The sequence below is a fragment of the Pseudomonas sp. UMAB-40 genome, assembly GCF_900095275.1.
GTDB classification, from domain to species: Bacteria; Pseudomonadota; Gammaproteobacteria; order Pseudomonadales; family Pseudomonadaceae; genus Aquipseudomonas; species Aquipseudomonas mandelii_B.
In genome coordinates this window covers 204842-259463 of sequence record NZ_LT607557.1, presented here as the reverse complement: position 1 = coordinate 259463, position 54622 = coordinate 204842, and the positions used below count along the sequence as shown (strand labels likewise).

Annotated in this window: 59 protein-coding genes and 1 tRNA gene (1 of these 60 only partly in view); 31 read left to right on the top strand and 29 right to left on the bottom strand. The window is 59.1% G+C overall.

Annotated features, from left to right (window positions below; genetic code table 11):
- Positions 1 to 481 carry the 5' portion of an efflux RND transporter periplasmic adaptor subunit EmhA gene (emhA, locus tag K0F88_RS12500; RefSeq protein ID WP_219095250.1) on the bottom strand. The gene continues 677 nt to the left of window position 1, outside the view, so only the first 481 of its 1158 coding nucleotides appear in the window; it begins with the start codon at positions 479 to 481; the stop codon falls past the left edge of the window.
- A 265-nt stretch (positions 482 to 746) separates the two neighbouring features.
- Here emhA and emhR point away from each other — a divergent pair, with 265 nt between their 5' ends.
- The gene (gene emhR / locus K0F88_RS12495; protein ID WP_083374862.1) at positions 747 to 1379 is read left to right on the top strand and encodes an efflux system transcriptional repressor EmhR; all 633 of its coding nucleotides are present in this window, start codon (positions 747 to 749) and stop codon (positions 1377 to 1379) included.
- Between the two features lie 249 nt (positions 1380 to 1628).
- Here emhR and K0F88_RS12490 read toward each other — a convergent pair whose 3' ends face one another.
- Genes K0F88_RS12490 through K0F88_RS12480 form a run of 3 tightly spaced genes read right to left on the bottom strand, consistent with a single transcriptional unit; the run spans position 1629 to position 4205 of the window.
- On the bottom strand, positions 1629 to 2678 hold the full coding sequence (locus K0F88_RS12490) for an alkene reductase (RefSeq protein ID WP_219095249.1): 1050 nt from the start codon (positions 2676 to 2678) through the stop codon (positions 1629 to 1631).
- Between the two features lie 23 nt (positions 2679 to 2701).
- The gene (locus tag K0F88_RS12485; protein ID WP_219095248.1) at positions 2702 to 3868 is read right to left on the bottom strand and encodes an MFS transporter; all 1167 of its coding nucleotides are present in this window, start codon (positions 3866 to 3868) and stop codon (positions 2702 to 2704) included.
- Between the two features lie 34 nt (positions 3869 to 3902).
- On the bottom strand, positions 3903 to 4205 hold the full coding sequence (locus K0F88_RS12480; protein WP_008019443.1) for a helix-turn-helix transcriptional regulator: 303 nt from the start codon (positions 4203 to 4205) through the stop codon (positions 3903 to 3905).
- A 170-nt stretch (positions 4206 to 4375) separates the two neighbouring features.
- Between K0F88_RS12480 and K0F88_RS12475 the strand changes: the two genes are divergently transcribed.
- Complete coding sequence (locus K0F88_RS12475; protein WP_094468741.1) at positions 4376 to 4954, top strand: ACP phosphodiesterase; 579 nt, start codon at positions 4376 to 4378, stop codon at positions 4952 to 4954.
- 121 nt (positions 4955 to 5075) lie between these two features.
- Here the strand turns inward: K0F88_RS12475 and K0F88_RS12470 are convergent, their stop codons facing one another.
- Together K0F88_RS12470 and olsB are read right to left on the bottom strand one after the other, a co-directional pair.
- Positions 5076 to 5867, bottom strand: a complete 792-nt coding sequence (locus K0F88_RS12470; RefSeq protein ID WP_219095247.1) for a 1-acyl-sn-glycerol-3-phosphate acyltransferase — start codon at positions 5865 to 5867, stop codon at positions 5076 to 5078.
- Positions 5867 to 6622, bottom strand: a complete 756-nt coding sequence (gene olsB, locus K0F88_RS12465) for an L-ornithine N(alpha)-acyltransferase (protein ID WP_010462503.1) — start codon at positions 6620 to 6622, stop codon at positions 5867 to 5869. The genes K0F88_RS12470 and olsB overlap by 1 nt, the downstream gene beginning before the upstream one ends.
- Positions 6623 to 6777: 155 nt before the next feature.
- Between olsB and K0F88_RS12460 the strand changes: the two genes are divergently transcribed.
- The 5 genes from K0F88_RS12460 (at position 6778) to K0F88_RS12440 (ending at position 11263) form a co-directional block, all read left to right on the top strand.
- Entirely contained in the window at positions 6778 to 7665 is an 888-nt protein-coding gene (locus tag K0F88_RS12460) for an acyl-CoA dehydrogenase family protein (RefSeq protein WP_094468738.1), read from the top strand.
- Between the two features lie 181 nt (positions 7666 to 7846).
- Positions 7847 to 8941 (top strand): serine hydrolase, encoded by a 1095-nt coding sequence (locus K0F88_RS12455; RefSeq protein ID WP_219095246.1) that lies wholly within the window; start codon positions 7847 to 7849, stop codon positions 8939 to 8941.
- Positions 8938 to 9261, top strand: coding sequence for an amidase (locus K0F88_RS12450; RefSeq protein WP_219095245.1), 324 nt, complete (start codon positions 8938 to 8940; stop codon positions 9259 to 9261). The genes K0F88_RS12455 and K0F88_RS12450 overlap by 4 nt, the downstream gene beginning before the upstream one ends.
- Positions 9262 to 9513: 252 nt before the next feature.
- The gene (locus K0F88_RS12445; RefSeq protein WP_219095244.1) at positions 9514 to 10104 is read left to right on the top strand and encodes a YceI family protein; all 591 of its coding nucleotides are present in this window, start codon (positions 9514 to 9516) and stop codon (positions 10102 to 10104) included.
- A gap of 1 nt (position 10105) precedes the next feature.
- Positions 10106 to 11263, top strand: coding sequence for a phosphatidylserine/phosphatidylglycerophosphate/cardiolipin synthase family protein (locus K0F88_RS12440; protein WP_219095243.1), 1158 nt, complete (start codon positions 10106 to 10108; stop codon positions 11261 to 11263).
- A gap of 170 nt (positions 11264 to 11433) precedes the next feature.
- Here K0F88_RS12440 and bglX read toward each other — a convergent pair whose 3' ends face one another.
- Complete coding sequence (bglX, locus tag K0F88_RS12435; RefSeq protein ID WP_219095242.1) at positions 11434 to 13725, bottom strand: beta-glucosidase BglX; 2292 nt, start codon at positions 13723 to 13725, stop codon at positions 11434 to 11436.
- Between the two features lie 236 nt (positions 13726 to 13961).
- Between bglX and K0F88_RS12430 the strand changes: the two genes are divergently transcribed.
- From K0F88_RS12430 to K0F88_RS12415, 4 genes are all read left to right on the top strand, one after another.
- Positions 13962 to 14570 (top strand): LemA family protein, encoded by a 609-nt coding sequence (locus tag K0F88_RS12430; RefSeq protein WP_219095241.1) that lies wholly within the window; start codon positions 13962 to 13964, stop codon positions 14568 to 14570.
- Between the two features lie 34 nt (positions 14571 to 14604).
- Positions 14605 to 15360, top strand: a complete 756-nt coding sequence (locus K0F88_RS32805; protein WP_219095240.1) for a YgcG family protein — start codon at positions 14605 to 14607, stop codon at positions 15358 to 15360.
- Between the two features lie 28 nt (positions 15361 to 15388).
- Positions 15389 to 16006 (top strand): TPM domain-containing protein, encoded by a 618-nt coding sequence (locus K0F88_RS12420; protein WP_219095239.1) that lies wholly within the window; start codon positions 15389 to 15391, stop codon positions 16004 to 16006.
- 154 nt (positions 16007 to 16160) lie between these two features.
- Complete coding sequence (locus K0F88_RS12415; protein ID WP_219095238.1) at positions 16161 to 17375, top strand: SAM-dependent methyltransferase; 1215 nt, start codon at positions 16161 to 16163, stop codon at positions 17373 to 17375.
- Positions 17376 to 17436: 61 nt separating this feature from the next.
- Here the strand turns inward: K0F88_RS12415 and K0F88_RS12410 are convergent, their stop codons facing one another.
- Positions 17437 to 18327, bottom strand: a complete 891-nt coding sequence (locus K0F88_RS12410; protein WP_219095237.1) for a DMT family transporter — start codon at positions 18325 to 18327, stop codon at positions 17437 to 17439.
- A 295-nt stretch (positions 18328 to 18622) separates the two neighbouring features.
- On the opposite strand from K0F88_RS12410, the gene K0F88_RS12405 reads away from it, so the two are divergent.
- From K0F88_RS12405 to K0F88_RS12395, 3 genes are all read left to right on the top strand, one after another.
- Entirely contained in the window at positions 18623 to 19204 is a 582-nt protein-coding gene (locus K0F88_RS12405; protein ID WP_094468727.1) for a DJ-1/PfpI family protein, read from the top strand.
- Between the two features lie 14 nt (positions 19205 to 19218).
- Positions 19219 to 19524: a ribbon-helix-helix domain-containing protein gene (locus K0F88_RS12400; protein WP_094468726.1), complete on the top strand. Its 306-nt coding sequence runs from the start codon at positions 19219 to 19221 to the stop codon at positions 19522 to 19524.
- A gap of 155 nt (positions 19525 to 19679) precedes the next feature.
- Entirely contained in the window at positions 19680 to 20024 is a 345-nt protein-coding gene (locus tag K0F88_RS12395) for a YegP family protein (RefSeq protein WP_094468725.1), read from the top strand.
- Positions 20025 to 20168: 144 nt separating this feature from the next.
- Here K0F88_RS12395 and K0F88_RS12390 read toward each other — a convergent pair whose 3' ends face one another.
- Together K0F88_RS12390 and K0F88_RS12385 are read right to left on the bottom strand one after the other, a co-directional pair.
- Positions 20169 to 21056 carry a dihydrodipicolinate synthase family protein gene (locus K0F88_RS12390; RefSeq protein ID WP_219095236.1) on the bottom strand — a complete coding sequence of 296 codons (888 nt, stop codon included), beginning with the start codon at positions 21054 to 21056 and terminating at the stop codon, positions 20169 to 20171.
- A gap of 29 nt (positions 21057 to 21085) precedes the next feature.
- The gene (locus K0F88_RS12385; RefSeq protein ID WP_109628350.1) at positions 21086 to 21868 is read right to left on the bottom strand and encodes an aldolase; all 783 of its coding nucleotides are present in this window, start codon (positions 21866 to 21868) and stop codon (positions 21086 to 21088) included.
- Positions 21869 to 21975: 107 nt separating this feature from the next.
- Here K0F88_RS12385 and K0F88_RS12380 point away from each other — a divergent pair, with 107 nt between their 5' ends.
- Complete coding sequence (locus K0F88_RS12380; protein ID WP_219095235.1) at positions 21976 to 22518, top strand: helix-turn-helix domain-containing protein; 543 nt, start codon at positions 21976 to 21978, stop codon at positions 22516 to 22518.
- 128 nt (positions 22519 to 22646) lie between these two features.
- Here K0F88_RS12380 and K0F88_RS12375 read toward each other — a convergent pair whose 3' ends face one another.
- Positions 22647 to 23666: a DUF4917 family protein gene (locus K0F88_RS12375; protein ID WP_219095234.1), complete on the bottom strand. Its 1020-nt coding sequence runs from the start codon at positions 23664 to 23666 to the stop codon at positions 22647 to 22649.
- 156 nt (positions 23667 to 23822) lie between these two features.
- Here K0F88_RS12375 and yiaY point away from each other — a divergent pair, with 156 nt between their 5' ends.
- The gene (gene yiaY, locus K0F88_RS12370; protein WP_219095233.1) at positions 23823 to 24971 is read left to right on the top strand and encodes an L-threonine dehydrogenase; all 1149 of its coding nucleotides are present in this window, start codon (positions 23823 to 23825) and stop codon (positions 24969 to 24971) included.
- Here the strand turns inward: yiaY and K0F88_RS12365 are convergent.
- Positions 24968 to 26134 (bottom strand): multidrug effflux MFS transporter, encoded by a 1167-nt coding sequence (locus K0F88_RS12365; RefSeq protein ID WP_094468719.1) that lies wholly within the window; start codon positions 26132 to 26134, stop codon positions 24968 to 24970. The genes yiaY and K0F88_RS12365 overlap by 4 nt on opposite strands.
- A gap of 159 nt (positions 26135 to 26293) precedes the next feature.
- On the opposite strand from K0F88_RS12365, the gene K0F88_RS12360 reads away from it, so the two are divergent.
- The 4 genes from K0F88_RS12360 to K0F88_RS12345 all read left to right on the top strand — a co-directional run bounded on the left by K0F88_RS12360 (position 26294) and on the right by K0F88_RS12345 (position 31064).
- Positions 26294 to 27202, top strand: a complete 909-nt coding sequence (locus K0F88_RS12360) for a LysR family transcriptional regulator (RefSeq protein ID WP_219095232.1) — start codon at positions 26294 to 26296, stop codon at positions 27200 to 27202.
- Positions 27203 to 27437: 235 nt separating this feature from the next.
- Entirely contained in the window at positions 27438 to 28631 is a 1194-nt protein-coding gene (locus K0F88_RS12355; RefSeq protein ID WP_219095231.1) for a CaiB/BaiF CoA-transferase family protein, read from the top strand.
- Positions 28628 to 29554 carry a hydroxymethylglutaryl-CoA lyase gene (locus K0F88_RS12350; protein ID WP_219095230.1) on the top strand — a complete coding sequence of 309 codons (927 nt, stop codon included), beginning with the start codon at positions 28628 to 28630 and terminating at the stop codon, positions 29552 to 29554. The genes K0F88_RS12355 and K0F88_RS12350 overlap by 4 nt, the downstream gene beginning before the upstream one ends.
- A 178-nt stretch (positions 29555 to 29732) precedes the next feature.
- Entirely contained in the window at positions 29733 to 31064 is a 1332-nt protein-coding gene (locus K0F88_RS12345) for an MFS transporter (protein WP_219095229.1), read from the top strand.
- A 119-nt stretch (positions 31065 to 31183) separates the two neighbouring features.
- Here K0F88_RS12345 and K0F88_RS12340 read toward each other — a convergent pair whose 3' ends face one another.
- Positions 31184 to 31672 carry a DMT family transporter gene (locus K0F88_RS12340; RefSeq protein WP_094468714.1) on the bottom strand — a complete coding sequence of 163 codons (489 nt, stop codon included), beginning with the start codon at positions 31670 to 31672 and terminating at the stop codon, positions 31184 to 31186.
- A 77-nt stretch (positions 31673 to 31749) separates the two neighbouring features.
- On the opposite strand from K0F88_RS12340, the gene K0F88_RS12335 reads away from it, so the two are divergent.
- The 8 genes from K0F88_RS12335 (at position 31750) to K0F88_RS12300 (ending at position 37602) form a co-directional block, all read left to right on the top strand.
- Positions 31750 to 32661 (top strand): LysR substrate-binding domain-containing protein, encoded by a 912-nt coding sequence (locus K0F88_RS12335; protein ID WP_094468713.1) that lies wholly within the window; start codon positions 31750 to 31752, stop codon positions 32659 to 32661.
- A gap of 37 nt (positions 32662 to 32698) precedes the next feature.
- Positions 32699 to 33433: a hypothetical protein gene (locus K0F88_RS12330; protein ID WP_219095228.1), complete on the top strand. Its 735-nt coding sequence runs from the start codon at positions 32699 to 32701 to the stop codon at positions 33431 to 33433.
- A gap of 26 nt (positions 33434 to 33459) precedes the next feature.
- On the top strand, positions 33460 to 34188 hold the full coding sequence (locus tag K0F88_RS12325; RefSeq protein WP_219095227.1) for a hypothetical protein: 729 nt from the start codon (positions 33460 to 33462) through the stop codon (positions 34186 to 34188).
- A gap of 6 nt (positions 34189 to 34194) precedes the next feature.
- On the top strand, positions 34195 to 34632 hold the full coding sequence (fos, locus tag K0F88_RS12320) for a fosfomycin resistance glutathione transferase (protein WP_094468711.1): 438 nt from the start codon (positions 34195 to 34197) through the stop codon (positions 34630 to 34632).
- Between the two features lie 43 nt (positions 34633 to 34675).
- Entirely contained in the window at positions 34676 to 35314 is a 639-nt protein-coding gene (locus K0F88_RS12315; RefSeq protein WP_219095226.1) for a LysE family translocator, read from the top strand.
- Positions 35315 to 35398: 84 nt separating this feature from the next.
- Positions 35399 to 36748 carry a bifunctional diguanylate cyclase/phosphodiesterase gene (locus K0F88_RS12310; protein ID WP_094468709.1) on the top strand — a complete coding sequence of 450 codons (1350 nt, stop codon included), beginning with the start codon at positions 35399 to 35401 and terminating at the stop codon, positions 36746 to 36748.
- A gap of 118 nt (positions 36749 to 36866) precedes the next feature.
- On the top strand, positions 36867 to 37025 hold the full coding sequence (locus tag K0F88_RS12305) for a KGG domain-containing protein (RefSeq protein WP_010462447.1): 159 nt from the start codon (positions 36867 to 36869) through the stop codon (positions 37023 to 37025).
- A gap of 73 nt (positions 37026 to 37098) precedes the next feature.
- Positions 37099 to 37602, top strand: coding sequence for a DUF4142 domain-containing protein (locus K0F88_RS12300; RefSeq protein ID WP_094468708.1), 504 nt, complete (start codon positions 37099 to 37101; stop codon positions 37600 to 37602).
- Positions 37603 to 37669: 67 nt separating this feature from the next.
- Here the strand turns inward: K0F88_RS12300 and K0F88_RS12295 are convergent, their stop codons facing one another.
- On the bottom strand, positions 37670 to 38080 hold the full coding sequence (locus tag K0F88_RS12295; RefSeq protein WP_094468707.1) for a low affinity iron permease family protein: 411 nt from the start codon (positions 38078 to 38080) through the stop codon (positions 37670 to 37672).
- A gap of 359 nt (positions 38081 to 38439) precedes the next feature.
- Between K0F88_RS12295 and K0F88_RS12290 the strand changes: the two genes are divergently transcribed.
- The gene (locus K0F88_RS12290) at positions 38440 to 39525 is read left to right on the top strand and encodes a type I restriction endonuclease (RefSeq protein WP_219095225.1); all 1086 of its coding nucleotides are present in this window, start codon (positions 38440 to 38442) and stop codon (positions 39523 to 39525) included.
- 56 nt (positions 39526 to 39581) lie between these two features.
- Here the strand turns inward: K0F88_RS12290 and K0F88_RS12285 are convergent, their stop codons facing one another.
- Positions 39582 to 40118, bottom strand: coding sequence for an AidA/PixA family protein (locus K0F88_RS12285; RefSeq protein WP_219095224.1), 537 nt, complete (start codon positions 40116 to 40118; stop codon positions 39582 to 39584).
- A gap of 124 nt (positions 40119 to 40242) precedes the next feature.
- A complete protein-coding gene (locus K0F88_RS12280) occupies positions 40243 to 40746 on the bottom strand; it encodes an inclusion body family protein (protein ID WP_090181110.1) in 504 nt (167 codons plus the stop codon).
- 394 nt (positions 40747 to 41140) lie between these two features.
- Between K0F88_RS12280 and tam the strand changes: the two genes are divergently transcribed.
- A complete protein-coding gene (gene tam / locus K0F88_RS12275; RefSeq protein ID WP_094468706.1) occupies positions 41141 to 41911 on the top strand; it encodes a trans-aconitate 2-methyltransferase in 771 nt (256 codons plus the stop codon).
- Positions 41912 to 42172: 261 nt separating this feature from the next.
- Here tam and K0F88_RS12270 read toward each other — a convergent pair whose 3' ends face one another.
- The 4 genes from K0F88_RS12270 to K0F88_RS12255 form a co-directional block, all read right to left on the bottom strand.
- Complete coding sequence (locus K0F88_RS12270) at positions 42173 to 42901, bottom strand: class I SAM-dependent methyltransferase (RefSeq protein WP_094468705.1); 729 nt, start codon at positions 42899 to 42901, stop codon at positions 42173 to 42175.
- Between the two features lie 43 nt (positions 42902 to 42944).
- Positions 42945 to 43352, bottom strand: coding sequence for a type II toxin-antitoxin system HicB family antitoxin (locus K0F88_RS12265; protein WP_219095223.1), 408 nt, complete (start codon positions 43350 to 43352; stop codon positions 42945 to 42947).
- 37 nt (positions 43353 to 43389) lie between these two features.
- Positions 43390 to 43569, bottom strand: a complete 180-nt coding sequence (locus K0F88_RS12260; protein ID WP_219095222.1) for a type II toxin-antitoxin system HicA family toxin — start codon at positions 43567 to 43569, stop codon at positions 43390 to 43392.
- A gap of 320 nt (positions 43570 to 43889) precedes the next feature.
- Entirely contained in the window at positions 43890 to 44153 is a 264-nt protein-coding gene (locus K0F88_RS12255) for a short-chain dehydrogenase (RefSeq protein ID WP_094468704.1), read from the bottom strand.
- Between the two features lie 407 nt (positions 44154 to 44560).
- On the opposite strand from K0F88_RS12255, the gene K0F88_RS12250 reads away from it, so the two are divergent.
- Complete coding sequence (locus K0F88_RS12250) at positions 44561 to 44782, top strand: DUF6500 family protein (RefSeq protein ID WP_255141810.1); 222 nt, start codon at positions 44561 to 44563, stop codon at positions 44780 to 44782.
- A gap of 174 nt (positions 44783 to 44956) precedes the next feature.
- On the opposite strand, the gene K0F88_RS12245 is transcribed toward K0F88_RS12250, so the two are convergent.
- The 9 genes from K0F88_RS12245 to K0F88_RS32355 all read right to left on the bottom strand — a co-directional run.
- Complete coding sequence (locus K0F88_RS12245; protein ID WP_219095221.1) at positions 44957 to 45760, bottom strand: hypothetical protein; 804 nt, start codon at positions 45758 to 45760, stop codon at positions 44957 to 44959.
- Positions 45761 to 46117: 357 nt separating this feature from the next.
- On the bottom strand, positions 46118 to 46339 hold the full coding sequence (locus K0F88_RS12240) for a hypothetical protein (RefSeq protein WP_219095265.1): 222 nt from the start codon (positions 46337 to 46339) through the stop codon (positions 46118 to 46120).
- 285 nt (positions 46340 to 46624) lie between these two features.
- Positions 46625 to 46698 (bottom strand) — tRNA-Gly (locus K0F88_RS12235).
- A 181-nt stretch (positions 46699 to 46879) separates the two neighbouring features.
- A complete protein-coding gene (locus tag K0F88_RS12230; RefSeq protein WP_219095220.1) occupies positions 46880 to 47764 on the bottom strand; it encodes an alpha/beta fold hydrolase in 885 nt (294 codons plus the stop codon).
- Positions 47765 to 48077: 313 nt separating this feature from the next.
- Positions 48078 to 48770 carry a pseudouridine synthase gene (locus K0F88_RS12225; RefSeq protein WP_219095219.1) on the bottom strand — a complete coding sequence of 231 codons (693 nt, stop codon included), beginning with the start codon at positions 48768 to 48770 and terminating at the stop codon, positions 48078 to 48080.
- A gap of 57 nt (positions 48771 to 48827) precedes the next feature.
- Positions 48828 to 49022, bottom strand: coding sequence for a cysteine-rich CWC family protein (locus K0F88_RS12220; RefSeq protein WP_094468699.1), 195 nt, complete (start codon positions 49020 to 49022; stop codon positions 48828 to 48830).
- Between the two features lie 6 nt (positions 49023 to 49028).
- Positions 49029 to 50516: a sensor domain-containing diguanylate cyclase gene (locus tag K0F88_RS12215; protein WP_094468698.1), complete on the bottom strand. Its 1488-nt coding sequence runs from the start codon at positions 50514 to 50516 to the stop codon at positions 49029 to 49031.
- Between the two features lie 220 nt (positions 50517 to 50736).
- On the bottom strand, positions 50737 to 52509 hold the full coding sequence (atzF, locus tag K0F88_RS12210) for an allophanate hydrolase (protein ID WP_219095218.1): 1773 nt from the start codon (positions 52507 to 52509) through the stop codon (positions 50737 to 50739).
- Positions 52510 to 52534: 25 nt separating this feature from the next.
- Positions 52535 to 54622 (bottom strand): carboxyltransferase domain-containing protein (locus K0F88_RS32355; RefSeq protein WP_257605246.1); only part of this gene is annotated, 2088 nt, incomplete at its 5' end.

The window sequence follows — 54622 nt, the reverse complement described above, 5'->3', positions numbered from 1 at the left end:
CGTAGACCTTGGTGTAGCGCACATTGATCTGAGCGGTTTGCAGCGCGGCTTCCGATTGCATGCGGTTGGCCACGGCCGTGTCGTATTCCTGACGGCTGACGGCCTGTTCGTTGACCAACTGCTTGTAGCGATCCGAGATCGACTTCGTCTGTTGCAGGTTGGCTTCGGCGCTTTTCAGCGTAGCGTCATAGACCGACGGATCGATCTGATACAGCTGCTGGCCGGCCTTGACGTCGCCGCCTTCCTTGAACAGACGTTTGAGAATGATGCCATTGACCTGTGGGCGAACTTCGGCGATGCGGAACGCACTGGTGCGCCCCGGCAGCTCGGACGTCAGGGTAAAGGCTTGAGGTTGCAGGGTGACCACGCCGACCTGAGGAGGCGGTGCGGCAGGTGCCGCTTCTTCCTTTTTGCATCCGCTGAGCAGTGATGCCAGGGCGACGGCGGCGACCAGAGCGGTAACAGCTGGCTTGAATTGCATGAAAATCCTCGGGTCAGGCGCGCAAGAAACGCACAAGAAATGTGAAAGGGTGAAAAATGAGTGCCGGGTGGATAAGTAGCTTGCTAAGGAATATACTTACGTTCATGGTTGTTTGTAAACACCTTGGCTGCGTATCCACCCTGTTACCAACGCCCGTCAAAGGTTCGAATTGTAAGCCGGGGACGAGTCCCAAGAGCGCTCGCCCCACTTTTGTTCAGCGGCTGTTCAGGCATCGCTGAAGCATCCTGATTGAGGTTTTACTGCCATGGTCCGTCGTACCAAAGAGGAAGCTCAAGAAACCCGCAGCCAGATACTGGAAGCGGCAGAGAAAGCCTTTTATGAAAGAGGCGTGGCGCGCACTACGCTGGCGGACATCGCGACCCTGGCCGGCGTGACTCGCGGCGCCATCTACTGGCATTTCAGCAACAAGGCGGACCTGGTGCAGGCCATGCTCGATAGCTTGAAAGAGCCGCTGGATGAAATGGCCAGGGCCAGTGAAAGCGAAGATGAACTCGATCCGCTGGGCTGCATGCGCAAACTGCTGATTCATTTGTTTCATCAAGTTGCCCTGGACCCGAAAACCCGACGCATCAATGAGATTTTGTTTCATAAGTGCGAATTCACCGATGAAATGTGCGATCTGCGTCAGCAGCGTCGTGAAGTCAGCCTCGATTGCAATGTGCGAATCGCCCTGGCCCTGAGTAATGCGGTGAATCGGGGGCAAATGCCCGAGGACCTCGACACGGCCCGCGCGGCCATCAGCCTGCACGCCTACATCGATGGCATGCTGTACCAGTGGCTATTGGCCCCGGACAGTTTTCAACTGCACACCGAAGCCGAGCGTTGGGTCAATACAGGATTGGACATGCTGCGCCTGAGCCCCAGCCTGCGCAAATAAAACAAAATGCGTAATTGGATCCGGTTATGTCAACCATTAAGGCGAGCGTTGATCCCTTCAATGTTCGCCTTAATGCACCGTGATGCTTTTATATACGCACGCTCGTCAGGTTGAAAGGTAGCGAGCTACGTATTTTGTAGGGATTTTGTGTCGCGCGTGTGAATCGGTGTGAAGTCCTGTGAATAACCGTGGCGCAACAAAAAGCCCCGGCTCTTTCGAGTCGGGGCTTTTGCATTTCAAGGGGGATGCTTACATCACGGGATAGTCGATGTAACCCACTGGGCCCTTGGCGTAGAACAGCTCGGGACGCGCTTCGTTAAGCGGCGCATCCGCCTTCAAGCGTGCCGGCAGGTCCGGGTTGGCAATAAACGGCACGCCGAAGGCGACTGCATCCGCCTTGCCGCTGGCCAGCCAAGCGTTGGCGCTGTCCTTGGTGAAGCGTTCGTTGACGATGTACGGGCCGCCGAACGCTTCTTTCAATTGTGGACCCAGGCTGTCGCCATCTTCTTTCTCACGGGAGCAGATGAAGGCGATGCCACGCTTGCCCAGTTCGCGAGCGACGTAGGTAAACGTTTCGGCCAGGTTGTCGTCGCCCATGTCATGGGAGTCGGCACGCGGGGACAAGTGCACACCGACGCGGCCAGCGCCCCAGACTTCGATCGCGGCGTCGGTCACTTCCAGCAACAGGCGCGCACGGTTTTCCAGGGAGCCACCGTAGTTATCGGTGCGCTGGTTGGTGCTGCTTTGCAGGAACTGATCGAGCAGGTAACCGTTGGCGCCGTGGATTTCCACGCCGTCAAAACCGGCGGCCTTGGCGTTCTCGGCACCGGTGCGGTAGGCGTCGACGATGTCGGCGATTTCAGCGGTTTCAAGTGCGCGCGGGGTTGGGTAGTCGGCCAATGGGCGAACCAGGCTGACGTGACCCTTCGGCTGGATGGCGCTCGGTGCGACTGGCGCTTCACCGTTCAGGTACGACTCGTGGGAAACCCGGCCGACGTGCCACAGTTGCAGGAAAATCTTGCCGCCAGCACCGTGGATCGCTTTGGTCACGTTAGCCCAACCACGCACCTGATCGTTGGACCAGATACCCGGGGTGTCCGGGTAGCCGACGCCCATTGGCGTGACCGACGTGGCCTCGCTGAGGATAAGGCCGGCCGAGGCGCGCTGAACGTAGTATTCGGCCATCAGCGCATTCGGCACGCGGCCTTCGTCGGCGCGGCAGCGAGTCAGCGGCGCCATGATGATGCGGTTGGCCAGCTCGATGTCGCCCAGTTTGATCGGATCGAAAATAGTCGTCATTTAAGTACAACCCTCGTGAGGTATCAGTTGGTAGCAGGGGCCAGTTCGGGATTACCGCGCTGACGGAAAGTAATCAGGGTCACCAGCAGGGCGAGTACCGCCAGTGCTGCTGCCGCGAGTGGCACGCTGGTCAGGCCGAAACCGTGGGCGATGACGCTGCCGCCGACCCAGGCGCCCAAGGCGTTGCCGATGTTGAAAGCGCCGATGTTCAGGGTCGACACCAGGTTCGGCGCAGCCTTGCCGTAGGTCACCACGTTCACTTGCAGGGCGGGGACGGCGGCGAAGCACGCGGTGGCCCAGAGGAACAAGGTGATTTCGGCAGGGATCAGCGCGACGCTGGTCCAGGTCAGTACGGTCGAGATCACGGCCATCGAGATGAAGACGCCGATCAGCGTCGCGGCCAGGCCTTTGTCAGCCAGCTTGCCGCCGATGATGTTGCCGACCGTCAGGCCCAGGCCGATGAGCATCAGGGTCCAGGTCACGCCTTTGGGCGAGACGCCGGTGACATCACCGAGCAGCGGGGCGACATAGGTGAACAGGGTGAATACCGAAGCTGCGAACAACGCGGTCATGCTCAACGACAGCCAGATCCCGGCGCCTTTGAGGGCACGCAGTTCGGCGCGCATGTCGAGTTTCTCTTCATCGCGCTTGGCCGGCAGGAAGCGGATCAGGCCGATCAACGCGATCACACCAATCACGGTCACTGCCCAGAAGGTCGAACGCCAGCCGGCTTCCTGACCGAGCGCGGTGCCCAACGGAACGCCGAGCACGTTGGCCAGGGTCAGGCCGGTGAACATCAAGGCCACGGCGGAGGCGCGTTTGTTCGCCGGAACGAGACCTGCCGCCACCACCGAACCGATACCGAAGAACGCGCCGTGGCAGAGGGCCGTGACCACACGGGCAAACATCAGCACGTTGTAATCGGTCGCCATGGCACAGAGCAGGTTGCCGATGATGAAAATGCCCATCAACGCTACCAGTGCAGCCTTGCGCGGTAATCTGGAGGTGGCCAGTGCCATGAACGGCGCACCGATGGCCACGCCCAGGGCGTAACCGGTCACCAGCCAGCCAGCGCCCGGGATCGACACGCCTAGGTCCGCCGCCACATCGGGCAGCAAGCCCATGATGACGAACTCGGTGGTGCCGATGGCGAAGGCGCTCAAGGCCAGAATGAGTAGCGAGAGGGGCATTGTTGATTCCTTATCGGCGTACTGACGTAAAGGGTCAGAGCTCTTTGCTGAAGGTCTTGAGGAATTCCTGAATGGTTTCCTCATTGCGTTTGAAAAAGTGCCACTGCCCGACTTTTCGGCTGCTGATCAGGCCGGCGCGTTGCAGGGTTGCCAGGTGTGCAGACACCGTGGACTGCGACAAACCGCAACGCTGATCGATCTGCCCGGCGCAGACGCCGTGCTCGTTGCTGTGGGACTGGTCGGGGAATTCGACGGTCGGGTCTTTGAGCCAGTGCAGGATGTCTCGCCGTACTGGGTGTGCCAGGGCTTTTATTATTTCGTCGAGATTAATAGTCATGGTATGGGCTCGTGATGAGTAAAACGCTATATCGCGATGTGGCGAACTTTAAATCGGTAGATCGCGATATACAAATATGATTTTGATCTGACGACCGCATAAATCGCTATATCGGGTTATAACGATGCGTGGAGTGTCAACATTCGAAGGCGCAATGCTAAGCTGCGCCCATGAACTATCTCGCCCATCTTCACCTCGGTGGCCAGCGCCCCGGTCAATTGCTCGGCAGTCTGTATGGCGATTTCGTCAAGGGACGGCTGCAAGGGCAGTTCAACCCGGAGATCGAAGCGGCCATCCAGCTGCATCGCAGCATCGACGTGTTTACCGACCGCCATCCGCTGGTGGATGCCTCGCTGTCACGGTTTTCCATCACACGCCGGCGTTACGCCGGGATCGTGCTCGACGTGTTTTTCGACCACTGCCTGGCGCGGGACTGGACCCTCTACTCGGACCAGCCGCTGGAGCGGTTCACCTCGGATGTGTATCGGGTGCTGTCGACGGAGCCACAATTGCCTGAACGGTTGGCGAGGATTGCGCCGCACATGGTGGCGAATGACTGGCTGGGGTCTTATCAGGAGTTTGATGTGCTGGACCAAGTGCTGCGGGGGATTTCGCGGCGGTTGACCCGACCTGAGGAACTGGCGGGGGCGATGCAGGAATTACGGGTTTTGTATGAGCCGTTGAGTGATGACTTTCGGCTGTTCTATCCGCAGCTTCAGGATTTTGCCCAGAACTATCCAACACCATAACCCTCTGTGGGAGCGGGCGTGCCCGCGATTGCGGTAGCTCATTCAACATCATCGCTGAATGTTAAACCGCTATCGCGGGCAAGCCCGCTCCCACAGGATTTCTGTTTAATCAGGGATTGTGTCAAGCCGCGATGGCGGGGCGCAGCGGTTCCGGTTGCGCCTGAGGGATCGCCCCAAACAACGCCTTCTGCACCGCCTGCTGTGCCTCGAACGCCAGCGCCGCACGCTCCCGGCCTTCGCAAGCGATCGGCTTGAGCACTTTGATTTCCACTTCCCCGCGATCATTGGCGAACAACCGCATCAAGTGCGACAGCAAGTCATCATCGCCAATGAACGGCGCCAGTGAATCGAGTTCACCGTCACGCAGATAACGAATCGCCACCGGTTGCAGCTTCACTTCAGAGTCAATCGCCGCTGACAGCAAGCGGCCATGAAAGGTGCGCAACGAACGTCCATTGGTGGTGGTGCCTTCCGGGAACATCAGCAGTGGATGTGCCTGCGCCAGGTGGCGCGTCATCTGTTTGCGAATCAGTTGGCTGTCACCCGAGCCGCGACGGATAAACAGGCTGCCGGCCTTGGCCGCCAACCAACCGGCCACCGGCCAGGTGCGCACTTCGGCCTTGGACAGAAACGACATCGGAGTGAGCATGCCCAGCAACGGAATGTCGGTCCACGACACGTGATTGCTGACCCACAGCATCGGCTCTTTCGGCAGTTCACCGTGAACCGTCACGCGAAAGGGCAGGGCGTTGCTCAACCGCGCCATGAAAAATCGCGACCAGCGTTGGCGGCGGACCATCGAATGGGCAATGCCCAGGCGCTCGAAAAGCCCGAACACACTGGCCATGCTCAACCCCAGCGCGACCACTACCAGCACTCGCGCAATCCGCGCGTACACCCGTAACCGGCTCATCAGACCGCCGCCTTGAAGTGCTTGGCATAACGCGGGCAGAGCTCGTCGCGCTTGAGCAGGATGAACACGTCGGCAACCTGGAAGTCTTCGTCCCAGCACGGCTCGCCGCAGATCTTCGCACCCAGACGCATGTAGGCCTTGAGCAGTGGTGGCATTTCGGCGATCACGTTGGACGGGAGGTCCAAAACCGGCAGCGGTTTTTTCGGCTCGGCCCGCAGGTGTTCAGTGCACAGATAACGTTCCCGCAGACGCTGCATGATCGCGTGGGCCTGAATCCCGCCGTCCTGCATCGGAATGCTCGCGCACCCCATCAAATAGCTGTAGCCGCCCTGATTCAGCACTTCGGCCAGTTCACCCCAGAGCACCGCGATGGTGCCGCCGTTGCGATAAGCCGGATCGACGCAGGTACGACCGATTTCCAGGATCGGGCCCTTCAAATGGACCAGGCCATGCAGGCTGAATTCTTCTTCGCTGTAGAACTTGCCCAGACTGCTCGCGGCCGTGTGATCGAGCAAACGGGTGGTCGCCACCAGGCGCCCGGTGTTCAAGTCACGCACGCCAATGTGGGCGCAGTGAACATCATAGTCATCCATGTCCAGACCCAGCTCCGCGCCTTTGAGCTTGGCGTTGAACTCGCCGCTGAAGACGTTGAAACGCAAGGCTTGGGCTTCCTGCAATGCCTCAGCGCCCACCAGGCGTTCGGCTTGCAGGCGGCGTTCATTGCCGGTGTCGCTGATGCGGGCGATCTGAGTCATTGGGAATCTCCGTGCGGGCTGGTCAACCCGTCTTGGGTTAGAGCCGATCGACTTTCTTTATGCAGCCGTGTTGTGCAAAGTCAGGCTATGTAGCCCCGGTGTCATCGCCATGAAGCTTTGGTGATGCTTATATGACAGCCCTCAAGGAGCCTCTTATGCCCTGGCAAAATCTGTTGAAACGCCGCGATCGCCTGCCCGCCAACCCGGACCTGGCGGAGGGTTTCGCGACCTTGTTGCAGACGTTGGGCACGGTCACGCCATTCGAGCTGGCGGTGGTCGGCGGGCGTTTGATGACGACGCCGGGTCTGGCGTTTCTGGTGGGCTATCAGGCGGCGTTGCGCATGCTCTGGCCGAGCGCGCCGCTGAGCCTCGGTGCGTTGTGTGCCACCGAACAGCGCAGCCTGCGGGTGGCGGACATGCAGACTCGTCTGAGCGATTTACGCGTGAGTGGGCGCAAGGATTTCGTCACCGCTGGCGATGCGGCCGACTGGCTGCTGATCGCCGCGCGCAGTGAGGAGACAGGCGAAGCTCCGCGCTTGAGTCTGGCAGTGGTCTATCCCGATGAACCGGGCGTGCGCCTGGAAAAACTCCCGGCCATCGCGCTGATGCCGGACATCAGCCACGGTCGGTTGTTTCTGGACAACGCCCAGTGCGAATTGCTCGCGGGGGATGGCTGGGATGCCTACGTCAAACCGTTCCGCACGCTGGAAGACATTTATGTGCTGAGCGCGATGACCGCGTGGCTGTATGGGGTGGGTCAGGACAGTGACTGGCCGCAAGCCCTGCAATTGCGGTTGCTGGCGCTGCTGGCCGGGTGCGCGGAAGTCAGCCGGCAAGCGCCGAATAATCTGGTCGGGCATGTGCTGCTGGGGGGATTGTTTGCGCAGTTCGAGGGGCTCAAGGCAGAGGTTAACCAGGCTCTGGCTGATGGCCCGCAGCATTGGGCGGCAATGTGGCAGCGTGATCAGAGTGTGATGGATCTGGCGGCGGGCGCGCGGGGGAAGCGGTTGGCTAAAGCACTCGCGGGATCTTCATTGAGTTGACTGGCCTCATCGCGGGCAAGCCCGCTCCCACAGGAGGCTTTGGTGTGACACAGATGGTGAGCAACACACAATCCCTGTGGGAGCGAGCCTGCTCGCGATGGCGGCATCACTGGCAACACAAATCCAAAACTGTCATCAACCTCGACTAGGCTCAGCAAGCCCACCCCGCCGAGCCCCCGCCATGTTCAAAGGCTTGCCCCTGATTTTCACGCTGCTGCTCAGCCTCACGGCCCACGCCGAAACCTGGCCCGCCGAGCAATGGTCCATCGGCCCGAAAGTCTCCGGTCCGGTACTTCAAGCCCTGGAAACCTACGCCTTCCCACCTCGCGATGATTCAACTCGAAAAGGCATCCGCACCGACGCCTTGCTGGTGATCCGCGACGGTCAACTGATCTACGAACGCTACGCCGGCCCGACCACGGCCGACACTCCACACCTGACCTGGTCCATCAGCAAAAGCCTGATGGCCACGGTCCTCGGTGTGGCCTATGGCGAGGGCCTTTTCAAACGTGAGGACCCAGCGGTACGGTTTTACCCGCCACTGGCAAAACATCCGGCAATCACCCTGGCCGACCTGCTGCACTGGGCTTCAGGCCTGGACTGGCAGGAAGATTACGAATACGCCCCGTTGAAGTCCTCGGTGGTGGCCATGCTCTACACCCGGGGTCATCAGGACATGGCGGCGTTCACCGCCGACCACGCTGAGTACGCCAAACCAGGCCAAGCCTTTCGGTACTCCAGTGGCGACAGCAATCTGCTGGCCGCCGCGCTGAAAACCATCGTCGGCCCGGCCCGATATCCAGACTACCCATGGACAGCATTGTTCGAGCCGTTAGGGATTCGCCACGCCGTCTGGGAAACCGATGCCACCGGCACTTTCGTAGCGTCCTCTTATGCCTACCTCACCGCACGTGACCTGGCGCGAGTCGGTCTGCTGATGGCGCGTGACGGTCGTTGGGGTGATCGACAGCTGCTGCCCAAAGACTGGGTCGCCTTCAACCGCGAACCCTTCGCCCGCTATCAGGCCAATCAGGACGATGCGGTTCCTGGCGGTCATTGGTGGCTCAATCGCGCGGTGGAGGGCGCTGCTCGACCCTGGCCGGATGCTCCGGCCGATACCTTTGCCGCTTTGGGCCATTGGGGCCAGGCGATGTACGTGATTCCCAGCGAAAACCTGGTGATCGTGCGCTACGGCGATGACCGCGACGACCTCTACCAGCACAACGAATTGCTCAAGCTCGCGCTCAAGGCCTTTGCCGGGACGGTGCAGCCATGAACAACTTTATTCGTCGCCGACCGTTCAGCACGTTGTGGCTGGTATTGCTGGTCGCCTTGCTCGGCTGGATCTGGCAAGAGCGGGTGGCGCTGTGGGCGTTCCCCGACATCATCAGCGCCTACACCGCCAAGGAATATTGCTCGTGCCGGTACGTGATGAATAACCAAGCCGGGTACTGCCACACCTATGTCAAACAGTGGCTGCCCACCAGCGGTTTCACCGATGACCCCGCCAGCAAACGCGTGACCGTCAGCGGCATGGGCCGCAGCAACAGCGCGCAATGGATCGTCGAACGCCAGGGCTGCCGCCTGCAACCTTGAACACGCTGAAACCCTGTGTGGTTATAGCTTTTTTTGTGGCGAGGGAGCTTGCTCCCGCTGGAGTGCGAAGCGCTCCCAAAATCGGGCGATGGATTTATTCAGGTAGATCACCTACGCAGAATTTACGACTGCTGCGCAGCCGAGCGGGAGCAAGCTCCCTCGCCACAATGGGTTGGTGTCGGTGATGGACAGTTTGCATCTGGCTCTAGGGCGGTTAAGGTTCGTGCAGGTTTATTTTCCTCACGAGTCTCTATGTTCAAGCGGTCCCTTTCCAAAACCCTCGCCTTCCTGCTGATGGCCGGCACCAGCCTGTCGGCCCAGGCCAATTGGTACCTCGACGGCGAGTCCTCGCGGCTGTCGTTCATCAGTACCAAAAACGCCAACATCTCTGAAGTGCAACGCTTTCTGGTGCTGCACGGAAAGGTCAGTCCCAAAGGCCTGGCCGAGGTGGAGGTCGAGATGGAGTCGGTGAACAGCGGCATCCCGTTGCGTGACGAACGCATGCGCAAGGAACTGTTCGAGATCCAGACCTTCCCCGAAGCGCTGATCACCGCGCAGATCGATCTGCGCCCGATCAACGACCTCGCGCCCGGTGCCCAACTGGAGCTGCGCTTGCCGCTGACCGTCAACCTTCACGGTAAAACCCACGAATACAACGCCGAACTGCTGGCGACCCGTCTCGATGACCGGCGCTTCCAGGTGGTAACCCTCGAGCCACTGATCATCAATGCCGAAGACTTCGATCTGGCACCGGGTCTGGATAGTTTGCGCAAAGTGGCCGGATTGTCGGCCATCAGCCTGTCGGTGCCGGTGGGTGCGGTACTGATTTTCACGGCGCGCTGACATGGCCGGTGCAATCTTTCCCTGGCGTGCAGGCAACCACTTCGAACTGCTGATTGACGGTCCGCAGTTTTTCCCGCGCATGTTGGTCGCGATTGCCCGCGCTGAAGAACAGGTCGAGCTGGAGTTGTACCTGGTGGAGGCCGGGGCCTGTGCCGAGGCCATGGTGCAAGCGTTGGTTCAGGCCGCCGAACGCGGCGTGCGTGTGCGCTGCCTGTTCGATGACTACGGCAGCCTCGCGTTCACCCTGACCCTGCGTCAGCGCCTGATGGCGGCGGGGGTGGAGCTGCGCTTCTACAATCGCCTGAGCTGGCGGCGCTGGGTCGGTAACTTTTACCGCGATCACCGCAAGCTGTTGCTGGTCGATCAGAGCATGGCGGTGGTCGGCGGTACGGGCGTCACGGACGAGTTCTGGACGCCGGGCGAAGACGCCAGCGAATGGCATGAAGTGATGGTGGTAATCACCGGCCCCTTGGTGATCGACTGGCAGTTGCTGTTCGACCGGCAATGGATCGCTAACCGTCACCGCCGCGCCTGGAAACCCGCATCGCACTTCGGCCTGCCGCGTTTGCCCCGGGTACCGCCCATGGGCGAGGGCATGGGTCGGGTGGCCTATGCCGACGCCCGCCAGCACCGCGACATCCTGCAATCGCTGATTCGTGCGCTGAACAGCGGCCAGCGGCGGATCTGGCTGGCCACGCCGTATTTTTTGCCCACCTGGAAAGTCCGCCGCTCATTGCGCAGGGCCGCCAGCCGAGGCGTCGATGTGCGCCTGCTGCTGACCGGGCCGCGCACCGATCACCCGTCGGTGCGCTACGCCGGGCACCGCTATTACCCGCGACTGCTCAAGGCCGGGGTGAAAATCTTCGAATACCAGCCGTGTTTCCTACACCTGAAAATGGTGCTGATCGATGACTGGGTGAGCATCGGCTCGTGCAATTTCGATCACTGGAACCTGCGCTTTAATCTGGAAGCCAACCTTGAAGCGCTGGACCCGGGACTGACAGGTGCAGTGGTCGCGAGTTTCGAGAAGGACTTTGCGCAGAGCCAGGAGGTCAGCCTGGAGGAATGGCAACGCCGACCGCTGTGGCGGCGGGTCAAGCAAAGGGTGTGGGGATGGGTGGATCGGTTGGTGGTGAACCTGCTGGATCGCCGGGGCTGAAGACGATCTTCTGAACACCAAAAAACACTGTGGGAGCGGCGGTGCGGCGATCCGACTTGCCCGCGATGAGGCCATAACATCCAACATCTCTGTTGACTGTTACACCGTCATCGCGGGCAAGTCGGATCGTCGCACCGCCGCTCCCACAGGTACTCATTCGGCTTTAAGGGTTACAGCAATTCAAAGCTCTGCTGCGTCACGTCCTGGGAATCCAGACCGATCTGCACGTTGAATTTGCCTGGCTCCGCAGCGTACTTGAGCTGGGCATTGAAGAACTTCAAGTCGTCTTCGGAGATGGTGAAGTGCACGACTTTCTGTTCGCCGGCCTTCAGCGTGATTTTCTGGAAGTTCTTCAGTTCCTTGACGGGGCGGATCATCGAGCCGGTCACGTCCTGGATGTACAGCTGCACCACGGTTTCGCCGTCGCGCTTGCCGGTGTTTTTTACCATGACGCTGGCATCGAGCTTGCCGGTCTTGTTCAGCGTGGTCGACGACAAGGCCATGTCGCTCAGGCTGAAATCGGTGTAGCTCAGGCCGAACCCGAACGGGAACAGCGGGCCGGTGGTGTCATCGAAATACTGCGAGGTGTAGTTGCCCGGTTTGCCCGGCGTGAACGGCCGGCCAATGCTCAGGTGGTTGTAGTAGGTCGGAATCTGACCCACCGAACGCGGGAAGGTGATCGGCAGTTTGCCCGACGGGTTGTAGTCGCCGAACAGCACATCGGCGATGGCGTTGCCGCCTTCGGTGCCGCTGAACCAGGTTTCCAGAATCGCGTCAGCCTGTTCCTTCTCTTCGAGGATCGACAACGGACGGCCGTTCATCAACACCAGCACCAGCGGTTTGCCGGTGGCTTTCAGGGCCTTGATCAGATCGCGCTGGTTGGAAGGGATGTTCAGGTCGGTACGGCTGGACGATTCGTGGGACATGCCACGGGATTCGCCGACAGCGGCAACGACAACATCCGCATCCTTGGCGGCCTTCACCGCTTCATCGATCAGCACTTGGGCCGAACGCGGATCATCCACCACTTCCGGCGCATCGAAGTTGAGGAAGTTCAGGTAATCCAGCACTTTCTTGTCGCTGGTGATGTTGGCGCCACGGGCGTAGATCAGGGTCGACTTGTCTGAAATAGCGGCGTTCATGCCGTCGAACAACGTCACCGATTGAGCCGGACGGCCAGCAGCGGCCCAACTGCCCATCATGTCGATCGGCGCCTTGGCCAGCGGACCGACCAGAGCGATTTTCGCGGTTTTCTTCAACGGCAGGGTTTCGCCCTGGTTCTTCAGCAACACCAGGCTGCGGCGCGCGACGTCACGGGCCTCGGCGCGGTGCAGACGGCTTTCGGCGTAGGTGTCGGCCGGATCATCTTCAGCCTTGCCGATGCGCAGGTACGGGTCTTTGAACAGGCCCATGTCGTACTTGGCGGCGAGCACTTCGCGCACTGCGTTATCGATGTCTTTCTGTTCGATCTCGCCGGCCTTCAACAGCCCCGGCAGCTCTTTGCCGTACAGGGTGTCGTTCATGCTCATGTCGATGCCGGCCTTGATCGCCAGCTTCGCGGCTTCGCGACCATCAGCGGCAACGCCGTGCTTGATCAGCTCGAAAATCGCCCCGTGGTCGCTGACCGCCAGGCCTTTGAAACCCCATTCCTTGCGCAACAGGTCGTTCATCAGCCAGGTGTTGGCCGTGGCCGGCACGCCGTTGATCGAGTTCAGCGCGACCATCACACCACCCGCACCTGCGTCGATGGCGGCGCGGTACGGTGGCAGGTAGTCCTGGTACATTTTCACCGGGCTCATGTCGACGACGTTGTAGTCGCGACCGCCCTCGACCGCGCCGTACAGGGCAAAGTGCTTGACGCTGGCCATGATGCTGTCGGCCGCGTTCGCGCCGGTGCCCTGGAAGGCCCGGACCATGACGCCGGCAATGCGCGACACCAGGTACGTGTCTTCGCCGAAGCCTTCGGAGGTGCGGCCCCAACGTGGGTCACGGGAAATGTCGACCATCGGCGCGAACGTGATGTCGAGGCTGTCCGCCGCGGCTTCCTTGGCGGCGATGCGCCCGGACAGGCCGATGGCGTCCATGTCCCAGCTCGAGGCCAGGGCAATCGGGATCGGGAAAATCGTGCGGTGACCGTGGATCACGTCATAGGCGAAGAACATCGGGATCTTCAACCGGCTGCGCATGGCCGCGTCCTGCATCGGACGGTTTTCCGGGCGCGTGATCGAGTTGAACGTGCCGCCGATGTTGCCGGCGGCGATTTCCTTGCGGATCATCTCGCGAGGCATCTCAGGGCCGATGCTGATCAGGCGCAACTGGCCGATCTTTTCATCGAGGGTCATTTGTTTCATCAGGTCAGTGATGAAAGCGTCCTTGTTCTCCAAAGGTGCGGGCGTCGTGGCGGCCAATACGGTATGACTGGCCAGACTGACGAACAGGCCCAGCAAACACAGCTTCTTCATGAATAGTTTTCTCAAAGGCCTAAACGGCAGTGAATACGCGCCGGTCAGCCAAAATTTAGGGAGCGACTATTGTTGTTCAGGTAAATGCAGCACACTTCTGCAGCGTTTGGCGCTGGGGCATCTTTTAGCCCATTGGCTCGATGCAATCCAGTGGCGGCGGCAGATTATGCCCCAAGAGACCGCTCAGAAGGTCGCTGGTTGTTTTTCAACGGAAGGTGCAAGGGAGCGTCAACCAGATGAATGTACGACACCACACTCGGTCAAGCCTGCAGGTTGCAGCCTTGATGTTGCTCACCACGCTGCTGGCGGGCTGCGGCATCAACAACATTCCGACCCTCGACGAACAGGCCAAGGCTGCCTGGGGCCAGGTGCAGAACCAGTACCAGCGCCGCGCCGACCTGATCCCCAACCTGGTGGAAACCGTCAAGGGCTACGCCAAACATGAGGAAGAAACCCTGACCGCGGTGATCGAAGCCCGAGCCAAGGCGACCTCGATCCAGGTGGATGCCAGCACCCTGGACAACCCGGAAAAACTCAAGCAGTTCCAGCAGGCGCAGGATCAGCTGACCGGCGCCTTGAGCCGGTTGATGGTGGTGTCCGAACGTTACCCGGACCTCAAGGCCAACCAGAATTTCCTTGCGTTGCAATCGCAGCTCGAAGGCACCGAGAACCGCATCGCCGTGGCGCGTCGAGACTTTATCCTCGCGGTGCAGAAGTACAACACCGAAATCCGCACCTTCCCGGGTCGCCTCTGGCACACGGTGATGTACAGCGATTTGCCGATCCGCGAAACCTTCGAGGCCACCAGCCCCGGCGCCGAAAAAGCGCCTGAAGTGAAGTTCTGATCGGCTTGACGCATCACCACGGATGAGGTTGCCAATGCGCGTGTTGAAAGTGGGCCTGATGCTGTTGCTGTGGGTGTTTACCCTGGCAGCCCAGGCCGAGTTGAAGTTTCCGCCACTGACCGGACAGGTGGTCGATAACGCCCAGATGATCGAGCCGTCGGTGCGCGAGCAGCTGACGCAACAACTCCAGGCCCATGAAAAAGCCACTGGCGAGCAATTGGTCGTGGTGACATTGCCGGACTTGCAGAGCACCGACATTGCCGATTTCGGCTATCAACTGGGGCGCTACTGGGGCATTGGCCAAAAAGACAAGAACAACGGCGCGCTGCTGATCGTTGCGCGCGATGACCGTAAATTGCGCATCGAAGTCGGTTACGGCCTGGAAGATCGCCTGACCGACGCGCAGAGTTCGGTGATCATCAACCAGGTGATCACGCCAGCGTTCAAGACCGGCAACTTCAGCAAGGGCATCAGCGACGGGGTCGCCGCGATGCTGGTGGTGTTGGGCGGCAGCCCGCTGGATGAACCGTCGACGGTCTATGAGCCGCGAGGGGATGAGGGTGACGATTTCGTGTCTCGCCATCCGGGTGTGTTCGTGTTTCTGGTGTTGCTGTTCATCCTGACGATTTTCGTCTGCCAGATGCTCGGGATCCTGCCCAGCGGTGGCGGTGGCCGAGGCAGTTCAGGGGGCGGTTTCGGCGGTGGAGGTTTTGGCGGCGGCGGTGGAGGCGGGGGCTTCAGTGGGGGTGGCGGCAGTTTCGGGGGCGGCGGTTCGTCGGGCGGCTGGTGAGAATAATAATGAGCAGGCACTTTTAAACATGGCATTACTGACTGAACACGAACAACGCAAAGTCGCCGAGGCGATTGCCCGGGTCGAGCGCGACACCGACGCCGAACTGGTGACGGTGCTCGCGGCCCGCGCCGACGACTATGCGTACATCCCGCTGCTCTGGGCCAGCCTGCTGGCGCTGGTGGTGCCGGGTATCGTGCATTACCTGACAGGCTGGCTGACCATGCACAGTTTGCTGCTGGTGCAATGGATCACGTTCATTGTGTTGTGCCTGGTGTTCCGGATTCCGAAAATCACCACCCACCTGATCCCGCGCTCGGTACGCCATTGGCGCGCCTCGAACCTGGCGCGCCGGCAGTTTCTGGAGCAGAACCTGCACCACACGGTGGGCAGCACCGGGATGCTGATTTTTGTCTGCGAGGCTGAGCGGTACGTGGAAATTCTGGTGGATGAAGGGATTTCCAAGCGGCTGGACAACAAGAACTGGGACGCGATCGTTGCGGCGTTTACTCAGCAGGTGAAGCAGGGCCAGACGTTGCAGGGGTTTGTAACGTGCGTCGAGGCGTGCGGCGAGTTGCTCAAGGTGCATGTGCCGGTGACGCATGTGAGGAATGAGTTGCCGAACCGGTTGGTGGTGTTGGGCTGAATTCACTTCTGGAATAGATACACCTTCTGTGGGCGAGGGAACGCGAATCGCCTCACGATTCGCGCCGTTCGGTAAATAACTGCGTGTCCCGGACGGCCATCCCCCCTAAAATACCCGCCATTCCCGATTCGCTCCGCCCGAGGCCGTTTTTTCCATGTCTGTCACCGCCACTCCCGCCAGCCTCGCGCCGGATCACCACGCCCAGTTCATCGACTTGCTGCAAACCAGCCTCGACCAGAATGCTTTCATCAAACTGGTCCTGGCCAAGTACGTCGGCACCGAAGCCGATTTGCAGCGGCTGATCGTCAAGCAGCTGACGGTCAAGGATCAGCCCTGCCTGTCCTTCGTCTACCGCTACAAGACCCGCGACATCACCAAGAATCTGCCAATTGCCGAGGGCGTGGCGACCCTCGCCGCGCTGTTGCCAGCCTCGTTCAAAAATGCGCATTTACTGTCGCTGGCCGACGAAGCCCAGCTCGAATACAGCAAAAAGGGCAAGTCTTCGCTGTTCAAGAGCAAACCTCAGCAATTGCGCGAAGTGCCGTCCGCCGAGCACAACCGCGAGAAGAACCGCTTCCTCGACCTCAGCCGGCCGTTCCTCGCCGACCTGGGCGTGACAAACAGCAAGCACGAGCTGATCCCGGCGATGTCGCGCAAGTGGAAGCAGATCAACAAGTTCATCGAAGTCTTCAGCCATGCGCTGACCACCTCGCCCCTGGCGCTGGACAAACCGGTGCAGGTCGCGGATTTCGGCTCGGGCAAGGGTTACCTGACCTTCGCGATCCACGACTATCTGCGCAACACCTTGAAAGCCGAAGGCGTGGTGACCGGCGTCGAGTTACGCGAGGAGATGGTCAACCTGTGCAATGCCGCCGCCGCCAAGCTCGAGCATCCGGGGCTGGTGTTCAAGTGCGGTGACGTGCGCAGCGTGGCGCCGAGCGAGCTGGACGTGATGATCGCGCTGCACGCCTGCGACATCGCCACCGACTACGCGATTCACACCGGCATCCGCTCCGGCGCGTCGATCATCATGTGCTCGCCGTGCTGCCACAAACAGATCCGCCTGCAAATCCAGAGTCCGGCGCTGCTCAAGCCGATGCTGCAATACGGTCTGCATTTGGGCCAGCAGGCGGAAATGGTCACCGACAGTTTGCGTGCGTTGTTCCTGGAAGCCTGTGGTTATGAAACCAAGGTGTTCGAGTTCATCTCACTGGACCACACCAACAAGAACAAGATGATTCTGGCGGTCAAACGCGCCGAGCCGGTGGACCCGGCCCAGCTGTTGGTGAAGATTCAGGAGTTGAAGGATTTCTACCACATCACCGAACACTGCCTCGAAACCCTGCTGCGGGCTGACAATTACCTGTAGGAGCCAGCAAGCCGGCTCCTACAGAGTCATGGGGTGGTAATGCGTTCGTGTTTGGCCAGCATCATGCGGTGGCAATGCGGGCGGGTTTGATGGCGGTCTTGCGTCCGAGCATCACCGTCACAATCACCCCGGCGGCAAATAGCCAGGTGATCGGCTCGATATGTTCACCAAAGAACAGCGCCGAAAACGCGATGGTGAAGAAGATCTGCAACAGCTGGATCTGACTGACCCGGGCAATGCCGCCCATCGCCAACCCGGCGTACCAGGCAAAGAACCCGATGAACTGCGAGAACAGCGAAACATAACCAAACGCCCACCAGGTCTTGGCGGAAATTTCGCCCTGGTGTTGAAGCGCCAAATAGACCACCGGTCCGATCAGCAGCGGCGTCGACAACACCAGCGCCCAGCAGATCACCTGCCAGCCGCCCATCTCCTTGGCCAACCGGCCGCCCTCGGCATAACCCAGACCGCCCACGGCAATCGCCCCGAGCATCAGCAAATCACCGGCCTGAATACTGCCGGCCCCGCTGATCAGCGCATAACCGAGCACCAGCGCACTGCCCAGCGCCGCGCAGGCCCAGAAGGCTTTCGACGGTCGTTCGTGGGACAACCACGCGGCGTACAGCGCGACGCACAGCGGTTGCAAACCGTTGACCAGCGCGCCGTGGGAGGCCGGCAAGGTTTGCATCGCCCAGGCCGACAACACCGGGAAGCCAAGGATCACGCCTGCGATCACCAGCGTCAGGCCTTTGACCTGTTTCCAGGTCGGCCATTTCTCCCGGCGCCACAGCAACAGCATCGCCGCCGGAACCGCCGCAAACAGCGCCCGGCCCAAGCCGTTGAGCAGCGGATGAAGTTCCTGCACGACGATCCGTGTGAAGGGCAGGGTGAGGCTGAAAATGACGACGCCGAGCAGGCCGAGGGCCATGCCGGTGTTTTCGCGCGAGGACATGATGGGGAACCGGAATGTTGGGTGGCGGGAAGAGTCTTCATCTAGCCATAAACCACGGGGATCGCGCTGTTACAGCTAGGCGCAGAGTTATCCGTACAGTTTGAGGACGCCATCGCGGGCAAGCCCGCTCCCACAGGTTTTGCATTGCTCGCAAGAACACCACGATACCTGTGGGAGCGAGCTTGCTCGCGATGAACGATGACGCGGTCCATCAGGTAGTAGCTGGTTATTACCCGACCCCACGGATAAGGACTACCTTGAATACTCCTACGTCTTTCCCAGAGGAGTCCTCCCCATGGCTGCCAAGAAAATTCTGATGCTGGTCGGCGATTACGTCGAAGACTACGAAGTGATGGTGCCTTTCCAGACGCTGCTGATGGTCGGCCACACGGTGCACGCCGTTTGCCCGGACAAATCCGCCGGCCAGACCGTGCGCACGGCGATTCACGATTTCGAAGGCGACCAGACCTACAGCGAAAAACCTGGTCACTTGTTTGCCCTGAACTTCGATTTCGCCAAAGTTGCTGAAACCGACTACGACGCGCTGCTGATCCCGGGCGGTCGTGCGCCGGAATACCTGCGCCTGAACGAAAAAGTCCTGGAGCTGGTGCGCGCGTTCGACAAGGCCGGCAAGCCGATCGCCGCCGTGTGCCACGGTGCGCAATTGCTCGCGGCCGCGGGGATTCTCGAAGGTCGCGAGTGCAGCGCTTATCCTGCGTGCGCGCCGGAAGTGCGTCTGGCGGGCGGTACGTTCATCGATATCCCGGTGACGGAAGGCCACGTACAAGGCAATCTGGCCACCGCGCCCGCCTGGCCGGCGCACCCGAGCTGGCTCGCCGGTTTCCTCGGGTTGCTGGGCACCAAAATCACGCTGTAACGAGGGACTTTTCCATGTGCGAGCTCTACGTCAAAGCCGATCCGATTCTCTACGAATCGCGCTCCCGCTCGCTGCGCATCTGCGGGGTGGTCACCACCCTGCGGCTGGAGAATCAGTTCTGGGACATCCTCAGCGAAATCGCCGGGGTCGACGGCATGACCACCAACCAGTTGATCGCCAAGCTGTATGAAAAAGTGATGGACTACCGCGGCGAAGTGGTGAATTTCGCCTCGTTTTTGCGGGTGAGTTGCACTCGGTATTTGACTCAGCGTCGGGTGCAGGCGCCGGAGTTGTCGGTGGTGCGGGCGGTGGTGAAATAGCGTCGACCCCATCGAGGGCAAGCCCGCTCCCACAGGTTCAGCGTGATCCCTGTGGGAGCGGGCTTGCCCGCGATGGGGCCGGAGCAGGCGACAGATAAGCCAGGCTGGTCTTTACTCTGAAGCGCAAAACCTCTCAATCGCCAAGGAGATAGAGCATGTCTGGATGGTACGAAGTAAGCAAAAGCAGCAACGGTCAGTTCAAGTTTGTACTGAAGGCCGCCAACGCCGAAACCATTCTGACCAGCGAGCTGTACACCACGCGCGGCGCTGCCGACAACGGCATTGCTTCGGTGCAGAAGAACAGCCCGCTGGATGAACGCTACGAAAAGAAAGCCACCAAGGATGGCCATCCTTACTTCAACCTCAAGGCCGCTAACCACGAAATCATCGGCAGCAGCGAAACCTATTCTTCCGCTGGCGCGATGGATAAAGGCATCGCCAGCGTCAAGGCCAACGGGCCGACCACCGTGATCAAGGACAAGACCTTGCCGGTGCTCTGACCACACCTTTCAAACCCAATACACATCCACTGTGGGAGCTAGCCTGCTAGCGATGGCTGCTTAACATTCGACGAAGATGTTGAATGTCTGGCCGCTATCGCTAGCAGGCTAGCTCCCACATTGGTTTTTTTGCGAACTTCGAGATCAGCGCAATGTTTTCAGCAAGGTTTGTAACTGATCGAGGCCAGCCTCACCGAGTGGAAACACCGGCAACCGCGGATCGCCCACTTCCAGCCCGGTCGCACGCAGCCCCGCCTTGATCGTCGCCGGCAAGCCACCCTTGAGGATGAAGTCCAGCAGCGGCAACTGGCGATAAAACAGTTCACGCGCCTTGCCCAGGTCGTTAGCCAATACCGCCTCATACAAATCCAGATTGAGCTGCGCAATCAGGTTCGGCGCGGCGGTGCACCAGCCTTTCGCACCGGCGGCGAACGCTTCCAGCGCCAACGGGTTGCAGCCGTTGTAGAACGGCACACGGCCTTCGCCGAGCAGTTGCAGCTTGTGCATGCGCTGGATGTCGCCGGTGCTCTCCTTGACCATGGTCACATTCTCCACAGCGTTGACGATCCGCAGGATCAGGTCCACCGACATGTCGGTGCCGCTGGTGGCCGGGTTGTTGTAGAGCATGATCGGCACGCCGATGCTCTCGCCGATGGCGCGGTAGTGGGCGAGGATTTCCGCTTCGCTGAGTTTCCAGTAGGACGTCGGCAGCACCATCACTACATCGGCGCCATGGGCTTCGGCGAAACGTGCGCGGCGCACGGCTTTGGCGGTGGTCAGGTCGGACACGCTGACGATGGTCGGCACGCGTTTGGCCACATGCTTGATGCTGAATTCGCTGACCTGATCCCACTCCGCGTCGCTCAGGTAAGCGCCTTCGCCGGTGCTGCCCAGTGGTGCGATAGCGTGGACGCCGCCGTCGATCAAACGGTCGATGGAACGCCCGAGCGCGTCGAGATCAACGCCTTCGCCGTTGGCGGTGAACGGGGTGATGGTGTAGCCGATGATGCCGTGAATGGTGGGGGTCGACATGTTGTGTCTCCTTCAGAAAATGGGTGGGTTCAGTTCAGGCAATCGGCGTGTTGACGCAGGTTCTGCCGGGCGTAGTAGTTGAACGCAGCGCCGTGGCGCTTGGGTTTCGAAATCCAGTCATGGGCTTCGCGGCCCAGTTCCGGCAGGATCGGCTTGATCGTTCCGGCACTCATCGCCAGCAGTTGCAGCTTCGCGGCGCGCTCGATCAGTTGAGCGATGACACAGGCTTCTTCGATGGTCGTACCGGTGGACAACTGGCCGTGGTGCGACAGCAGGATGGCCCGTTTGTCGCCCAGTGCGCCGGCGATCAAATCACCTTCTTCGTTGCCCACCGGCACACCCGGCCAGCCTTCGAGAAACGCGCAATCGTCGTAGAGCGGGCAGAGGTCCATGTGGGAAATCTGCAGCGGCACTTCGAGCATCGACAGCGCGGCAACGTGAGTCGGGTGCGTGTGAATGATGCAGTTCACGTCGGGCCGGGCGCGGTATACCCAACTGTGGAACCGGTTGGCCGGGTTGGGCATGCCGTGGCCTTCAAGCACTTCCAGATCTTCGTTGACCAGCAGCAAGTTGCTCGCGGTGATCTCGTCGAAACCCAGGCCCAGTTGTTGAGTGTAATAGGTGCCAGGCTGAGGGCCACGGGCGGTGATTTGCCCGGCCAGACCGGAGTCGTGACCATTCTCGAACAGAATCCGACAGGTCAGGGCCAGCTTTTGCCGGTCGGTCCACGTATTATCCGCCAGGGTGTTTTGCATCTGGGTCAACGCTTGCTTGACCAGTTGCTCTTTGGGTAATGCTAAGGTCTTGGCCATATCGGTGTCCTTGGTGGTTCATGCAAATGACACAGCAGAGGCTATATGACACTTTGTGTCATTGGCAAGGACAAATCGTCGCCTCCTTGATGGATTAATCGTTCTTCATGTCTATCCGTTTGAAATTATTGAGAAAAAAACTTGGCGTGACGCTGGAGGCCCTTGCCGAAAAATCCGGCATGACCAAGAGCTATCTGTCGAAAGTAGAGCGCGGGCTGAATACGCCGTCGATCGCGGCGGCCCTGAAACTGGCCAAGGCGCTGAACGTGAAGGTCGAGGAGTTGTTCTCCGAAGACAACATCAGCCTCGACAGCTACAGCCTGGTGCGCAGCGACGAACGCCAGTCCCTGGCGGCCAACGATGAAAGCCCCGGCTACGCGGTGCTGGCCCACCAGGTCAGCGAGCGCAGCCTGCTGCCGTTCATGATTTATCCACCGACAGAATTCGCGGATAAAACCTTCAAGGAACACTTGGGGGAAGAGTTTCTGTTTGTCCACGAAGGGCAGGTGGAAGTGGACTTCATGAACGAGCGCGTGCTGCTCAATCGCGGGGATGCGCTGCACTTCAATGCGCAGAAACCGCATCGGATTCGCTCAGTGGGGGAGGTGCAGGCGCAGTTGCTGGTGGTGGTGCATAGCGCTGAGGAATAGGTTGACTGGGCTGACGCCATCGCGGGCAAGCCCGCTCCCACAGGGGGTGAGGTGTGCACGAAATATGTGAACACCGCTAATCCTTGTGGGAGCGGGCTTGCCCCGCGATGGCGTCAGCCGCGTCGCCGCTAAACCTCGACCGGTACAGTCAGCTTCGGACTACCCAGCGCATGCGTCTTCGAATCAAAAAACCGCAGCTCAGACCCCGTCCCTTCAAACACCTTCGCGTAATGCCGCTTCTGATGCTGGATAAACGCCTTGCTGCGCGGATAAATCGAGATCGCCACCACCTCGGGTTGTGCCTGGCGCAACGCGTGGATGATGTGGCTGTCCTGCTCACCCAAGGCATGCCCGAACAGGCACAACCCCTCACCATGGCTCAGTAACTGGTCGTAGCAAAACGACAGATAATCCGAGCTGCGAATGGTCTTGAGCTTATCCTGCGCCGGCCCTTCGTTGACGAACAGCGGCACATCATCCAGCGTCTTGATGGTGTTGTTGATCGCAAAACTGCCCAGCAACGTGCCCTCGGTCGACATCAGCTTGCGCGCCGTGCCGTCCTGATTGCGCACCAGATGCAGGCCACCGTGCAGGTACAGCAAACGGGTTTTGTCGGTCGCCGTGGCGCTCAAGTCAAAACCCGGTTCGGCGCCCTGAAACAGATCGGTGATGGCATCCGGCTGATGCTGGATCGCCCAGTAGTTGAGCAAGTCGTAATTGGTGGTGAACACCGTTCGATAGCGGCCCAGTTCCTGACTGATGGCGGCCAGGGTAGAGGGCACCACCAGTCGCCACGGGATGTGCACCGCGTGAACCGTGTTGATCAGCGCTTCCTTGATCGCGTAGTAACGATTGCGCGGCGCGGCGGAGCTGACGGCCAGGGCTTTGTTGACCCGACTGGTGGTTTTCAGCGCACTGAGCACCTGTTCGAAACTGCGTGTCTGCATTGCGTCAAACACGCTCAGCTCAGACTGGCTCAGGGGCTTTTCTTCGACGGTGCGGGCGTTTTCGAACAGCGAGTCGTAGCCGAAGTCGTCCCACACCGCGCGGCTGGCGCCGTTGCCCACCAGCAAACCGCTGAACGAGGCGGTGGCGCGCAAGGCGTTCCAGTCTTCAAGTTGGGCATCAACATCCTGGAAATCGGTCATTGCGGTTCAAAGTCTCAAAGCAAAGGGTCTGATGGGCGGCGACTTTATCACGACGGGGACTTGAGCCAGATCAAGTTACTGCGTAACCGATAGGTCGATCCTGTGGGTATCCGCTGGATCGGCGCTGCCGATTTGGCCCAGCCAGGAGAGTCGTCCATGAGCAGCACGTTTTTCATCCCTTCCGTAAACATTATGGGCAACGGATGCCTCGACGAAGCCATGGCCGCCATTGGCAAATACGGCTTTCGCAAGGCGCTGATTGTCACCGACGCCGGGCTGGCCAAGGCCGGTGTGTCGAAGATGATTGCTGAAAAACTGGCGATGCAGGACATCGACTCGGTGATCTTCGACGGCGCCAAACCGAACCCGAGCATGGCCAACGTCGAGCGCGGCCTGGGCCTGCTCAAGGAAAGTGGCTGTGATTTTGTGGTGTCGCTCGGCGGCGGTTCGCCCCATGACTGCGCCAAGGGCATCGCGTTGTGTGCGACCAACGGCGGGGAGATCCGCGACTACGAAGGCGTCGACCGATCGACACAGCCGCAATTGCCGCTGATCGCGATCAATACCACCGCTGGCACCGCCAGCGAGATGACCCGTTTTTGCATCATCACCGACGAATCGCGCCACGTGAAAATGGCCATCGTCGACCGCAACGTCACGCCGCTGCTGTCGGTCAACGACCCGGCGCTGATGGTCGCCATGCCCAAGGGCCTGACCGTTGCCACCGGCATGGACGCGCTGACTCACGCCATCGAAGCCTATGTGTCCACCGCCGCCAACCCGATCACCGACGCCTGCGCACTGAAGGCGATCACGTTGATCAGCAGCAACCTGCGCCTGGCCGTGCGCGACGGCAGCGACATGGCCGCCCGGGAAAACATGGCCTACGCGCAGTTCCTCGCCGGCATGGCGTTCAATAACGCATCCCTGGGCTACGTCCACGCCATGGCTCACCAGTTAGGCGGCTTCTATGACTTGCCGCATGGCGTTTGCAACGCGGTGCTGCTGCCTCACGTACAGAGTTTCAATGCGCTGGTGTGCGCCCCGCGCTTGACGGATGTGGCCCACGCGATGGGCGCCGATACCCGTGGAGTGAGCCCGGAAGAGGGTGCCCAGGCAGCCATCGTCGCCATCCGCAGTCTGTCCCGCGACGTCGAGATTCCCGCCGGTTTGCGTGAGCTCGGGGCCAAGCTCAACGACATCCCGACGCTCGCCACCAACGCGCTGAAAGACGCCTGCGGCCTGACCAATCCACGGGTGGCGGATCAGCGCCAGATCGAGGAGATTTTCCGCAACGCGTTCTAATCGGTTTGACGACCGCGCGCGAGCTTCACGCAGAGCATCGCGCCCAAGGCCAGCAAGGTGCAAAACAGGGACAGTGGCCACGCCTGCTGGCTCGCGATCAGACTGGCAATCGCGCCGATGATGGCGGCCATCAGTTGGTGGATGAAACCGCTCAACGCCATCGCATAAGCCCCGCCGACCGGTGAGCCGTCGTTGGCCAGGGACAGGCTGATCGGGTAGTTCAAAGACTGCCCGAACACGGCAAAGCAGTACGGCAACCAGAACAGCAGCGCAACGGATGTGCCCGCGATGCTCCCCAGCAACATCACTGCGCTGCCGCCCAATACCAGGCTCACGCCCGCCGTCATTAGCCAGCGTTGCCCGGTGCGAAGCACGAAGGCATTGACCCCCAGCGCGCCGAGAAAATACGCCGCGCTGATCGGCCAGCCCAACAGCCCGTACTCCACGGCCGACCAGTTGAAGGGGCCTTGCAGAATCAGCGGCGCTGCGGTGTTGAACGCAATGATCACCCCATAACCGAGACCGCCGGCGAGTGCCGGCAGCAGGAAGGCTCGATCACGCAAAATGCGCCAGTAACTCGGCCAGGCAGACGACTGAACAGGCTCCTCGTTCAGCAGCGGGAACGTGACCCGCGCCACCACCATTGCCATCAACAGACTCGCGCCACCCAACAGATAGAAAATCGCCGGCCAGCCCAGCGCCACCTGAATAATCGATCCCAGGTACTGGCCGATCCCCAGCGCCACTACAAACGAAATCGAGATCCAGGACAGCGCCTTGGCCAGCAGGTCACCGCGGAAACTGTCGCGGATCAATACCCGCGCCATGACTGAAATCCCGCTGGCGCCAATCCCCTGGACCAGTCGCCAGAACAGGAACGTTTCAAGTGTCTGGCCCAAGGGCAGGGCAAGGTTACCCAGCCCGTAGATACCGAGTGCCGCGAGCAACACCGGCTTTCGGCCAATGCGCTGACCCAGGCTGCCCCAGAACAACATCGGCAGCGCCATGCCGATCAGGTACACCGCCAATCCCCAGGAGACCTGCGAGGCGCCGGCGGACAGGTCCCGGGAAATCTCCGGCAACGCCGGCAGGTAAATGCTCATGCCCAGTTGGGCGAGAAACACCGTGCTGCAGGTGACGAGGAGGGTGGTGCTGCTCTTCATGGAGTCTTCCTTGGGTTTCAGAAACCGACGTCCCCGACGTGGGTGCGTAAAGCTACATCAAGTGGCGCGACTTTTTCAGTAGGGCGATGCCATGTGATGGTGTGGGCCAAAACCGGGCTATCCTGCCGACTCAGCCGAACTGAAGTCATCGAGCCCTCCATGCTGCAAAAAAGCCTGATCCGCCGCCTCGACCTGATCACCCTCCAGCTGTTTGTCGCCGTCCACGAAGAGGGCACCCTGACCCGTGCCGCGAGCCGCGAAGCCATCGCGGTGTCGGCCGCCAGCAAGCGGCTGATGGAGTTGGAGGAAGCGCTGGGCATCAGTCTGTTTGTGCGCCAGGCCAAGGGCATGACCCTGACGCCGGCTGGTGAAACCCTGCTGCACCATGCCCGCCAGATGTTGTTCAACGTCGAAAAAATGGGCCTCGAACTGGGCGAGCACAGCCACGGGGTGCGGGGCTATGTGCGGATGCTCGCCAACTTGTCGGCGATCATTCAGTTCTTGCCTGAAGACCTGCGGGACTTTTCCGAGCGTCATCCCCAGGTCAAGACCGACCTCGAAGAACGTCCCAGCAGCGGGGTGATTCAGGGCGTACTCGATGGCGTGGCCGACCTTGGAATCTGCTCCAGTGACAGCGACGTCAAAGGCCTGCACAGCGTGTTTTATCGCCAGGACAAACTGGTGGTGTTGATGCTGCCCGATCATCCGTTGGCGAGTCGTTCCAGCCTGGCATTCGACGATACGCTGGACAGCGATTACGTCGGTCTGCATGCCGCCAGTTCGATCAACATGCGCACCCACGCGGCAGCACGCAAGGCTGGCAAGGTGCTGCGGTTGCGGATTCATGTGCCGGGGTTCGATGCGATGTGCCGAATGGTTCAGGCCAACATGGGCATCGGCATCCTGCCGCAAAAGGCCTATGAATTGTTTGGCCGGGCGTTGGGGTTGCATGCGGTGCCGTTGACGGATGACTGGTCGGACCGGGCGCTCATTCTGGTGGTGCGCGATGAAGCGGCGTTGTCGCCGGTGAGCCGGATGTTGTTTGAGCAGTTGCGTGGGCAGGTCTGAAATTTTCGTTGATAGGGCCGGCCTCATCGCGGGCAAGCCCGCTCCCACAGTATGCTGCGGCGTTCACAAATCCCCTGTGGGAGCGGGCTTGCCCGCGATGGCGGCCTCAAGGTCGCGGAAATTTCAGGGCGTTCGCGTTTCGCGAACGAACGTTGCCAACTGACGGTTGGATTCATCGCCCCCGGGTCCTCTAGCCTTGGCTCATATTCCAAGAACAACATAGAGGTACCCCGCGATGACTGCCCCCTTGAGTGCAATCAAAGTGATCGAGATCGGCACGCTGATCGCCGCGCCGTTCGCCGCGCGCATGCTCGCCGAGTTCGGCGCCGAAGTGATCAAGATCGAAGCCATGGGCCAGGGCGACCCGCTGCGCAAGTGGCGCAAGCTGCACGAAGGCACCTCGCTCTGGTGGTACCTGCAATCGCGCAACAAGAAGTCCCTGGCGCTCAATCTGAAATCTCCCGAAGGCATCGAACTGGTCAAGCAACTGGCGACCAGCGCCGACGTGCTGATCGAAAACTTGCGGCCAGGCGCTTTGGAAAAACTCGGCCTGGGCTGGGACGTGCTGCACGCGCTCAACCCCAACCTGACGCTGGTGCGGATTTCCGGTTATGGCCAGACCGGCCCGTACCGCGACCGTCCGGGTTTCGGCGCCATCGGCGAGGCCATGGGCGGGATCCGCTACACCACCGGCAATCCCGATTCACCCCCGGCGCGGGTCGGCGTCAGCCTCGGCGATTCCCTGGCGTCGCTGCACGCGGTGATCGGTGCCTTGATGTCGTTGCTGCGGGTCAAGACCGGGCAGGGCGGCGGGCAAGTGGTCGATGTGTCGTTGGCCGAAAGCGTGTTCAACGTCATGGAAAGCCTGGTGCCGGAATACGACATGCTCGGCCATGTCCGTGAGCGCAGCGGCGGCGCCTTGCCGGGCATCGCGCCATCCAACACTTACCTGACGGCCGACGGCGCCTACGTGGTGATCGCCGGCAACAGTGACCCGATCTACAAGCGCCTGATGGAGGTGGTCGGTCGTCGCGACTTGGCCGACGCGCCGGAGTTTGCTCATAACGACGGTCGTGCATTGAAAAGTAACGTACTCGATGCGGCGATCACTCACTGGACCAGCAGCCTGCCGATCGATGAAGTGTTGTCGGCGCTGGAAGCCGCCGAAGTCCCGGCCGGGCGCATCTATTCCGTCGCCGACATCGTCGCCGATCCGCACTATCAGGCGCGGGACATGTTGCTCAACGCCGACTTGCCTGGCGGTGCCACGGTGAAGATGCCCGGCATCGTGCCGAAAATGTCTGAAACCCCCGGCGGCGTGAACTGGTCAGGGCCGAGTCTGGGCCAGCACACCGACGGTATTCTCGCGGGACTGGGCCTGACGGCGCAGGACATCGAACGGCTGAAAGCCGAAGGGGTGGTGCAATGATCACGGATTTTTCCCAGACCCTGATCGTTCAGGAAGTCTCCCCCCGCGACGGCTTGCAGATCGAGCCGACCTGGGTCGAAACCGTCGACAAGATTGCCTTGATCGATCAACTCTCGCTGGCCGGTTTCAGCCACATCGAAGCCGGCTCGTTCGTGTCGCCCAAGGCCATACCTGCACTGCGCGATGGCGAGTTGGTGTTCAAGGGCATCACTCGGCAACCGGGGGTGATCTACGTTGCGTTGATCCCCAATCTCAAGGGCGCGCAACGGGCGCTGGCTTGTAGCGCTGATGAACTGAACCTGGTGATGTCCGCCAGCCAGACCCACAACCTGGCCAACATGCGCATGCGTTGCGAAGCCTCGTTGGCGGCGTTCGGCGAGATCGTGCAATTCGTCGATGGCGCGCAGGTGCGGCTCAACGGCAGCATTGCCACCACCTTCGGCTGCCCGTTCGAAGGCAAGATCGATGAGGATCGCGTGCTGCAAATCGTCGAGGCTTATCAGGAGCTGGGCATCCAGGGCATCACCCTGGCCGACACCACCGGCATGGCCAATCCACGGCAGGTTGATCGGCTGGTGCGACGGGTTCTGCAGCGGGTTTCGTCGGCTGATCTGACCCTGCATTTCCACAACACCCGCGGCCTCGGTTTGTGCAATGTGCTGGCCGCTTACGAGGCCGGCGCCCGACGCTTCGACGCGGCCCTTGGCGGGCTCGGCGGCTGCCCGTTCGCCCCGGGTGCCTCGGGCAATATCTGCACCGAAGACCTGGTCAACTTGTGCGATGAAATCGGCATTCACACCGGCATCGATCTGCCGCTGTTGCTGAAGTTGTCCCGAGGATTGCCGGCGCTGCTGGGCCACGAAGTGCCCGGTCAACTGGCCAAGGCGGGGCGTAATTGCGATTTGCACCCAATGCCTTCCTGACCCAACACAAAACCCCTTGTAGGAGCCGGCTTGCTGGCGATGGCGGTGGGTCAGGCAGCATTTATGTTGGATGCGCTGGCCACATCGCCAGCAAGCCGGCTCCTACAGAACGAACCACAACGAACCAGACAACAAAAACAATCGGACACCCATGGGAAGTCCGCCTGGAGAAAGCACCATGAGCCTCAATGTACTGGAGGCGGGCGCGAGCCCGTCCGTTAACCACGACGAAGAAAAAGCCCTGGTCAGCAAGGTCGCCTGGCGCTTGATGCCGCTGATCATGGTCTGCTACCTGTTCGCCTTTTTCGACCGCATCAACATCAGCTTCGCCAAGTTCCAGCTGCAGACCGACCTGAGCCTGAGCGACACCGCCTACGGCCTCGGCGCCGGGCTGTTCGTGGTCGGTTACGTGATCTTCGAAGTACCGAGCAACATGATGTTGTACAAGGTCGGCGCGCGGCGCTGGATCGCCCGGATCATGATGTCCTGGGGCCTCGCCACCGCCGCCATGGTTTTCGTCAACAGCGAATGGCAGTTCTATGCGCTGCGTTTCGTGATCGGCGCGATGGAAGCCGGTTTTGCGCCGGGCGTGCTGTATTACCTGACGCTGTGGTTCCCGCAGCACTATCGCGGGCGCATCACCTCGATGCTGTTCCTGTCGTCGGCGTTTGCCGGTCTGGTGGGTGCTCCGTTCTCCGGGCTGGTGCTGCAACACCTCGACGGCTTTATGGACATGCGCGGCTGGCACTGGTTGTTCTTGCTGGGCGGCGTGCCCTGCATCGGCCTCGGCTTGCTGGTGCTGACCTTGCTCAAGGACCGCATCGAAGACGCCCATTGGCTGACGCTGTCGGAGAAAACCCTGCTGGCCAGCCGCATTGCGCACCATGAACCGCACAAGAGTGGTGGCTCGCTGCTCGCCGCGCTGCGAATCCCAGGGTTCCTGACCCTGGGGCTGATCTACTTCCTGATTCAGGTGGCGTCCTACGGATTGAATTTCTGGGCCCCGCAACTGATCCGCAGTGCCGGCACCGAGAGCCCGGTGATGATCGGCTTGCTGACCGCCATCCCGTACATCTGCGGGGCGATCAGCATGGTGGTGATCGGGCGGCTGTCCGACTCGACCGGTGAGCGACGCAAGTTTGTCGCAGGCCTGGTCGCGGTGGGCGCGCTGGGGTTCTTCTGTGCCGGGATCTTCGCCAACCACACGACCTTCCTGATTGTCGCGCTGGGTTTGCTCGGTGCCGGGATCATCGCTTCCATCCCAAGCTTCTGGACCTTGCCGCCAAAACTGCTGGCCGGAGCCGGTGCCGGCGCGGCTGGCGGGATCGCGGTGATCAATACCCTCGGCCAGTTCGGCGGCATTGTCAGCCCGGTCATGGTCGGGCGGATCAAGGACCTGACCGGCAGCACCACCCCGGCGCTGTACGTCATTGCTGTCTGCGCGTTGATCGCCGTTGCCCTGCTGATGTGGGGGTTGCCGCAGAAGCTGCGCACGCTCGACAAGTTCTGAATCTGCGGTGCTGTTCTGGCCGCCATCGCGAGCAGGCTCGCTCCCACATTGATCTGTGCCACGCCGCCAATCAATTGTGGGAGCGAGCCTGCTCGCGATGGCGGCCTGACAGTCAACACTCAACTCGCAGTCACCAAACCTTTTGCCGGCGAAGCACTGAACTGAATCAACGCGACCCCGGCGATCAACAACACCGCCCCCAACACCCGCGGTAACGTCATCTGCCGCTCCACCAACCCAAACCACCCAAAGTGATCCAGCACCAGCGAAGCCACCACCTGTCCAGCCAACGCCAACGCAATAAATCCCGACGCCCCGAGCTTGGGCAGCAGCATCAGCGCCAACGAAATAAAACACACCCCAAACGCACCCCCCGCCCACATCCACAACGGCGCCTTGCTGATGAACGCCAGCGACGGCAGCGGCAAGCGCAGCGCCAACATGATCGGTAACAACACCACGATACTCACCAGCAACGACGCGAGCGTCGCCCACAGCGGATGACCCAACCCACGCGTGAGGTTGGCGTTGATCGCACTCTGAAACGGCACCACCGCCCCGGCCACCACGGCCAGCAGCAACAGCCCGACCCAATGCAATGTACTCATGATCGTTCTCCAACAGGTTTTGCTGGACTCTAGAGTATTCGTCGCGCAGATTTAAATTCCAAATTGCTATCCAGAACATGCATCAGATGAATGATCTTCGGCGTATCGACCTCAACTTGCTGGTGATCCTCGACGCCTTGCTCAGCGAGCAGCACGTCACGCGCGCGGCGCAACGCTTGCACCTGAGTCAGCCGGCGGTCAGTCATGCCCTGGCACGGTTACGCGACCTGCTGGGCGACCCTTTGCTGGTGCGCGCGGGCGCCACGCTCGTGCCCACCCCACGAGCCCTGGAATTGATTGCCCCCTTGGCCGAGGCACTGGCCCAGGTGCAATCCCTGTTGGCGCCAAATGCTTTCGACCCGGCCACCGCCAAGCGCACGTTTCGTCTGGCAATGTCCGACTATGGCGCCGCCATCGTCCTGCCAGGGCTGATTCGCACGTTGCGCCGGGAAGCGCCGGGCATCGACCTGCAAATCAGCCACGCCAGCCGCGAAGGCATGCTCGACGCAGTACTTAATGGCGACATCGACCTGGCAGCAGGTGTCTTCCCTGAACTGCCAAACGAGCTGCGCAGCACGCCACTCTTCGAAGAGCACTACGCCTGCCTGGTCGACCGCAACAGCCTGCCTGCCAATGGCGTACTCGACCTGCCGACCTACCTCGCACGGCCACACGTCCTGCTGGAAATGCGCGGCAGCGGCACGCCTGAAATCGAGCGGGCGCTGACGGCGTTACGTGAACGCCGTCGCGTCGCGATCAGCCTGCCGCACTGGAGCGTCGCCCCGGAATTCATCAGCGGCACGGACCTGATTCTTACCGTGGCTTCACGTGGGCTGCGCGAGATTGATGAGCGCTCGCTGGTCGTGGTTGCGCCGCCGTTTCATATTCCGTCGTTTACGTTTGTGTTGGTCTGGCACAAGCGGCGGGGCGGGGATCAGGCGTTGAACTGGTTGAATGGGCGGATTGGGGAGGGGATAGTGCGCGCCTGAAATCATTCGTTTTTTTGAAACACACAAGGAACATGGAATGACATTGAAGTCTGGGTGGGTGAATTGTGTGGCGCTGTGCGGGTTGGTGATGACGACGCAGGCGTTCGCTGATTGTGAGAAGCCGTTTCTGGCGGGCGATTTCGGCTATTCGGTTTGCAAAGACTGGCCAGCCTATCCCGGGTTGACGATTACAGCGTTATCGCAGTTCGAATCGGGATATTCGGCAAGCGATTATGGTCCTCAGGGAAAATATGATCTCAATCTTGCCGTGGTGACGGCTGGCGATTCGAAACCGCTGGCGACGTATCACAAGACATCGGTTTTTGAATCGGATGCCATCGCCTTTGAGGGCCTGCAAGTCGATACCGCTCGTTACAAGCTCACTCCTGAAGTAAGAGCGTTTGGTGTGCGCGCCACGTTCAATGGCTCGTCTCGGGTAAATCCCGTGAGTGAAAAGTTGCTGTCGCTCTATGTGAAAGAGGGCGACAAGTTGCGTCCGGTCCTGGATAAGCTCATCACCTATGAGTATGGCGGTGAATGGGATGGCAATTGCGCCGGTGAGCGTTATCAATACACCCGTACCGTCGAAATCGGCCAAACCAGTTCACATGGATTCGCGGACTTGATCGTCAAGACCGTGTCCACCAGCGAAACAGGGAAAGGCCAAGGGGATGCATGTGAATCCAAAACCATTACAGACAAACCGGTGCTGACAACACTTCGATATGACGGTAAAACCTACGTTCTGCCTCAAGGGTTCAAAGGCTTGTAAATCATGGGAAGAGATCAGGGAAGAGCATGTTAACCACAAAGAAACGACTGAATTCACTTGTCTTGTTCGGCCTCATCACGGCTGTCAGCCAAGCGCAAGCGGGGTGCGAAGAAGCGCCTTCCGGTGAGCGAACATTCACCCTTTGCAAAGTCTGGCCGGCGTATGACGACCAAACTATTGTGGCCACGTCGACATTCAAACCGGATTCCGCTGACGCGAACAACGATGGCGGAAACGTTGATCTGGAACTGTCGCTCATACGTTCATCCAGTTCGAAACGCCTGGCCAATTACCTTAAAAAAGATGCCTATTATTCAGACGCTGTGGCGTATGAAGGGTTGTCCATTGATACGGCACGCTACAAGTTGGCGCCCGAAAGTCGCGCTTTTGGCATTCGTTCGAGTTTCGAACACAGTTCGAGCGTAAACCCTTATCACAAAACCGAACTGGCCTTGTATCTCAAGGAGGGCGATACATTACGTCCAGTATTGGAAGGGCTAATCATTTCTACGAGCAGGGGCGAGTGGGATGGTAACTGCGCGGGAGAGGGCGAACGTACACAAAGAACCGTCGATATCGGCAACACAACTCATAACGGATTTGCAGATCTTGTTGTCAGTTCCACCGTGACGGAGACCAAAAACTTTCGGGTTGGAGAAGAGTGCAACGATACGTCCCGCAAGTTGAAAACAACTCGGGTTACCCTGGAATACGACGGCAAGCACTACGTCGTGCCAGTAGCACTCAAAGGTTAATCGCCCATGCTCACCGGCCTCAACCACCTGACCCTCGCCGTCACAGACCTGAACCGCAGCGTGGCGTTCTATCAAGACCTGCTGCAACTGCGCCTCGAAGCCACTTGGGACACCGGCGCCTATCTGTCACTGCCGGGTTTGTGGCTGTGCTTGTCCGTTGATCCGCTGCGCAACTCGGGACCCGCCGCCGATTACACCCATTACGCCTTCACCCTCAGCGCAACCGATTTCCCCGTGTTCGTCGAACGCCTGCGATCCGCCAACGTGCAGGAATGGCGCGACAACCGCAGTGAAGGCGCGTCCTTCTATTTCCTCGACCCGGACGGCCACAAGCTCGAAGCCCACGTTGGCGATCTGGCGTCTCGGCTGGCCGCCTGTCGCGTGCGGCCGTATGCGGGAATGAAGTTCTTCGACGATCAGTCAGTCGATATTCCCGGGACCTGATATAGACTTGCGCCCATTCACCAAATAGTTAAAAGGTTTTCCAATGACTCCATCGTTGCTAATGGCCGTTCTCGCCTCGGGTTTTATCTACGGCATCACGCCGGGGCCGGGTGTGTTGGCGGTGTTTGGCATCGGTGCTGCGCGGGGACGACGGGCCGGGGCGGGGTTTCTCTGTGGGCATTTGCTGGGGGACGTGGTCTGGTGCAGCACGGCGCTTATCGCGATTGTCGGTGCCCGGGAAATCGGCAGCACGGCGTTTGATGTACTGGGCGTGCTCAGCGGGCTGTACCTGTTTTGGCTCGGGTTGCGCGCCATACGGGCGAAGCGCAGCAGCGCCGATACGCCTCAAGGCCCGGCTCGCCAGCCCTTTTGGCACGGCATTCTGTTTGGCCTGACCAATCCCAAGGCCTACCCCGTGGCAGTAGCGACGTTCACTGCGCTGCTGTCCAGTCGTGCGGAGTTGCTGCACTGGTCAATGCTGCCGTGGTTGATTGTCTTGAGCTTTGTCGGTGGTCTCATGGCCTACGCTATTCTCATTGGCATTGTCGGTGCGCGGCAGGTTCGCACCTTGTATCAACGCCATGAATTGGCGATCACCCGGTTATGCGGGGTGATGTTTATCGGTTTCGCCATCAACGCCCTCGCTCATGCACTGCCGGGGCTGGTGACGAACAAGGCTTGAGGTTGAGCGCACGGATGCGTCAATGCCCGATGGGTCATGGAGGGGCTTTTTATTGCTGCATTGTCCGGAAACGCTTATCGCACCATGGCAACCAGAAATTCCGCGCCGTTGGCGAGCTACATCGATCTCTTGCTGGACGCCGTCTGTGCGGTGGATAAACAAGGTCGCTTCGTATTTGTCAGCGCGGCCTGCGAGCGTATCTTCGGCTATACCCCTGACGAACTGATCGGCCAGCCGATGATTGATATGGTGCATCCCGCCGATCGCCAACGCACCCTCGACGCTGCACGCGAGATCATGGGCGGCGATCCCAAGCTCAACTTCGAAAACCGCTACCTGCGCAAGGACGGCGGCGTGGTGCATATCCTATGGTCGGCGCGCTGGTCTGAAGTCGATCAGTTGCGCATCGCTGTGGCCCGGGACATCACCGAGCGCAAGCAGGCCGAATCCCGGCAAGCGGCGTTGTACGCGATCTCCGAGGCGGCTCACGCAGCGGAAGATTTGCTGGCGTTGTTCAAGCGCATCCACTTGATCATCGGCGAATGGCTGCCGGCACTGAATTTCTCCGTGGCGCTGTATGACGAGCACTGCGCGCAGCTGAACTTTCCGTATCACGTCGACGACCATGAACTGCAGCCCGAGCAGCCCGGAACCATGACGGGGCGACTCTGCGCCGAGGTGATTCGCAGCGGCCAGCCGATTTTGCTGACCCTGGATCAGGACACTCTGCCAGAAGGGTTTGAGGCATCGGTCGCCGGACAGGACTCGCCTTGCTGGCTGGGTGTCCCGCTGAGCTCGCAAAATGGCACCATCGGCGCGCTGATCGTCAAAAGCGTACCGGGTGGCGAGCGCTACACCGAGCAGGACAAGGAGCTGTTGCAATACGTCTGCGCCCAAGTCGCCACCGCCATCGAGCGCAAGCAACTGCATGCCCGACTGCAGCGCATGGCGCAGTACGATCAACTGACCCAACTGCCCAATCGAGAGTTGCTGCGTGACCGGCTCAAAGACTCCCTCACGCTGGCGCGAGCGGATTCCGGACGAATGGCGCTGCTGTACGTCGACCTCGACCGCTTCAAGGAAGTCAACGACACCCACGGCCATGCGGTCGGCGACATGCTGTTGCAAGCGGTCGCCAATCGGCTCAAGGGCTGCGTGCGCGAGACCGACACCGTGGCGCGTATCGGTGGGGATGAGTTTGTGGTGTTGTTGCACAGCATTCACGCGTCGGAAGACGCTGATAATGTTGCGGGAAAAATCCGTCAGGTGCTGGCGCAACCCTTGCGCCTGGACGGGCACAGCGTAAACATCCAGCCGAGCATTGGCGTCGCGCATTACCCCGAGCACGGCACCGAGGAAAAGCAGCTGTTCCGGCACGCCGATGAGGCCATGTACGCCGCCAAGCGCCGAAATCACCAGCACCTCGGGGCGTGAAAAAATGGACCACCGTTCGTCGCGGCGATTTCATTTTTTCTAAACCTTTGCGGTGATCGAAATTCAGATTCTATGCGGGCTCCTGCTCGCCGCGATCATCACCAAGAGGTAGAGAATCATGCCTAACTCAAGAAACTCGAACTCGGGAAACTTCGCCAACGATCGAACGAAGGCGTCAGAAGCCGGTCGCAAAGGTGGGAAAACTACCACTACGACCGTCGATAAAGACCCTGCGAAACCCGACATGGGCCGCAAAGGTGGTCAGAAGTCGAAGTAGTCGCAAGGTAGTTTTGATTGAGAGGCGGGGGCGAAAGCTCCCGCTTGAATTTTTATAGAAGGAGGGCGCGACCATGAGCCGGATGGCCACCCGATTACGCACTGCCAGTTTTGTCTCGTTGCTGAGCCTGTTTGCCAACAGTGCCTTCGCCCAGTCGCCCGCCGAATTCATTAACGATGCGTCGGCCAAAGGCATGGCCGACATCGAAGCCAGTCGCCTGGCGCACCAGAAAACCGAATCCAAAGAGGTCAAGGACTACACCATCGTGGTCATCAATGACCGCACGACCGCCAACCAGCACCTGGCGAAAATCGCCAAGCAGCTGGATTTGCCGGTTGCCCCTCGCGAAGAAGTGGTCGACAAGGCCAAAGCGTTGATGCCGGAAGTGAAGGACGGCGCATCCTTTGACCAGGCTTATACCGCCAGTCAGGTGAAGACGACCCAGGAAGCCATCGAACAGCTTCAACAGGTCGCTCAGACAACCGACGTTCCGCAAATCAAAGCCTTCGCAGAGGAAACCTTGCCCAAACTGCAAAACCACCTGGAAATGGCCAGAGCGCTGCAAGCCAGTCGCTAGACCAGGCGGTTAACGCTGTTGGATGCAAACGGCGCGTGATTCACATCACGCGCCGTTTTGTTTGTGCTCAGCACTCATTCAAGTCCTGTTTGTGCTTGCTTGTAGTGGCCAGCCCCGCCAGGCCATGCACGTCTTTTTCGCCCATGGCGCGATAGTGTCTACGCAGGGCTTCCAGTTGCTTGAGGTCCAGTAACTCCAGCCCCAGCATTGCGTTCTGCGCCTCCTTGTTCACCCGCAATAACTCATCGATTTTCAGATGCAGGATGTCGGTGTCGCGGTTCTGCGTGTTCTGGATCAGAAACACCATCAGGAACGTGATGATCGTGGTTGAGGTGTTGATGATCAGTTGCCAAGTGTCGTTGTAATCAAAAATCGGCCCGCTCAACCCCCACAACGCAATCAGAATCAAAGCCCCCATGAACGTCTTGGGACTGCCGGCCCACAGGGCGAGTTTCTGTGAGATTTTTGCGAATTTCATTGCCGTGTTCCTTATAGGGATGCGCCTGATTTTCAGACAGCGACGGCGGGTTGAAAATTCGACTTAAAAACCCCAATTCTGCGACGCCCAACCTCTGTAGGCGCTGTGTAGGAGCTGTCGAGTGAAACGAGGCCGCGATCTTTTGATCTTGATCTTTTTAAAAGCAAGATCAAAAGATCGCGGCCTCGTTTCACTCGACAGCTCCTACATATCGCAAAGCATGGCACTTGATGGAATAAATTCCTCCTTCCCCATTTCTTCGCCAGATTCTTTCTTTGTGCCGGTTTGTGACTAGTATCAAAGGCAATCAATTTGCCAGCATGCAAACACACGGATCGAAATCAGCTAAGAGGTCACTCATGGAATTCTTCGAAAAGCTAACAAGCCTAGCCGCCAAAGTTCGTTTGCAAAGCGCTGCAATCAAAACGGAGGAAGCCACCAAGAACGCATTTGTCATGCCTTTTATCAGCACCGTGCTGGGCTACGATGTCTTCGATCCGACTGAAGTGACTCCTGAATTCGTTTGCGATATCGGAACGAAAAAGGGAGAAAAAATTGATTACGCAATCATGAAGGGCGGAGAAGTTCAGATCCTCATTGAGTGCAAAAAAATTGGTGAGCCGTTGCACATCAATCACGCCTCCCAATTGTTTCGTTACTTCCATGTCACCAGCGCCCGTATCTCCATCCTTACCAACGGTCAGGTCTACAAGTTTTTCACTGACCTGGACGCGCCCAACAAGATGGATGAGAAACCATTTCTTGAGCTCGATCTTCTGGATATCGACGAATACTCTGTCCCTGAATTGGTCAAGCTCACCAAGTCAGCCTTCGATGTGGATTCGATCATCAGCGCCGCCGGTGAGTTGAAATACGTCAGCCAAATCAAGAAGGTCATCGCATCGCAGGTCAGCAAGCCCGATGACGACTTTGTGAAAGTATTCGCTTCGCGTGTGTACGACGGGGTGATTACACAGAAGGTCCGTGAGCAATTTCATGAGCTAACGAGAAAGGCTGTGGTGCAGTTTCTCAACGACCAGATCAATGACAGGCTCAAATCAGCCATGAGTGGTGCGATTCAACCGGCCTTGGCTTCTTTGCCGGTTTCTTCTGGCACTGCTGAGCAGCTGGACGTGCGTGACGAGTTAGAGGACAAAGTACTAACAACGCTTGAAGAGCTGGAGGGCTATCACATTGTCCGTGCCGTTGTTCGGTCAGTTGTAGATGCCAAACGCATTGTCCAGCGTGACACGCAGAGTTACTTCGGCATTCTGCTCGACGATAACAACCGCAAACCGATCTGCCGTCTGCACTTCAATCGTTCACAAAAATACATCGGTATTTTTGACGAGGAGAAGAATGAAACCCGGCACGCCATAAACTCGATAGATGATATCTACGAATACTCGGATCATTTGAAAAAGACTGTTGGGTACTACGACTAACCATTTACTTGCGGAAAAAAACCGGCCTTTGAGGCCGGTTTTTTGTGGAGAACCTTTCAGTTCGTCAGCTTCACATCAACCGCCCAGCGGAAGTACCCCAACGCCTCGCAGCTTTTATCGATCAGCATGAAGCTCAGTTCACACGCCTCGACCCCCGTGGCCAATTGCGTGCACTGCCAATAATGATCATCGGCCGAATGGCTGCCCGGTACGGTGGGGTTTTCAGGATCGGGTGCAGGCACGGTCAGGTTTTCTTTGACCACTAGTTCAGGCGTTGAAAGTACACCTGCATCGCCTGCTGACATCCCGTAGAACACCACGCTGTGCTCGGCGAGCAAGCTGACGGTTCTGCTGCGGATATGGAAAGTCGATCCAGTGCCGAGGGTTAGCGTAATAGAGCTGTCATTTATTGTACTTTGTGGTGTCGGAGATCCATTGATGGCGAAGATGAAGCCATCGGCAATAGACGTCGGGTTTTCAGGCTCAAGGCTGGGGTCTGGATAGCGTAAAAGCAGGGATTCAGCATCAACAACCAGCAACACATTGTGGGCCGTTGCAACGCTTGAAGGGGGTTTGATCGGTTCGGAAGTCATCATGGATTCCTTTCATGATGGTGACGCAAAACGGCAGCCGCTTCGGTTCATGCAAGACATCCCGTTCCTGTCGAGGCGGCAACGAACTTGGCAGGCCCCTTGTCGCCAAGGGGCCAGACCATCGTCAGTTACGGATGGTAATGAACGGATCCCACGAGCAGCAGCCAACGATCTTGCAGTCGCGATCCACGATCAGGAAGTGGAAGTGGTAGGTCACGCTGCCGCACGACAAGGTTTCCGAAGACCAGTAATGGTTGTCGACTTTCTGGCAGCTTGGCACCGACGGATTGCTGGTGTTGGGGACGGCGACGCAGGCAGTAGCCTTGCGCGGCGTGGGTGTGGAGATCAATTCGTTGCCGACATTGCCGATAAACTTGTAGAAAATCACTGCCGTCTCGAAGCTCTGCGACAGGCTGGTTTCACGCCAGCGAATCAGGTCGCCCACCTGGGCCTTCAAGTTGAGTTCGCCACCGGCCTGACCATTTATCACGTTGTCGCGGTTGGTCACCATATACACATGATTGACGTCGATCAGCGTCGGCGAGGCGGGATTTTTGCTGATGTTCGGGTAGTTTTTCAGAATGGTTTCAGTGTCGATTGAAACAAGAACATCCGTGACTCGAGACATAGTAAAGCTCCTTGTTCATAGTGAGCGCCTGGCATCTTTCCAGGCGCAACAACGCTTGCTTGCCTTGCGGCTGCTGCGAAAACACTACGGACGGAACCCACCGATCACGGGAGATAAATTGGCCTTGCTCCTGCGTGCAAACTGATAAGTCGGGTTCCTTCCGACAGGCCGCGATTAGGACTATAGATGCGAAGAATAGGCTGTCAAAATTGATTGACCTATCGCTCGACGAACGGTCGATATAGTTATGACCTCCGATGATTTGGCGATAAAAAACCACTCACTCAAAACCTCTTGCGCCATAGGTCGGATAGGGCAGGGCCTGCCGGTCGAGGTATCGTAGCGAACCGGTTGTGCGCCGCTGGCCACAACAACGCACCGACAGGAGAACGCAATGAGTTGGTCCGCCAAACAATACGTCGCTTTTGAAGATGAACGCACCCGCCCAGCTCGTGATTTGCTCGCGGCGATTCCGCCCGTGGACGCGCGCTCGGCCATCGACATCGGTTGCGGCCCCGGCAATTCGACCGAGTTGCTGGTGGAGCGCTTCGCCAATGCCTCGGTGCGTGGCCTGGACAGTTCGACCGATATGATCAAGGCCGCCCGCAAGCGCTTGCCGCAGCTGCAATTCGACACGGCTGACATCGATACCTGGAACGAACCGGGACCGTTCGATGTGATTTTCGCCAACGCGGTGTTGCAGTGGGTGCCCGACCACGCGACGTTACTGCCTTCGCTGGCCGCCCGACTGACCCAGGGCGGCAGCATGGCCATCCAAATGCCCGATAACCTCAACGAGCCGTCCCATCGGCTGATGCGCGAAGTCGCTGCCGATGGGCCGTGGGCCGCCAAGTTGGAGGACGCCGCCGGGCAACGCACGGAAATGGCCAGTGCCAGCGATTACTACTCGATGTTGCGACCGCACTGTGCGCGAGTCGACGTGTGGCGCACCACCTACCATCACCCGCTCGCGGGCGGGGCGTCGGGTGTGGTCGAGTGGTTCAAGGGCAGCGGCTTGCGGCCGTTTCTCGAACCGCTGGATGAGGCGGAAAAAGCGCAATACCTCAAGCAATATCAAGCCGCGATCAAGCAGGCTTATCCGGCGCTGAGCGATGGTTCGGTGCTGTTGCCATTTCCGCGGTTGTTTATCGTCGCGACGCGCTAGGGCAAAAAGGGACGGACAACGCCGAACGTTATCGGTCCCTTTGTCTGGCACTCAGGTATTCAAAAATAAACGAAGCAAAGCCGAACAACCCGATCATCGAAATGATCATGATCCCCAACTCTGAATTGTCCATGTTGATCTCTAGGTGGTAGGTGAGCCTGAAGCATAAAGTATCTGCGGTCAGGCCCAACGCAGCGCTACGGCTTCTTTACCGGCTTGCAGGCATCTATACGCAAACTATACGAGTACAGGGCACGACACTCAGCGCTGGGTACTGACCAGCATCATCATCGGTCGCTCCCGCTCTTCGGCCAGGGCCGGTTGTGCCGCCACCTCAGCATCGGTTGGCCCCCATTCGTTGACATGCCGGATGCTGAAACCTGCGCCAATCAGCGTATTGAGCAAAGTGCCGAGGGTGCGGTGCTGTTTGATCACACCTTCGGCCAGCCAGTTCGTCACCCGCTCACCTTCCCGTTGATAACTGTCTAGCGGCCAGCGCTTGTTCCCTTCGCCATCAATCAGCCAGCCCGGATTACGCGGCGCCATGAAGATTGGGTGTTCGATGGAAAATACGAAGCGCGAACCGGGTTTTAGGGCTGTGTGGATTTTGGCGAACAGACCCGGAAGATCCTTGATGTAGTGCAGCGCCAGGGAGCTGTAGGCGAGGTCGAAACTGGCTGCGGGCAGGTCGAGATGTTCCAGATCGGCGCGGGCATATTGGATGTTGTCCGCAGACGTGGTCTTGCGCGCCTGCTCCAGCATTTTTTCCGAGACGTCCAGACCCAGCACGTTGTCGGCACCGTGTTCACTGGCCCAGCGGCAGAACCAGCCGTAACCGCAGCCGAGGTCTACAACCTCCAGGCCTTTCATCGATGGCAGCATTGCTTTGAGGGCCGGCCATTCCGGTGCGGCGTCGAGGCCGCCGATGGAGCGGGGCATCTGGCTGTAGCCCTGGAAAAACTCCGGGTCGTCGTAGATGTTTTGAGTCATTTTTGGGTTGCTCAATAAAAATCACACTTTCATATCGCGGCCATTAACCCTGCTGCAATACCTTGAGCGCTGCCGAGGCCAGAAACCCGGAACGGCTTTTTTCCTCAGGATGATGCAGCACATACTCGTCGATTCGTGTCAGCAAGTATCCGGGTAGGGTGATGTTGAGCTTTTGCGCTTTGCCGAGGTATTTCGTGACATCAATATCTACCAGCGCCCATGTACATCCCGCGTACTTCGGATTGGCGGCATGCAGTGTGACTTTGTTGGCGGGCGGAATCGGTGCACCGTCTTCGGCCAGAATTTCGAAGTGACCTTCAATTGCTTCACGTGCCATCGCCATGGCGTCGTCCAGGTCCTCACCGGCCGAGAAGCAACCGGGAATATCCGGTACCTCCACGCCCCAAGCGTTCTCGTTGTCTCCAGCTGAAATTGCAATAGGGTAAAGCATGTTCGTTATCCTCCACGGACTCAGGGCAACAGGCTCATCAGAGCAGTGCCTGTTGCAAAATACTGATAGCCGTTTTTTTGAGCAGATCCTTTTTAGGGTGTGGAACAGTTACAAGTCCAGGCTTCGTAGGGTGTTTGAAATGGTGATGACTACCTCTGATCCGAACCAGATACCATCCGTCTTCCATGATTTGGCTTATCAAAAATCGGCTATTCACATCACCTCCGTGTGGTGTGTCTGGGTGGTTACTATACCCACCGATAAAAAATTATCAACACTATAACCACTAGGGCGGCCATGGCTGCGAAAAAGAAGTCTAGGAGGGGGTTAAGCGTCGGGGGGCGGCAGGCTCTAAAAGAGTCGATTTCTGTATTTCAGGGTTTTACGGTCAAAGAAATACAGGGTTTGAGGGAAACAAAAGAAGGCCCGAACGTAATACCGGGCTAAGCCAGCAACAGAGATTCGGGCGCGATTGTTGTGATGCGTTCTTTGTAACTGCGTTACGGAACGCCAACTGCGTCCGGTGTCACGTTAGAGCTACTCTGCATCCATGCGTCGAGCAATGACATCCAGCACATCGCAACCGTCGCGCAAGGGTACGCAACAGAGCAACGCAAAGTCGCTGAGGATCACCGCGTCAGACGTGATGTCTCCTCGCATCGCGAGGTTTTCAAGCAGCTGCGTCACGGCCAGGATTCTGTAACTGGCGGTGCTGAGCAGTGAATGCAGCGGTTGAGTGGTGTTGACGTAGAGCGAGGAAAGGTCGTCGGCGTTGCTGGTTAAAGCCATATATTCGTTTATGAATGAGTACCGTTAGTAGGGGAAAGACCTACCACTCAATCGTCGCCAAACAATAGGGTGGCAGCTGTACGCAGGTTGGCGAACCGGACAACGGTAAAACCGGCAGACCCGTAGGTCTCCCACGCACAGCTACCAAAAAAACGCAGCACAGTGCAGTCAGAAAACTCCGAAAAAGCTCGGAGTGAATCTGAATCGTTGTCATCGAGTCGCCAAACCCGATGCGTCTTTTGGACGCGCTCGGACTATAGGCCTCGTGACAAAAACACTGCAATGCGCAAGTCTACGGACAATTCCCACCGTCGTGTAGGACCTTGCCTTTCTGAAAGTCGGCTTCGCTCGAAGCCCCGAAAGATGGGCAATCGGTACTGAGTTTGGCCGCGACCGAGACATTAATGGATTGAGAGAAAATGATGCGAGAAACCTTGAGGCAAAAGATGATCGAGGTCTGCAACAAGAAAATAGAGCAGAAGGGACCGACTGTCGGGCTCTCGTTCTATGCTTTCTTTGCAAACAAAAATGATGATCCAGTGCTTTTAATGGAAGCAGCCCAATGGTGGATCGCTAAGCACAAGCTCGACCATTTTGAAAAGGCCGTAAAAATAAAGCAGATGGTAGAGCGGAAAGATTAGCTGGTTGTTTTACAGGTGCTCAAGGACATCATGCAGAGAGTATTCTGGTGTAGGCATCGATTCGAATCCATTCGAAGGATTGAAAGCGTAGCAAGGAAAACTCCGAAGCGATCAGGAATCGAAAACAAAGAAAAACCCGCGCTTTTGGCGGGCTTTTCAATTGGCATTGCTACGTTATTGTGCGGGGGAGGCCCAGCCAACTTGCGTCCAGTACGTAGATTGGCCTATATCGGGTGCTTTCGAATACTCGGTCGCGCGCTTGAGTCCAATCTGCATTAGGTCATCACTCACTTGCATTACCGTCCACGAAATGTCCTGACTGAGATCCATCTGCGCAAAACAGTATTTGCGGGTGATCATCAGAGCCCATGTCGCATACTCGGCTTGGGTGTAGCTGGTATAGGCTCGATCAAAATCGCTAGGTGTAATGCAGCCAAAAGCCTCTGCATCGAGATGTACCAGATCCTCCGCCTTCGGCTTATAAACGACAGACCTTTGCTGCGTAGTATCCGCAGAGCTATCTGGGGTCATGCGGTAGGCAACCGCACCAATGGTGACGCAAACCAAGAGGGAGCACGGAAGTACGAATTTCCAATGATCGCCCAGACTTTTAGGAAGGCGTTCGACGGGAGTAGGCGCGAACACTTCATCACCTTCCATTGTCAGCTGGGGAACTTCAGCACCGCAGTGCTTGCACTTGATCGCAGCTCTTTTTATGGTCTCGGCGCACATTGGGCAGGGACGCGAGCTGCTTTCAACTGTCGCCGCAGCAGCTTTTGGTTTTCCGGAGAGTAGAATCATCAGCAGGCCAGCCAAGGCAATAATGCCGCCAAGGATGGTGTTAATTTGCATATCCGCCATAAGCCCCAAATCCTTTACTCTGCCGCCGGAACCCGTAGACACTGATACATCCTTATTCAGCGCGAACACTACCAAGCAGATCCCTACGAGCAATGCGACCTTGCCAAACCACTTCATTGGATCCTTCCCGTACTCCCGTAATTGAGTCCGAACTCTAGCATTCGTGGCGCACAGCCACCACGCGATCAACCCACTCTTCGTAGTCGCTGAGGGTCTAGTGAGTGGGGCGTAAGAGGGAGCGAACCGAGTATCACGGCCAAAGAGAAGCCCGCGTGGGGAGCGCGGGCTAAAGGGGTCATTAGGAGCTGAAATCACCATAGGCTGCAGCTTGTGAAAAACGTGAAGGAAAAAAGGTGACGGATTTATTTATCAACGAATAGCTACGTTGAATATGAATCGACTAAGGCCCTGGCCAAAAAAAAGCTGCCATCAGCGCCATTTTTTTTATCCCCTTGAGCCTTATCTGCCGAAAAATCACTCCCTGCCAGTCCCCATCTCCCGATCCTCAAACGCAGAACGCACCGCCTCTACGACACGTTCAGCCATGTCCTCATCTTCAAGCTGCGAATACCGGTTCTCCACATTCCCGTCACTCTCGCGGCTGAGACGTGCAGTGCCGATCTCAGACTCGACACGCAGAGGTTGTGCAAGTGCGATGTCGTAGCGATCGGCGAGGGCCTTGAAACCGACTGGCATTGACGAATTCCTTAACAGGGCAATGAAAACGCTAACAAAACACCAATATGGCGCGAAAACGTTAATTTACTACGGCGCGAAAATACTAATCCTGCGTGAATTTTTATACTAAAACTGTCATTCCCAAAAAAACGTTAACGAAACTCAGCTTAGTCGTAACCGCCGTACCGGTAAGGGCAAAAGGCAATTCCACCAAACCCCAGACACAAAAAAACCGGCCATCAAGGCCGGTTTTTTCTTTACCTGCATCTCCCGTCAAAAATCAACGTGAGACAAAAATTCGATTGGAGCGGGTGAAGGGAATCGAACCCTCGTTATCAGCTTGGGAAGCTGGAGTAATGCCATTATACGACACCCGCTCAGAGCGGCTGACTTTGTACCAGATGTGCGCGTGGAAATGAAGTTTTTCTTTGCGCGCGATGCGTTTAGCGCAGGTGAAACAGGACATCAGACCGCATGACGGTCGTTCGCGGGCAAGCCTCGCTCCTACAGAAATGCGTTTAACGCTGCGGGGCGAAGCTTGCTCGCGATGACACTGTTTCAGATGGCCAATGCATGGTGGTCCTGGACGTAATGGTAACGCGGTCGGCTGGCGTGTTGCGCCGGTTTCAGGAAGCCCAGCAGTGCGTCGCGGCTGTCTCGGCAGGCAGATTTGTGTTCCATGTCGAGAAAGTGGCCGGTGGCCTGAAGGGTGCTGAAGGTGGCGTTTTGCACGTGGTTGGCGAACAACCGGGCGCCATCGGCGGCGGTGTATTCGTCCCATTCGCCGTTCATGAACAGCACCGGAACGTTGATTTTCTCGGCAGCCTTGAGGAAGCACTGGCGATCGCTGTGCAGCAGGTCGCTGATGTGGAAGTGCATCTGCCCGTATTCATGCTCGGCGAGAGAGCTGACGTGGCGATAGTTGAAGCGCTTGAACAGCGTCGGCAGGTGTTTGCCGATGGTGCTGTTCACCAGGTTGCCGACCCGATCCCCATCCCGACTGCCGAGGTAATCAATGCCGCGCTCGAGGTAATCGAGCATGTGCGCGTTGATCTCCGGGGAGAACGAGCTGATCACGGCTTTTTCGATGCGCCGTGGCTGTTGGGCCAGGGCGACCAGGGTCGCGGCGCCGCCCCAGGAAAACGACAGCACGTGTTCGGCGGCGAAGTGGTCGATCAGCTCCAGGAGGATCTGCCCTTCGACTTCCTTGGTCAGCAACTTCTCATGCAGGTTGTGCGCTTTTGACTTGCCCGCGTAGGGCTGGTCGTAGCAAACCACATTGAACTGCGGGTGAAGGTTTTTCACAGTTTGTGCAAACGACGCAGTCGTGGCCATCGAGCCGTTGACCAGGATGATGGTCTTCTCTGCGGCGTCTGCGCGATAGAACTCCGTGTAAACCCGATACTGACCCTGTATATCCAGCACAGCGATTTCTGGCCTCATGTCATCAGACTCCAAGCAAGCGGGTATGCGCGCAAATGAGATTGCACGAGCTTTGTGACAGGTAGGCATACGCCTTGAATTTGGAGGCCCATGTCGATCCAATGCAGTCCGGTCGACGGGTATTGTTATTGGCGGGCAGTCTGCCGGTCTGAGGCGGAACCTGAGGGTTCTCTAACCGGCAAAAAGTTTCTTAGAAGTATGTTGTGACTCGTCGGTCACATTTCGGCCGACGTCCTGATTCAAGCAGGGGTCACGTCTTCGCGCAAGTGTCATTCGTAAATTGTTCGACAACTTCTGCTGAGCGGTAGGCTGCTTAGATCAAATGGATCTCTTCGGTGCGCAATGCTCGGTACTCGCCCGGTTTTAGCGCGTTATCGAGCACCAGCGGACCCATGCTTTCGCGGTGCAGGCGCAACACTTTGTTGTCGAAGTGGCCGAACATCCGCTTCACTTGGTGATACCGACCCTCGACGATGCTCAGCCGCGCCGCTTTCGGCCCGAGCACGATCAGCTCGGCCGGTTGCGTGGTGAGGTCTTCGAACGCGAAGTACAGGCCCTCGGCAAACTTCAATGCGTATTGCGGGCCAATCTCCTGCTCGGTCTCGACGTAATAGACCTTCGGCAGTTTGGTCTGCGGTTGGGTCAGGCGTCGCGACCAGCTCCCGTCGTTGGTGATCAGCATCAGGCCAGTGGTGTTGAAATCCAGGCGACCGGCGATGTGCAGGTCATCGCGGTTCGGCTCATGGATCAGGTCGAGCACGGTCGGGTGCTCCGGGTCGCGGGTGGCGCTGACGCAGCCGGGCGGTTTGTGCAGCATGAAGTAGCGAGCGGGCTTGCCGACTTGCAGGACTTCCTCGGCGACCTCGACGCGGCTGAACTCAAGCACTTCGGCATGCGGGTCGCTGACGATTTTTCCGTCGATCCGAACGCGCTTTTCCACCAGCAACAGGCGCACCTGCTTACGGTTGAAGCGCGGCAGGTTGCTGAGGAAACGGTCAACGCGCATGGCTGGGAATCAGTCGGAAAAGGGCCGCGTATCTTACGTGATCGGCCGGGCGGTTGCTTACAGCTGTGCCTCGACCTCGGCGCAACGCGGGCACAGGCAAGATTTGTCGCGCAGTTCGGCCGGCAGCGCTTCGAGCACCGCCGGGTCGATACTCACGCCAAAGCACCAGCACGCCTGATCGACAGTGCGCGGGTCGGCCAGGGTGCAGGCGTTGGAGGCGCCGCAGGCGGGGCATTGGTCAGGCTTGTTCATGCAGGATTATTCATAACGGGAGTGAGGCATTTCCACGCAAGTTCGGTTACGGCCGGCCTGTTTGGCCCGGTACATCGCATGATCGGCCCGGGAGAGCAGAGTGTGCAAGGTTTCATCGACCTGCAAGGTGGTGAGGCCGATGCTGACGGTCAGCTGCAGTTCCTTGCCGTCGTAGGCATAACGCTGCTGTTCGACATGTTGACGAATTTTCTCGGCGATCATCAGACCGGTCTCACCGTCGGTGTCCTTGAGCAATACGATGAACTCTTCACCACCCCAGCGGCAGACGATGTCGGAGTGCCGCAGGCAACTCTGCAGGTCCCGCGCGAAGCCGATCAGCACCTGATCGCCGGCCAGATGACCGTAGGTGTCGTTCAAAACCTTGAAGTGGTCCAGATCCAGCAACAACGCGGTCAGTGGCTTGGGCTCGCGCTCGGCTTCGAGCATGGCTTGCGCCGCCAACAGGTCGAAACCACGACGATTCGGCAGTTCGGTCAGGCTGTCGAGCGTCGCTTGCGCCTGGATCTTGCCCTGGTAGCGCTTGATCACGCGGTTGAGCAGGGCCAGCACGATCAGCGTGACGAGTAGGCAGATCAGCAGGTTGAGGTACAGCGACTGGCGGATTTCACTGAGGGCGCTGTCTTCGCGCTTGTCGACAAACAGGTACCAGTTCAGCTCGGGAATGAACCGAACGTTGAGGAAATGGCCCTGGCCCTGGACGGAATATTCGTAGCTGCCGCTATGGGGTTTCGGCAGTTGGCTGACCAGGCTCTTCATGTTGTCCAGTTCGCCGAGCTTCTGACCGATGTGCGCGCCTTGCGGGCCGCCTTCGGCGCCGGTCAGCACCAGGCGGCCGAAGTTGTCGACGAAGTACACGCTGCGCTGGTAACGCTGCTGGTATTTGTCGATCAGCTTGATCACCGCATCGACCGTCAGACCAACGCCGGCGGCGCCGATGAAGCGGTTGTTGTAGTCGTAGACCTTGTAGTTGATGAAGAAGGTCAGGTTGTCCTTGTTGGCAAGGTCCGGGTCGACATTGATCTCGTAGGGATCGGCCATGTCGCGCACGCGGAAATACCAGGCATCGCGGGGTTCCGTGGACTTGACCTGTTTGAGGACGCCTTTGGCGTGGTAGTAGGTGAGGCTGGTGTTGGAGACAAAAAATGCCGTGTAGGCGCCGTAGTGGGTCATGACCTCGTTGAGGTAGCGGGTCATTTTTTCGGGGTCTTGCTCGCCGTTTACCACCCAGTCACGCATGAAGGTGTCGCGGGACATCATCGAAGAAATCAGGATCGGTCTGACGAGGTCCTTCTGGATTTCCGAGTAGACCGTGTCCGAGGTCAGCGGCAGTTCGGTGTTGACGATGCTGTCGCGGATGGAGGCTCGCGAAGCGTAGTAACTCAGGAAAGAGGTCGCGAGAAAGCCTGCGCCCAGCAACGCGATAAGCGTGAGGACCAACGAACGTTGCGAATACAGCGGCGAGTGAAGCGGCATGACGATTCCGTTGGCAGTAACCCGATGGCAGGCATTCTAAAGGCACTGCCGGGAAATAACTCCTCTATGTGCAGCGCGAATGATTGTCCACTCACGCCATGCAAGATGCACCCGGACCCTGTGGGAGCGAGCTTGCTCGCGATGGCGGTCTAACAGGCAAAATCAATGTTGCCAGACAGTCCGCTATCGCGAGCAAGCTCGCTCCCACAGGTTTTCGCTCTTAAGGCAGGGTTTTCAGATACGCACGCCATCCACCCAAATGGCTGATATTGGCGGCCCCCTCCAACCCGTACCCCTCACAAATAAACCCACTCTCCCAGCGCCCATCCGCCAGTTGCACCTTGCCCAGCCCCAGCGGCGCCGGAATCCCGGTCAGGAACGAACCCAACTCACTGCTCGGCAACTCCCACACCTCCACCGCAATCGCCACGCCGCCGTCCTTCACCCGCACCATCCCCGGACGAAACGGTGGGCCACCGGCCAACGCATACAGTTGATAGTCCGGCGAGCTAAGCGTCGTCTCGACCAAATGGGCTCCGCGCTTCTTCAGTTGCCAGTTCAGCGCCAACCCGTCCAGATGCGCGCCACAGACCACCAGTCGTGCGCGGTCATGGCGAGCGACAGTCGTCGGTGCAGGCTCAGCCGAGCGGGGCTGCAAAGCATCCGCCACCCCCAACAAATACTGATCGGTAAACGCCCGGCCAAACACGGTCACACCCCACGGCAAACCGTTGCCCATGAAACCGCTGGGCACAGCGACGGCCGCGTAATCGAGCAGGTTCATGAAGTTGGTGTAGTAACCCAGTTCCGAATTACGCAGGACCGGTTCGGCGTCCAGTTCCGCCGATGTGACGGGGCGGCCGATGGTAGGCGTAACGACACAATCAAGATGTTCCAGCGCCTTGTCGCACAGCGCTTTCAACGCTTGCAGTCGATATTGCGCACGGAAGGTCTGCACGCCGCTGACCGCCGACGCCTTGGCCAGCACCGCACGAATCACCGGCAACACGGCTTCGGGATTCTGCTCCATCAACTCGCCGGCCACGCTGTAGCGCTCTGCCACCCAAGGGCCTTCATAGAGCAAACGCGCCGCTTCGAGGAATGGCGACAGATTCAGTTCCACAGCGGTACCGCCCAACGTCTTGAGCCGATCGATGGCATCACCGAACAACAACGGGCCTTCAGGGCAGCCGAAGAATTCCAGGTCCTGCGCACGCGGTACGCCGAAACGGAACGGACGCGGCGTACCGAACGCCGAGCCGTCATTCCACAGCGGGTTGCTGCGGCTGTATTCATCTCGCGGGTCGTGGTGCGCGGTCAGCGCCAGCAACTGACTGGCCTCCCGGGCCGTCGCGGTGAATGTCGTCACGCAATCGAGCGTGCGACAGGCCGGCACCACACCGGCCGTGGAGATCAGCCCTTTGGTGGCTTTCAATCCGACCAGATTGTTCAACGCCGCCGGCACCCGTCCCGATCCTGCCGTGTCCGTGCCCAATGAAAAACTCGCCACGCCCAACGCCACCGCCAGCGAAGATCCAGCGCTGGAACCGCCCGACGGATACTCCGGCAATACGCTGTTCGGGCACGCGCCATAGGGCGAGCGGCTACCGTTCAACCCGGTCGCGAACTGATCAAGATTGGTCTTGCCCAGCGGAATCGCGCCCAGCGCCAGCAACTGCTCGACGATGGTCGCCGAACGCTGCGGCAAATAGGTAAACGCCGGGCACGCCGCCGTGGTCGGAATGCCCGCCAGGTCGATGTTGTCCTTGATCGCAAACGGCACGCCGTACAGCGGCAGGCTGTCGAGGTCGCGACCGTCGAGCGCGGCGAGGTACGGTTCCAGTTCCTCGTCACTGAGCAAGTGGATGAACAGGTGATAATCCGGGTTCAGCGCTGCGGCTTTGTCACGCAGGCCCAGCAGCAATTGACGGGGCGTGATGTTGCCGACGCGATAGGCGCTGCGCAGGGCGTCGAGTTGCAGATTGATATTCATGGCGTCATTCCTTTTCAAAATGGGTTCAGTCGAGTTCCAGCACCACGACGCGCTGTCCGGCGCGCACCGCCGAACCCGGTTGTACGCGGACCTCGCGCACCACGCCGGCCATGGGCGCGAGTAGCGGAATTTCCATCTTCATCGACTCCAGAATCACCAGCACATCACCGGCGGCGACCCGGCTGCCGGTCTCCACCTGGACCTGCCAGAGGTTACCGGCGATGTGGCTGTCGACGCTCATTTCATTGCTGGCGAGCGGTGCGTCTTCGGTGGCTTCGGGGGCCGGTTCCTCGCTGTCGAAATGCGCCTGGCCGCTGGCGATCCAGCGCTCGCGCTCGGCGTTGAATGCGCTTTTTTGCTGATCGCGAAACGCCGCGATGGTCTCGGCCTCTTTCGTCAGGAAGGCCTGGTAATCCGCCAGGTTCAACTGGCTGTGTTCGATGTTCAGTTCGAAGCGCCCGAGCGGGAAGTCCCGGCGGATGCGCAGCAGTTCCTCGGCGCTCACCGGGTAGAAACGGATCTGGTCGAAAAAGCGTAGCAGCCACGGTTTGCCGTCGAACGCGGCGACTTCGCGATAACGGTTCCACATCTGCAACGTGCGACCGACAAACTGATAACCGCCTGGGCCTTCCATACCGTACACGCACATGTAGGCGCCACCGATGCCCACCGAGTTTTCTGCCGTCCAGGTGCGCGCGGGGTTGTACTTGGTGGTGACCAGGCGATGGCGCGGATCGAGCGGGGTGGCGACCGGTGCGCCGAGGTAAACGTCGCCCAAGCCCATCACCAGATAGCTGGCGTCGAACACCGTGCGCTGCACTTCGTCGAGGTTCGGCAGGTCGTTGATGCGGCGGATGAACTCCAGATTGCTCGGGCACCATGGCGCGTCCTTGCGCACGGTGGTCATGTATTTCTCGATCGCCAACTGACAGGCCGGGTCGTCCCAGGACAGCGGCAAATGCACGATGCGCGACGGCACTTGCAGGTCTTTGGCGGCGCACACGGCGTCCCATTCACCGGCGACAATGCCGAGCAGATCGGCCAGCGGCAGTTGCTCGGGCTGGTAGTGCACTTGCAGCGAGCGGATGCCCGGCGTCAGGTCGATGACGCCATGCAGGGTTTTGCTTTCCAGGGCTTGCATCAGGGCGTGGGCGCGGAAGCGCAAAACAAGATCGAGTTCAGGCGCGCCGATTTCCAGCAGCAGGTGAGTATCCCCCGACAACCTCGCAACCAGCCGCGTGTCTCCCTGACCCAACTCCAACACCACCGGCGACACAACCCCCTGTAGGAGCTGGCTTGCTAGCGATGAAGTTGACGCGGTTTCTGCCAGGGCCCCATCGCCAGCAAGCCGGCTCCTACAAGGGGTATTCCATTTCAGGGCGAGGTTGCGGGCGGTTTTTAGATCGACCGGGAGGAACTGGACTTTGTCGCCGGCCTTCAGTTGCCCAAGCTGCCAAAGGTCCGCCTCGATCACCGTCACCGGGCAGACGAACCCGCCCAGGCTCGGACCATCCGGCCCCAAAATTACCGGCATGTCCCCGGTGAAATCCACCGCCCCGATGGCGTACGGATTGTCATGGATGTTCGACGGATGCAGCCCTGCTTCACCCCCATCGGCCCGCACCCATTCAGGCTTCGGCCCGATCAGTCGCACGCCGGTGCGGCTGGAGTTGAAATGCACTTCCCACTGGGTCGCGAAAAAGGTGCCGATGTAGTTCTCAGTGAAATACTCCGGGGCACCGTGAGGTCCGTAGATCACCCGGATCTGCCGCACGGCTGTTAGCTCGGTGACGTGGTCCAGTTGCTGACCGACGCTGCGGTCGATCAAGGCAGGCACATGCAACACATCACCCGCCCGCAATGCACGACCACCATGCCCACCAAACTGTCCGAGGGTGAACGTACTTTTGCTGCCCAGATAATCCGGCACCTGCAGACCGCCGCGCAGGCTCAGATAGCTGCGAACGCCGGCCCCGGCAATCGTGCCGAGGCTTAACGTGGCACCGGCTGGAATCAGCAACGCGGTGTTCATCGCTACGGTTTCACCGTTCAACGTCAGTGGAATGACGGCCCCGGTGACGGCCACCACAGCCTCGCAATTGAAGCGCAGCAG

What these genes read in the sequence shown, in the direction of transcription:
- emhR (WP_083374862.1), top strand. Translation starts at nt 747, where the DNA reads ATGGTCCGTCGTACCAAAGAGGAAGCTCAAGAAACCCGCAGCCAGATA.
- K0F88_RS12490 (WP_219095249.1), bottom strand. Translation starts at nt 2,678, where the DNA reads ATGACGACTATTTTCGATCCGATCAAACTGGGCGACATCGAGCTGGCC.
- K0F88_RS12485 (WP_219095248.1), bottom strand. Translation starts at nt 3,868, where the DNA reads ATGCCCCTCTCGCTACTCATTCTGGCCTTGAGCGCCTTCGCCATCGGC.
- K0F88_RS12480 (WP_008019443.1), bottom strand. Translation starts at nt 4,205, where the DNA reads ATGACTATTAATCTCGACGAAATAATAAAAGCCCTGGCACACCCAGTA.
- K0F88_RS12475 (WP_094468741.1), top strand. Translation starts at nt 4,376, where the DNA reads ATGAACTATCTCGCCCATCTTCACCTCGGTGGCCAGCGCCCCGGTCAA.
- K0F88_RS12470 (WP_219095247.1), bottom strand. Translation starts at nt 5,867, where the DNA reads ATGAGCCGGTTACGGGTGTACGCGCGGATTGCGCGAGTGCTGGTAGTG.
- olsB (WP_010462503.1), bottom strand. Translation starts at nt 6,622, where the DNA reads ATGACTCAGATCGCCCGCATCAGCGACACCGGCAATGAACGCCGCCTG.
- K0F88_RS12460 (WP_094468738.1), top strand. Translation starts at nt 6,778, where the DNA reads ATGCCCTGGCAAAATCTGTTGAAACGCCGCGATCGCCTGCCCGCCAAC.
- K0F88_RS12455 (WP_219095246.1), top strand. Translation starts at nt 7,847, where the DNA reads ATGTTCAAAGGCTTGCCCCTGATTTTCACGCTGCTGCTCAGCCTCACG.
- K0F88_RS12450 (WP_219095245.1), top strand. Translation starts at nt 8,938, where the DNA reads ATGAACAACTTTATTCGTCGCCGACCGTTCAGCACGTTGTGGCTGGTA.
- K0F88_RS12445 (WP_219095244.1), top strand. Translation starts at nt 9,514, where the DNA reads ATGTTCAAGCGGTCCCTTTCCAAAACCCTCGCCTTCCTGCTGATGGCC.
- K0F88_RS12440 (WP_219095243.1), top strand. Translation starts at nt 10,106, where the DNA reads ATGGCCGGTGCAATCTTTCCCTGGCGTGCAGGCAACCACTTCGAACTG.
- bglX (WP_219095242.1), bottom strand. Translation starts at nt 13,725, where the DNA reads ATGAAGAAGCTGTGTTTGCTGGGCCTGTTCGTCAGTCTGGCCAGTCAT.
- K0F88_RS12430 (WP_219095241.1), top strand. Translation starts at nt 13,962, where the DNA reads ATGAATGTACGACACCACACTCGGTCAAGCCTGCAGGTTGCAGCCTTG.
- K0F88_RS32805 (WP_219095240.1), top strand. Translation starts at nt 14,605, where the DNA reads ATGCGCGTGTTGAAAGTGGGCCTGATGCTGTTGCTGTGGGTGTTTACC.
- K0F88_RS12420 (WP_219095239.1), top strand. Translation starts at nt 15,389, where the DNA reads ATGGCATTACTGACTGAACACGAACAACGCAAAGTCGCCGAGGCGATT.
- K0F88_RS12415 (WP_219095238.1), top strand. Translation starts at nt 16,161, where the DNA reads ATGTCTGTCACCGCCACTCCCGCCAGCCTCGCGCCGGATCACCACGCC.
- K0F88_RS12410 (WP_219095237.1), bottom strand. Translation starts at nt 18,327, where the DNA reads ATGTCCTCGCGCGAAAACACCGGCATGGCCCTCGGCCTGCTCGGCGTC.
- K0F88_RS12405 (WP_094468727.1), top strand. Translation starts at nt 18,623, where the DNA reads ATGGCTGCCAAGAAAATTCTGATGCTGGTCGGCGATTACGTCGAAGAC.
- K0F88_RS12400 (WP_094468726.1), top strand. Translation starts at nt 19,219, where the DNA reads ATGTGCGAGCTCTACGTCAAAGCCGATCCGATTCTCTACGAATCGCGC.
- K0F88_RS12395 (WP_094468725.1), top strand. Translation starts at nt 19,680, where the DNA reads ATGTCTGGATGGTACGAAGTAAGCAAAAGCAGCAACGGTCAGTTCAAG.
- K0F88_RS12390 (WP_219095236.1), bottom strand. Translation starts at nt 21,056, where the DNA reads ATGTCGACCCCCACCATTCACGGCATCATCGGCTACACCATCACCCCG.
- K0F88_RS12385 (WP_109628350.1), bottom strand. Translation starts at nt 21,868, where the DNA reads ATGGCCAAGACCTTAGCATTACCCAAAGAGCAACTGGTCAAGCAAGCG.
- K0F88_RS12380 (WP_219095235.1), top strand. Translation starts at nt 21,976, where the DNA reads ATGTCTATCCGTTTGAAATTATTGAGAAAAAAACTTGGCGTGACGCTG.
- K0F88_RS12375 (WP_219095234.1), bottom strand. Translation starts at nt 23,666, where the DNA reads ATGACCGATTTCCAGGATGTTGATGCCCAACTTGAAGACTGGAACGCC.
- yiaY (WP_219095233.1), top strand. Translation starts at nt 23,823, where the DNA reads ATGAGCAGCACGTTTTTCATCCCTTCCGTAAACATTATGGGCAACGGA.
- K0F88_RS12365 (WP_094468719.1), bottom strand. Translation starts at nt 26,134, where the DNA reads ATGAAGAGCAGCACCACCCTCCTCGTCACCTGCAGCACGGTGTTTCTC.
- K0F88_RS12360 (WP_219095232.1), top strand. Translation starts at nt 26,294, where the DNA reads ATGCTGCAAAAAAGCCTGATCCGCCGCCTCGACCTGATCACCCTCCAG.
- K0F88_RS12355 (WP_219095231.1), top strand. Translation starts at nt 27,438, where the DNA reads ATGACTGCCCCCTTGAGTGCAATCAAAGTGATCGAGATCGGCACGCTG.
- K0F88_RS12350 (WP_219095230.1), top strand. Translation starts at nt 28,628, where the DNA reads ATGATCACGGATTTTTCCCAGACCCTGATCGTTCAGGAAGTCTCCCCC.
- K0F88_RS12345 (WP_219095229.1), top strand. Translation starts at nt 29,733, where the DNA reads ATGAGCCTCAATGTACTGGAGGCGGGCGCGAGCCCGTCCGTTAACCAC.
- K0F88_RS12340 (WP_094468714.1), bottom strand. Translation starts at nt 31,672, where the DNA reads ATGAGTACATTGCATTGGGTCGGGCTGTTGCTGCTGGCCGTGGTGGCC.
- K0F88_RS12335 (WP_094468713.1), top strand. Translation starts at nt 31,750, where the DNA reads ATGCATCAGATGAATGATCTTCGGCGTATCGACCTCAACTTGCTGGTG.
- K0F88_RS12330 (WP_219095228.1), top strand. Translation starts at nt 32,699, where the DNA reads ATGACATTGAAGTCTGGGTGGGTGAATTGTGTGGCGCTGTGCGGGTTG.
- K0F88_RS12325 (WP_219095227.1), top strand. Translation starts at nt 33,460, where the DNA reads ATGTTAACCACAAAGAAACGACTGAATTCACTTGTCTTGTTCGGCCTC.
- fos (WP_094468711.1), top strand. Translation starts at nt 34,195, where the DNA reads ATGCTCACCGGCCTCAACCACCTGACCCTCGCCGTCACAGACCTGAAC.
- K0F88_RS12315 (WP_219095226.1), top strand. Translation starts at nt 34,676, where the DNA reads ATGACTCCATCGTTGCTAATGGCCGTTCTCGCCTCGGGTTTTATCTAC.
- K0F88_RS12310 (WP_094468709.1), top strand. Translation starts at nt 35,399, where the DNA reads ATGGCAACCAGAAATTCCGCGCCGTTGGCGAGCTACATCGATCTCTTG.
- K0F88_RS12305 (WP_010462447.1), top strand. Translation starts at nt 36,867, where the DNA reads ATGCCTAACTCAAGAAACTCGAACTCGGGAAACTTCGCCAACGATCGA.
- K0F88_RS12300 (WP_094468708.1), top strand. Translation starts at nt 37,099, where the DNA reads ATGAGCCGGATGGCCACCCGATTACGCACTGCCAGTTTTGTCTCGTTG.
- K0F88_RS12295 (WP_094468707.1), bottom strand. Translation starts at nt 38,080, where the DNA reads ATGAAATTCGCAAAAATCTCACAGAAACTCGCCCTGTGGGCCGGCAGT.
- K0F88_RS12290 (WP_219095225.1), top strand. Translation starts at nt 38,440, where the DNA reads ATGGAATTCTTCGAAAAGCTAACAAGCCTAGCCGCCAAAGTTCGTTTG.
- K0F88_RS12285 (WP_219095224.1), bottom strand. Translation starts at nt 40,118, where the DNA reads ATGACTTCCGAACCGATCAAACCCCCTTCAAGCGTTGCAACGGCCCAC.
- K0F88_RS12280 (WP_090181110.1), bottom strand. Translation starts at nt 40,746, where the DNA reads ATGTCTCGAGTCACGGATGTTCTTGTTTCAATCGACACTGAAACCATT.
- tam (WP_094468706.1), top strand. Translation starts at nt 41,141, where the DNA reads ATGAGTTGGTCCGCCAAACAATACGTCGCTTTTGAAGATGAACGCACC.
- K0F88_RS12270 (WP_094468705.1), bottom strand. Translation starts at nt 42,901, where the DNA reads ATGACTCAAAACATCTACGACGACCCGGAGTTTTTCCAGGGCTACAGC.
- K0F88_RS12265 (WP_219095223.1), bottom strand. Translation starts at nt 43,352, where the DNA reads ATGCTTTACCCTATTGCAATTTCAGCTGGAGACAACGAGAACGCTTGG.
- K0F88_RS12250 (WP_255141810.1), top strand. Translation starts at nt 44,561, where the DNA reads ATGATGCGAGAAACCTTGAGGCAAAAGATGATCGAGGTCTGCAACAAG.
- K0F88_RS12245 (WP_219095221.1), bottom strand. Translation starts at nt 45,760, where the DNA reads ATGAAGTGGTTTGGCAAGGTCGCATTGCTCGTAGGGATCTGCTTGGTA.
- K0F88_RS12240 (WP_219095265.1), bottom strand. Translation starts at nt 46,339, where the DNA reads ATGCCAGTCGGTTTCAAGGCCCTCGCCGATCGCTACGACATCGCACTT.
- K0F88_RS12230 (WP_219095220.1), bottom strand. Translation starts at nt 47,764, where the DNA reads ATGAGGCCAGAAATCGCTGTGCTGGATATACAGGGTCAGTATCGGGTT.
- K0F88_RS12225 (WP_219095219.1), bottom strand. Translation starts at nt 48,770, where the DNA reads ATGCGCGTTGACCGTTTCCTCAGCAACCTGCCGCGCTTCAACCGTAAG.
- K0F88_RS12220 (WP_094468699.1), bottom strand. Translation starts at nt 49,022, where the DNA reads ATGAACAAGCCTGACCAATGCCCCGCCTGCGGCGCCTCCAACGCCTGC.
- K0F88_RS12215 (WP_094468698.1), bottom strand. Translation starts at nt 50,516, where the DNA reads ATGCCGCTTCACTCGCCGCTGTATTCGCAACGTTCGTTGGTCCTCACG.
- atzF (WP_219095218.1), bottom strand. Translation starts at nt 52,509, where the DNA reads ATGAATATCAATCTGCAACTCGACGCCCTGCGCAGCGCCTATCGCGTC.